General features: G+C 62.6%; 50 protein-coding genes (2 of these 50 running past the window's edge). 21 read left to right on the plus strand and 29 right to left on the minus strand.

Annotated features, from left to right (window positions below; translation table 11 throughout):
- Positions 1-887 carry the 3' portion of a sigma-70 family RNA polymerase sigma factor gene (locus BUS06_RS06440; RefSeq protein ID WP_074263524.1) on the plus strand. The gene continues 172 nt to the left of window position 1, outside the view, so only the last 887 of its 1,059 coding nucleotides appear in the window; the start codon falls outside the window, past its left edge; it ends in the stop codon at positions 885-887.
- On the opposite strand, the gene BUS06_RS06445 is transcribed toward BUS06_RS06440, so the two are convergent.
- The 3 genes from BUS06_RS06445 to BUS06_RS06455 all read right to left on the minus strand — a co-directional run bounded on the left by BUS06_RS06445 (position 843) and on the right by BUS06_RS06455 (position 5,369).
- Positions 843-2,117 (minus strand): EAL domain-containing protein, encoded by a 1,275-nt coding sequence (locus BUS06_RS06445; RefSeq protein WP_074265940.1) that lies wholly within the window; start codon positions 2,115-2,117, stop codon positions 843-845. The two genes, BUS06_RS06440 and BUS06_RS06445, sit on opposite strands and share 45 nt — an antisense overlap.
- Before the next feature lie 255 nt (positions 2,118-2,372).
- A complete protein-coding gene (mdtD, locus tag BUS06_RS06450; RefSeq protein WP_074263525.1) occupies positions 2,373-3,833 on the minus strand; it encodes a multidrug transporter subunit MdtD in 1,461 nt (486 codons plus the stop codon).
- 123 nt (positions 3,834-3,956) lie between these two features.
- Positions 3,957-5,369, minus strand: a complete 1,413-nt coding sequence (locus BUS06_RS06455; protein ID WP_074263526.1) for an aminotransferase-like domain-containing protein — start codon at positions 5,367-5,369, stop codon at positions 3,957-3,959.
- A gap of 173 nt (positions 5,370-5,542) precedes the next feature.
- On the opposite strand from BUS06_RS06455, the gene BUS06_RS06460 reads away from it, so the two are divergent.
- On the plus strand, positions 5,543-5,863 hold the full coding sequence (locus BUS06_RS06460) for a DUF2917 domain-containing protein (protein WP_074263527.1): 321 nt from the start codon (positions 5,543-5,545) through the stop codon (positions 5,861-5,863).
- A gap of 104 nt (positions 5,864-5,967) precedes the next feature.
- Here BUS06_RS06460 and BUS06_RS06465 read toward each other — a convergent pair whose 3' ends face one another.
- On the minus strand, positions 5,968-7,191 hold the full coding sequence (locus tag BUS06_RS06465; protein ID WP_074263528.1) for a citrate/2-methylcitrate synthase: 1,224 nt from the start codon (positions 7,189-7,191) through the stop codon (positions 5,968-5,970).
- A 136-nt stretch (positions 7,192-7,327) separates the two neighbouring features.
- Between BUS06_RS06465 and BUS06_RS06470 the strand changes: the two genes are divergently transcribed.
- Entirely contained in the window at positions 7,328-8,722 is a 1,395-nt protein-coding gene (locus tag BUS06_RS06470) for a CoA transferase (protein ID WP_074263529.1), read from the plus strand.
- Positions 8,723-8,749: 27 nt separating this feature from the next.
- On the opposite strand, the gene BUS06_RS06475 is transcribed toward BUS06_RS06470, so the two are convergent.
- Positions 8,750-9,496, minus strand: a complete 747-nt coding sequence (locus tag BUS06_RS06475; RefSeq protein WP_074263530.1) for a GntR family transcriptional regulator — start codon at positions 9,494-9,496, stop codon at positions 8,750-8,752.
- A 253-nt stretch (positions 9,497-9,749) separates the two neighbouring features.
- On the opposite strand from BUS06_RS06475, the gene BUS06_RS06480 reads away from it, so the two are divergent.
- Positions 9,750-10,595, plus strand: coding sequence for an aldo/keto reductase (locus tag BUS06_RS06480; protein WP_074263531.1), 846 nt, complete (start codon positions 9,750-9,752; stop codon positions 10,593-10,595).
- 178 nt (positions 10,596-10,773) lie between these two features.
- Here the strand turns inward: BUS06_RS06480 and BUS06_RS37765 are convergent, their stop codons facing one another.
- The 10 genes from BUS06_RS37765 to BUS06_RS06530 all read right to left on the minus strand — a co-directional run bounded on the left by BUS06_RS37765 (position 10,774) and on the right by BUS06_RS06530 (position 23,086).
- Positions 10,774-11,625 carry a hypothetical protein gene (locus BUS06_RS37765; RefSeq protein ID WP_074263532.1) on the minus strand — a complete coding sequence of 284 codons (852 nt, stop codon included), beginning with the start codon at positions 11,623-11,625 and terminating at the stop codon, positions 10,774-10,776.
- 498 nt (positions 11,626-12,123) lie between these two features.
- Positions 12,124-14,283, minus strand: coding sequence for an ABC transporter ATP-binding protein (locus BUS06_RS06490; RefSeq protein WP_074263533.1), 2,160 nt, complete (start codon positions 14,281-14,283; stop codon positions 12,124-12,126).
- Positions 14,280-15,152, minus strand: a complete 873-nt coding sequence (locus BUS06_RS06495; protein ID WP_074263534.1) for an ABC transporter permease — start codon at positions 15,150-15,152, stop codon at positions 14,280-14,282. The genes BUS06_RS06490 and BUS06_RS06495 overlap by 4 nt, the downstream gene beginning before the upstream one ends.
- Positions 15,149-16,159, minus strand: a complete 1,011-nt coding sequence (locus BUS06_RS06500) for an ABC transporter permease (RefSeq protein ID WP_074263535.1) — start codon at positions 16,157-16,159, stop codon at positions 15,149-15,151. Before BUS06_RS06500 ends, BUS06_RS06495 begins: the two co-directional genes overlap by 4 nt.
- A 28-nt stretch (positions 16,160-16,187) precedes the next feature.
- On the minus strand, positions 16,188-17,852 hold the full coding sequence (locus tag BUS06_RS06505; protein ID WP_074265941.1) for an ABC transporter substrate-binding protein: 1,665 nt from the start codon (positions 17,850-17,852) through the stop codon (positions 16,188-16,190).
- A 292-nt stretch (positions 17,853-18,144) separates the two neighbouring features.
- Entirely contained in the window at positions 18,145-18,687 is a 543-nt protein-coding gene (locus BUS06_RS06510; RefSeq protein ID WP_074263536.1) for a cupin domain-containing protein, read from the minus strand.
- Positions 18,688-18,847: 160 nt separating this feature from the next.
- The gene (gene fusA, locus BUS06_RS06515) at positions 18,848-20,953 is read right to left on the minus strand and encodes an elongation factor G (protein WP_074263537.1); all 2,106 of its coding nucleotides are present in this window, start codon (positions 20,951-20,953) and stop codon (positions 18,848-18,850) included.
- A 299-nt stretch (positions 20,954-21,252) separates the two neighbouring features.
- Entirely contained in the window at positions 21,253-21,759 is a 507-nt protein-coding gene (locus tag BUS06_RS06520) for a DUF192 domain-containing protein (RefSeq protein ID WP_074263538.1), read from the minus strand.
- A 155-nt stretch (positions 21,760-21,914) separates the two neighbouring features.
- Positions 21,915-22,115, minus strand: coding sequence for a hypothetical protein (locus tag BUS06_RS06525; RefSeq protein WP_074263539.1), 201 nt, complete (start codon positions 22,113-22,115; stop codon positions 21,915-21,917).
- A 395-nt stretch (positions 22,116-22,510) separates the two neighbouring features.
- A complete protein-coding gene (locus tag BUS06_RS06530) occupies positions 22,511-23,086 on the minus strand; it encodes a pseudouridine synthase (RefSeq protein WP_074263540.1) in 576 nt (191 codons plus the stop codon).
- A gap of 355 nt (positions 23,087-23,441) precedes the next feature.
- Between BUS06_RS06530 and icd the strand changes: the two genes are divergently transcribed.
- The 3 genes from icd to BUS06_RS06545 all read left to right on the plus strand — a co-directional run bounded on the left by icd (position 23,442) and on the right by BUS06_RS06545 (position 27,195).
- Positions 23,442-24,698, plus strand: a complete 1,257-nt coding sequence (icd, locus tag BUS06_RS06535) for an NADP-dependent isocitrate dehydrogenase (RefSeq protein ID WP_074263541.1) — start codon at positions 23,442-23,444, stop codon at positions 24,696-24,698.
- 151 nt (positions 24,699-24,849) lie between these two features.
- Positions 24,850-25,323 (plus strand): hypothetical protein, encoded by a 474-nt coding sequence (locus BUS06_RS06540; protein WP_143787467.1) that lies wholly within the window; start codon positions 24,850-24,852, stop codon positions 25,321-25,323.
- Positions 25,324-25,479: 156 nt separating this feature from the next.
- Complete coding sequence (locus tag BUS06_RS06545; RefSeq protein WP_074263543.1) at positions 25,480-27,195, plus strand: multicopper oxidase family protein; 1,716 nt, start codon at positions 25,480-25,482, stop codon at positions 27,193-27,195.
- A gap of 141 nt (positions 27,196-27,336) precedes the next feature.
- On the opposite strand, the gene cspD is transcribed toward BUS06_RS06545, so the two are convergent.
- A complete protein-coding gene (gene cspD / locus BUS06_RS06550; RefSeq protein ID WP_017776809.1) occupies positions 27,337-27,543 on the minus strand; it encodes a cold shock domain-containing protein CspD in 207 nt (68 codons plus the stop codon).
- Between the two features lie 673 nt (positions 27,544-28,216).
- On the opposite strand from cspD, the gene clpS reads away from it, so the two are divergent.
- Together clpS and clpA are read left to right on the plus strand one after the other, a co-directional pair.
- Positions 28,217-28,531: an ATP-dependent Clp protease adapter ClpS gene (clpS, locus tag BUS06_RS06555; protein ID WP_074263544.1), complete on the plus strand. Its 315-nt coding sequence runs from the start codon at positions 28,217-28,219 to the stop codon at positions 28,529-28,531.
- A complete protein-coding gene (gene clpA, locus BUS06_RS06560) occupies positions 28,528-30,825 on the plus strand; it encodes an ATP-dependent Clp protease ATP-binding subunit ClpA (RefSeq protein WP_074263545.1) in 2,298 nt (765 codons plus the stop codon). Before clpS ends, clpA begins: the two co-directional genes overlap by 4 nt.
- Before the next feature lie 138 nt (positions 30,826-30,963).
- On the opposite strand, the gene dut is transcribed toward clpA, so the two are convergent.
- The 6 genes from dut to BUS06_RS06590 all read right to left on the minus strand — a co-directional run bounded on the left by dut (position 30,964) and on the right by BUS06_RS06590 (position 38,282).
- Complete coding sequence (gene dut, locus BUS06_RS06565; protein WP_074263546.1) at positions 30,964-31,410, minus strand: dUTP diphosphatase; 447 nt, start codon at positions 31,408-31,410, stop codon at positions 30,964-30,966.
- A 64-nt stretch (positions 31,411-31,474) separates the two neighbouring features.
- Positions 31,475-32,476, minus strand: coding sequence for an LLM class flavin-dependent oxidoreductase (locus BUS06_RS06570; RefSeq protein WP_074263547.1), 1,002 nt, complete (start codon positions 32,474-32,476; stop codon positions 31,475-31,477).
- Positions 32,477-32,527: 51 nt separating this feature from the next.
- A complete protein-coding gene (coaBC, locus tag BUS06_RS06575) occupies positions 32,528-33,742 on the minus strand; it encodes a bifunctional phosphopantothenoylcysteine decarboxylase/phosphopantothenate--cysteine ligase CoaBC (protein WP_074263548.1) in 1,215 nt (404 codons plus the stop codon).
- 28 nt (positions 33,743-33,770) lie between these two features.
- A complete protein-coding gene (lspA, locus tag BUS06_RS06580; RefSeq protein WP_074263549.1) occupies positions 33,771-34,274 on the minus strand; it encodes a signal peptidase II in 504 nt (167 codons plus the stop codon).
- A complete protein-coding gene (gene ileS, locus BUS06_RS06585; RefSeq protein WP_074263550.1) occupies positions 34,274-37,111 on the minus strand; it encodes an isoleucine--tRNA ligase in 2,838 nt (945 codons plus the stop codon). Before ileS ends, lspA begins: the two co-directional genes overlap by 1 nt.
- Before the next feature lie 175 nt (positions 37,112-37,286).
- Complete coding sequence (locus BUS06_RS06590) at positions 37,287-38,282, minus strand: bifunctional riboflavin kinase/FAD synthetase (protein ID WP_074263551.1); 996 nt, start codon at positions 38,280-38,282, stop codon at positions 37,287-37,289.
- 111 nt (positions 38,283-38,393) lie between these two features.
- Between BUS06_RS06590 and purN the strand changes: the two genes are divergently transcribed.
- The 5 genes from purN to nadA all read left to right on the plus strand — a co-directional run bounded on the left by purN (position 38,394) and on the right by nadA (position 44,552).
- The gene (gene purN / locus BUS06_RS06595) at positions 38,394-39,059 is read left to right on the plus strand and encodes a phosphoribosylglycinamide formyltransferase (RefSeq protein ID WP_074263552.1); all 666 of its coding nucleotides are present in this window, start codon (positions 38,394-38,396) and stop codon (positions 39,057-39,059) included.
- A complete protein-coding gene (locus BUS06_RS06600; RefSeq protein WP_074263553.1) occupies positions 39,056-40,315 on the plus strand; it encodes an RsmB/NOP family class I SAM-dependent RNA methyltransferase in 1,260 nt (419 codons plus the stop codon). Before purN ends, BUS06_RS06600 begins: the two co-directional genes overlap by 4 nt.
- An 88-nt stretch (positions 40,316-40,403) precedes the next feature.
- Positions 40,404-41,756, plus strand: a complete 1,353-nt coding sequence (locus BUS06_RS06605) for a mechanosensitive ion channel family protein (RefSeq protein ID WP_074263554.1) — start codon at positions 40,404-40,406, stop codon at positions 41,754-41,756.
- Between the two features lie 263 nt (positions 41,757-42,019).
- On the plus strand, positions 42,020-43,216 hold the full coding sequence (locus BUS06_RS06610; protein ID WP_074263555.1) for a DesA family fatty acid desaturase: 1,197 nt from the start codon (positions 42,020-42,022) through the stop codon (positions 43,214-43,216).
- A 196-nt stretch (positions 43,217-43,412) separates the two neighbouring features.
- A complete protein-coding gene (gene nadA / locus BUS06_RS06615) occupies positions 43,413-44,552 on the plus strand; it encodes a quinolinate synthase NadA (RefSeq protein ID WP_074265942.1) in 1,140 nt (379 codons plus the stop codon).
- A 234-nt stretch (positions 44,553-44,786) separates the two neighbouring features.
- Here the strand turns inward: nadA and nadB are convergent, their stop codons facing one another.
- The 4 genes from nadB to radC form a co-directional block, all read right to left on the minus strand.
- Entirely contained in the window at positions 44,787-46,385 is a 1,599-nt protein-coding gene (nadB, locus tag BUS06_RS06620; RefSeq protein ID WP_074263556.1) for an L-aspartate oxidase, read from the minus strand.
- A gap of 306 nt (positions 46,386-46,691) precedes the next feature.
- Positions 46,692-46,859 (minus strand): 50S ribosomal protein L33, encoded by a 168-nt coding sequence (gene rpmG / locus BUS06_RS06625; protein WP_074263557.1) that lies wholly within the window; start codon positions 46,857-46,859, stop codon positions 46,692-46,694.
- A gap of 10 nt (positions 46,860-46,869) precedes the next feature.
- Complete coding sequence (rpmB, locus tag BUS06_RS06630) at positions 46,870-47,103, minus strand: 50S ribosomal protein L28 (protein ID WP_007180631.1); 234 nt, start codon at positions 47,101-47,103, stop codon at positions 46,870-46,872.
- A gap of 264 nt (positions 47,104-47,367) precedes the next feature.
- On the minus strand, positions 47,368-48,171 hold the full coding sequence (gene radC, locus BUS06_RS06635) for a RadC family protein (RefSeq protein WP_083611354.1): 804 nt from the start codon (positions 48,169-48,171) through the stop codon (positions 47,368-47,370).
- Between the two features lie 190 nt (positions 48,172-48,361).
- Between radC and BUS06_RS06640 the strand changes: the two genes are divergently transcribed.
- The 7 genes from BUS06_RS06640 to BUS06_RS06670 all read left to right on the plus strand — a co-directional run bounded on the left by BUS06_RS06640 (position 48,362) and on the right by BUS06_RS06670 (position 55,080).
- Positions 48,362-48,817, plus strand: coding sequence for an FKBP-type peptidyl-prolyl cis-trans isomerase (locus BUS06_RS06640; RefSeq protein ID WP_074263558.1), 456 nt, complete (start codon positions 48,362-48,364; stop codon positions 48,815-48,817).
- A 2-nt stretch (positions 48,818-48,819) separates the two neighbouring features.
- A complete protein-coding gene (gene ispH / locus BUS06_RS06645) occupies positions 48,820-49,779 on the plus strand; it encodes a 4-hydroxy-3-methylbut-2-enyl diphosphate reductase (RefSeq protein ID WP_074263559.1) in 960 nt (319 codons plus the stop codon).
- 640 nt (positions 49,780-50,419) lie between these two features.
- Positions 50,420-51,136: an ABC transporter substrate-binding protein gene (locus BUS06_RS06650; protein WP_254368771.1), complete on the plus strand. Its 717-nt coding sequence runs from the start codon at positions 50,420-50,422 to the stop codon at positions 51,134-51,136.
- 228 nt (positions 51,137-51,364) lie between these two features.
- Positions 51,365-52,315 carry a branched-chain amino acid ABC transporter permease gene (locus tag BUS06_RS06655; protein ID WP_074263561.1) on the plus strand — a complete coding sequence of 317 codons (951 nt, stop codon included), beginning with the start codon at positions 51,365-51,367 and terminating at the stop codon, positions 52,313-52,315.
- 24 nt (positions 52,316-52,339) lie between these two features.
- On the plus strand, positions 52,340-53,509 hold the full coding sequence (locus BUS06_RS06660; RefSeq protein WP_074263562.1) for an ABC transporter permease subunit: 1,170 nt from the start codon (positions 52,340-52,342) through the stop codon (positions 53,507-53,509).
- Between the two features lie 78 nt (positions 53,510-53,587).
- Complete coding sequence (locus BUS06_RS06665) at positions 53,588-54,364, plus strand: ABC transporter ATP-binding protein (RefSeq protein WP_074263563.1); 777 nt, start codon at positions 53,588-53,590, stop codon at positions 54,362-54,364.
- Entirely contained in the window at positions 54,364-55,080 is a 717-nt protein-coding gene (locus BUS06_RS06670) for an ABC transporter ATP-binding protein (protein ID WP_074263564.1), read from the plus strand. The genes BUS06_RS06665 and BUS06_RS06670 overlap by 1 nt, the downstream gene beginning before the upstream one ends.
- A gap of 159 nt (positions 55,081-55,239) precedes the next feature.
- Here the strand turns inward: BUS06_RS06670 and BUS06_RS06675 are convergent, their stop codons facing one another.
- The 3 genes from BUS06_RS06675 to BUS06_RS06685 all read right to left on the minus strand — a co-directional run.
- Positions 55,240-55,749, minus strand: a complete 510-nt coding sequence (locus BUS06_RS06675; RefSeq protein ID WP_074263565.1) for a GNAT family acetyltransferase — start codon at positions 55,747-55,749, stop codon at positions 55,240-55,242.
- A 16-nt stretch (positions 55,750-55,765) separates the two neighbouring features.
- A complete protein-coding gene (locus BUS06_RS06680) occupies positions 55,766-56,950 on the minus strand; it encodes an acetylornithine transaminase (RefSeq protein WP_074263566.1) in 1,185 nt (394 codons plus the stop codon).
- A gap of 332 nt (positions 56,951-57,282) precedes the next feature.
- Positions 57,283-57,474, minus strand: partial view of a CDP-6-deoxy-delta-3,4-glucoseen reductase gene (locus BUS06_RS06685; protein WP_074263567.1) — the end only. 840 nt of this gene lie beyond the right edge of the window; 192 of the gene's 1,032 nt are visible here — the last part of the coding sequence; its start codon lies off the right edge, out of view — the gene reads right to left on this strand; its stop codon occupies positions 57,283-57,285.

Below are 57,474 nucleotides of genomic sequence, written 5' to 3' on the forward strand. Positions count from 1 at the left end.
GGCTGACCACGCTTACCGCACGTCTCGCGATTGACCGGCTGCGTCATCTGCAACTGGAGCGCAGTGTGCAGGCCCAAGGTTGGCTGCCCGAACCGTGGCTTGACGAACTGGCGCCTTCCGCGGAGGAACTGGCGTTGCGTTCGGCGGAGATGTCGTACGGACTGATGCTGCTGCTTGAACGGCTTAAACCGGATGAGCGGGCCGCCTTCGTACTGCACGAGGCGTTCGACTGCGACTACGCGGAGATTGCGAGGGTCCTCGAGCGTACGCCGGCGGCTTGCCGGCAGATCGTGCATCGGGCGAAAGCCCGTTTGCAGCGCGACGGTGCGCCCGTAAGGCGCGCCGACCCGGTACAGCATGCACGGCTCGTCGAGCGCCTGCGGACGGCGCTGGAGGCGCAGGATCGAGCGGGCTTGCTGCAACTGTTTAGTGACGCGCCGGAGATTGTCAGCGATGCGCCGGTTCGCGTGGACGAGCCCGTGGTCGCTGCAATGGATTGGGTGAACACGGTGACGTCGCTAGCTGGAGCGGGGACCGTGACGTGCGCAATGCAAGAGATCGGAGAGGTGCGGGCGCTGCAACAACTGCGCAGAGGATATGCCTCAACGACGGTACACGCCGAGTGCCTGTCGATCGACGGCGCCCCGGGAGTAGCGCTCATGCTAGATGGCGAGATCACCGCGCTACTCGATGTATCGATTAGCGCCGGCCGGATCGTGAAACTGCGCATCGTCACGCGTGCCGCGCATCTTCAGACCGCGCGTCGCAACTTCGGCTTACCGGCCGTACGGCAGATACTCAACGAAGTCCGCGAGCGCGCATGGCTTACAGCGCAGCGCGCGTCAGTTACGGTGTGCGGCGACTTCCCAGTTGATATCGACGCATAGCACCTGCATACCGCGCGGTGTCTGCGCGGCAATCGAAGCGGTCACGCAAAGGTGCGCTTCGTTGATCGAGAGATACGGCGGGGTGAGATGCACCTGACCCGGCGTGCGCATCGCGCCGATGAAATACGGCCGACGCTCCCAGCTCGCGCCTTCCGAATGCAGCAACGGACGGAAACGCTTGGCCCGTTGCGACGCGCGTCCCGGCGGCAACACGTTGTCGCCGATCTGACGTCCCGAGCCGTCCAGCACGAAACAGCGCGCGGTTTCACCGAGCGCCAGCAGCGGCGCCGTGGCCTGAGCCACTGATTCACCCGCCACCAGTAATGCGCTCGCGGTTTCGAGCGCTTTCGCATACGGCGCAAGCCGTGCCGCTTGGGCGCGTTCGCGTGCCCCGACCCGCTCGCGCAGCGCGGCCGACAACGCATCCATCAAACCAGCCGCTGCCTGCGGCTGCACTGGCTCGACGCTCGGCCCCGCGAAAAAGGCACCTTGCACGAAATCCACGTTGCATTCGAGTGCGATCAACGCGTCGCGCTCGGTGGACAAGCCGCCCATCAGCACCAGTTGTCCCGACTCGTGCAGCAACGACACAAGCCCCGGCAACACGCGTTCGATATGCGAATGCTCGCTCGCCTGCGCGAGGATGCAGCGGTCGAGCGTGACGATATCGGGCCGCAGGTTCCAGACGCGGTCGATATTCGAGTGTTTGGCGCCGAAGCCGTCCAGCGCGATCAGAAAGCCCGATTTGCGCAGCGCATCGACGATCTCGGCGAAACGCGTAGTCTCCCCGCCAGCCTGCTCCGACACCTCCAGTACCACGCGTTGCGGCGGCAGGCCGAGGGCCTTGAGGCCTGCCAGCAGCGCGTCGCCATAGCTGGTATCCATCAACGCGGCGGGATGCAGGCTCAGGAAGAGCCATTCGTCATGGCTCTCGAACGCATTGAAGTTGCCCAGATGCAGTGATTCGGCGAGTCGTCCGAGTTCGAGCAGATCGCCGCGCCGCGCGGCCTGGGTGAACACTTCGTGCGACGGCACCTGCTTGGCATGTTCGTCGTGAGCGCGCAGCGAGGCGTGATAACCGATCGCGCGACGGTGCGATACGGAAAACACCGGCTGGAACACGCTGAACACCGTGTAGCCGCCGTACAGGACGGTGCGCCGGGAGCCCTCATCGCCCGCCATGGGGCGCGGAGGCTGGAAGCCGGGAGGATCGAGTTCGATCATGCTCATCATGTGTCAGTCGTGTGAAGGATGGCGGCGCAGTTGGCACGCCTAAGCGGCCAGTTTACAGGATAGGCGAGCAAGAACCATGCTCGCGGAGGAATTACCCTTCCAGCGTTGTCGAGGACTCATTGTGCGCCGGGAGGTGCGTTGCGGCTATGCAGCGCACAGACATGGTGCGCCGCGCGCCCCGTCACGGGTCGAGCGCAGGGCCGTGCAGGCCGTTACCGGGCGGCCACGTGGGCCATCTGGCGTTCGGCGTTTTCAGGTCCGTTCGGACGGGTCGGTTTTCTTCGCTGTGCGACGGATGTCGGCCGCCAGTTGCGCGAAGATCCATGACGAACAAGCGGTCATGATGCCGACGCACAGGAACGTCGCATGGAAGGCGGGCAGCGAATTCGCCGCGGTCACCTTGTGGATCAGTCCGGTGAACGTTGCGAGCAAGGCGCCCGCAACGGTGACGCCGAGACTCATCGACAGCATCTGTACCAGCGAAAACAGACTGTTGCCGCTGCTCGCGCCGCCGGTGCCAAGATCTTTGAGCGTGAGGGTGTTCATCGCCGTGAACTGCATGGAGTTCACACCACCGAAGAACGCAAGTTGCACGAGCCGCAGCCACAGCGGCTGGGCGAGGGTGGTCAGCCCGAAGCTGGCCATGGCGAGGCCTACCAGCACGGTATTGGTGACGAGCACGCGCCGATAGCCGTATTTCATGATCAGCGTCGTGACGAGACGTTTGGACATCATGCCGGCTGCGGCGACCGGCAGCATCATCAGACCGGCTTCGAAGGCGCTGTAGCCAAGGCTCACCTGCAGCAGCAGCGGAATCAGATACGGCATCGCGCCGCCGCCGATCCGTGCAAACAGATTGCCGAGCAGGCCGACGCTGAACGTGTGGATCTTGAACAGATCGAGCGAGAACAGCGGATGTGGATCGCGCACGGCATGCAGCCCGTAAGCGACGAAGCAGGCAAGGCTCAGCACCAGCAGCACGAGCACGGTGGCCTGCTGGATACCGAGTTCGGTGCGGCCGTCCAGCGCGAACGAGATCGCCACCATGCCGACCACCAGGAACAGATAGCCCTTGATATCGAATTTCGCGGTATCGGGGTTACGGCTGTCCTGCATGAAGATGAAGGTCACAATGCAGCCGATCACGCCCACCGGCACATTGATGAGGAAGATCCAGTGCCACGAGGCGATCTTGACGAGCCAGCCGCCGAGCGTCGGGCCGATCAGTGGCCCGATCAACCCAGGAATCGCGACAAACGACAACGCGGCCAGATAGCGTTCGGCGGGAAACGTGCGGAGTACGGCGAGGCGTCCGACGGGCAGCAACATGGCGCCGCCCACTCCCTGGATGACGCGGTACAGCACCAGTTGATCGAGCGTTTGCGCGTTCGCGCACAGCAGCGAGCCGATGGTGAACACCAGAATCGCGCTGAAAAACACCTTGCGTGTGCCGAGTTTGTCCGCGAGCCAGCCGGACACCGGGATCATCACCGCCATCGTCAGCGAATAGGCGATCACCACCGATTGCATCCGCAGCGGCAGCTCGCCGAGACTCGTCGCCATGGCTGGCAGCGCCGTGTTGACGATGGTCGAGTCGAGTGTCTGCATGAAGAAGCCGGTGGCGACGAGCCACAGCATCACGGTGAGTGAGCGCGCGGTTGGCTGGGGGGCGGTGGGGGCGGGTGTGGTGGCGGCGTTCGGCGGATTCGACATGGAGGGCGGCTGCTCGCGCGCACCGGACGGGCTGAGGAGTGCCCATTTTAGGGAAATCTGCGCGGCCGTGCAGCAGGGTTTGCAGCTTTGGAGGGCGCTTTGCCCTCCGCCCTGCACCCCAACTCACGGTTCGAGCCGGGCCGCCGCATCGAAAAAAGCCTGTGCGCGCGGATCGCTCGCGTATGCCGCGTTGATGCGAATCCATGGGCTAACCTCGGCGTTCGGCCGGAAGTAGCTCCCTGGCGCGACGGTGACGCCCAGTGGCGCGCCGCATTCGACGAGGCGCATGGAGTCGGCGATATGCGGCACGCGCGCCCATACGAACTTGCCGCCGAGCGGCGTCTCGAATACTTCCCAGCCGCTCGCCTCGAGTGCCTGCACCGCGGCGCCGAGCGCGTCGCGCATGCGGCGGCGCAGCCGGTCCAGATACTTGCGATAGGCGCCGCGCTCGAGCATGGCGACGGCCACTGCTTCGGCAAAGCGCGAACCGCCGATACTCGTGAGCATCTTGATGTCGGCGAGATCCTTGATGGTCGCGTTGTCGGCGACAACGTAGCCAATCCGCAGCGACGACGACAGCGTCTTCGACAGCCCGCCCACATAGATCACGTGTTCGAGCTGGTCGAGCGTCGCGAGACGGTCGGTGACATCGGTCTGGAAGTCGGCATAGATGTCGTCTTCGATGATGCGGAAGTCGTGCTCGCGGGCGAGTTGCAGCAGCCTGAACGCAACGGGTGGAGCGATCGTCGTGCCGGTGGGGTTGTGAAACAGGCTGTTGACGAAGAACAGCTTCGGCCGATGGATGCGCAGTTGCGCCTGCAGGACTTCGAGATCGGGACCGCTGCGGGTGCGCGGAATGCCAACCAGCTTCACACCATGCAGCTTCAAAAGACCGTACAGGTTGTAGTAGCCCGGGTCCTCGACAAACATCATGTCGCCGGCCTTGAGCATGTAGCGCATCAGCAGGTCGAGCGCCTGGCTCGCGCCGTTGGTGATGAGGATCTGCGAGGCGTCCGCTTCGATGCCGAGTTGCCCGAGGCGGCTTTGCAGATGCTCGCGCAGCGTGGCGTTGCCGAGTTGCGTCGCATAGTCGACGAGGCTCGTGGGATCCGCTCGCGAGACGTGACGAATCGCCTGGCCCAAGCCGTCCATATCGCGCCATGCCTCGGGGATGAAGCCGCTGCCCAGCTTGAGCGACTCGCCCGGGTGGTTGAACTGCTGCAGGATGTGCACCGCTTCGTCTTCCGCGCGGCGCGGGTCCGAGCTGCCTTGGGCGCCGCTCGCATTGCGCTGGCGTTCGGCGACATAGAAGCCTGAGCCCGGGCGCGAATCGAGGTAGCCGAGGGAGACCAGCCGGTCGTACGCCTCGATGACCGGGAAGCGGCTCACCTCATGATCGGTCGAGAACTGACGGATCGACGGCAGTTTGGCGCCCGGATGGGCGGAGCGCGAGCGGATCCAAGTCGTGACGCCGGTGACGATCTGGTCGGTCAACGGCACACCGTTTTCGCGGTCGAGTTCGATGTCGAGTTTCATGATCTCTTGTGCATAGGAGGCCGGTAAGGCGGCGCCTGATAGATGACACTTGGGCAACTGTCAGGTTTTTTCACTGCACAGTTCCGCGGAAACTGTTCGGAACTGTGCATGGGGTTTACATCATCGCACGGCAATAATGTGTCAACCAGAGAAGCCGTTCAAGGAGCAATGCGATGCGTGAAATCCGTACTTTCGAACTCGATCACGGTGAGCCGGCAACCGCCTGGCGTGTAGCGCGGCCGCTTACGCTGCAGGTGATGGCGGGGCAGGTTTGGTTGACCGTGGAAGGTGATTTGCGCGATTACTGGCTTGCGTCAGGCGAGACCTTTGAGCTCAATCGTGGCGCACGCGTGTGGGTGAGCGCGGGGCGGGGCGGCGCGCGGCTGGCGCTGGCTTTTGCGAGCGGTGCGGCCGGTGCAAGGGTGCGGCCTGCTGTGGAGACGGCGCGGATGTCCCTCTGGAGTTGGGTGCCGCGCTGGTTGCAGACCATCTGAAGGATGCGGGGGCGTTTGAACGCAGAGGCGCTCGCGGGCAGTGTCCTGCTAGCGCCTTGCCCGCCAGTTCTTGCATCCGCCTCGACATCCGGCAGGCGCACCGCTCACGCTTCGTAGTCCCCGATGTATCGCGCTCGCGGCCGGATCAGGCGGCCATCCGCAGTCTGTTCCATCGCGTGCGCAATCCACCCCACCACCCGGCCAACCGCGAACAGCGTAAACGCGGCGCCCGCAGGCAAACCCAATACCCGTTCAATCGATGCGAGCGCGTAGTCGAGCGTCGGCTCGGCGCCGCTCGTCTCGCGCACCGCGCGCGCGAGCGCATGGACCTCGGCAATCGGCGAGCGAGCCGGCGCGCACTCCGTCAATAACTCCAGCAATACCCGCGCACGCGGATCACCGTGCGGATACAGTGTGTGTCCGAAGCCGGACAGGATGGCGCCGTAGCCACCATGCTCATCGCGAGCGAGGCGGGTGGCCAGGAAGCGGTCAAGATGCGGTGCGCGGGCCGCCTCGTCAAATAGTGCGGCCACGCGCACGGTCTCGCCGCCGTGACGCGGTCCCGACAACGCCGCAAGACCGCCCGCCACCGCGCCGAACAGGTGGGTGCCCGTCGAGGTGATGCAGCGCACCGTGAACGTCGACGCGTTCAGCTCATGATCAGCGCACGCGATCAGCGCGGCGCGCAGCACACCCATTTGCTGACGGTTACGGATGCCCCAGGCGGCGGCGAGCTGCCGATGCATGGGTTCATTCGACGGTGCCGCCGAGATCATCGCCGCCGCCAGCAGACGCATTACGGTGCAAGCGGTATCGAGTTGCGCGTCGCGGCCCTGTGCCCAGACCCGTGGCATCTGCGCGGCGGCAGCAGGCAGCAGCACCAGCGCGCGGTCGAGCGGCGTGCTGTCACCCCATAACTTCAGCCACGCGGCCCATTGCGCCGCGCCGAGTGGCGCCGGCGGCGCTTCGGCAAGACGCCGCGGACTGCACTCCCACAACAGCGCCGCGACTTCTTCGAGCGATGCCGTGCGCGCCAGTTCGACCGCATCATGGCCGCGATAGAGCAGGCGGCCGTCCGCGATTAATGTGATTGACGACTCGAGCACCGGCACCCCCCAGTCGAGCACCTTCTGCGCAACCTTGCCGGCACGCTTGCCGTCTGCCTTGCGGCGCGCGAGCCGCCGGACTTCAGCCGCGTCGTATAACCGGTGCTTGCCGTGCGCATCCGGCGACGAATGCAGCATGCCGCGGCTCACATACGCATAGAGCGTCGGCACGCTGACGCCGAGCAGCGCGGCCGCTTCGGTGGCGGTGAGTGTGTTGGCCATGGGTATAAGAACGTGAAGAAACCGGAGAAATCAATATATATTGATTATCTTAATCAAGATTGATTGTGAGAGGGTGGAATTTTAGACTCGGCTCAGTTCCTCCTTCAACTTCATCGCGCCGCTCGGGGCCCTGCTTATGACACCTCACCTCGCACTCGATCATCTCTGGACCGCGGCCGGTTGCGACGCCGCGGCGCTTGACGCCGTCACGCTGACCGGCGAGGACCCAGGTCTGCCGTCCGTGTACCGGGTCGGCACGCTCGCAACGGCCACGATCGCGGCGATGGGTCTCGCCGCGGCCGAATGTTTCCGTCTGCGCACCGGTTGCCGGCAGCGTGTCGAAGTCGATATGCGGCGCGCGCTGGCCGCGTTTCGCAGCGAGCGGTATCTGCGTATCGACGATGGTCCGCCGCCTGCCTTGCGCGATCCGGTGATGGGTTTCTACGCGACGCGCGACGGGCGTTGGATTCAGTTGCACACCAACTTCCCGCATCATCTGGCGGGCATCCTGAAGGTGCTGGGTTGTGCGAATAGTCGCGCAGCAGTAGCCGAGGCGATTCGCGGCTGGGATGGCGCAGCGCTGGATCAGACGCTCGCCGACGCGGGTTTGTGTGCCGCGCTGATCCGTTCGCCGCGCGAATGGGCTGCACTCGAGCAGGCTCGGGCGATCGCCAATCTGCCGCTGTTCGAGATCACGCGTATCGGCGATGCGCCGCCGGAGCCTGCTGGCCGCGGCGGCGCCGACCGGCCTCTGGCAGGGGCACGCGTGCTCGACCTGTCGCGGATCATTGCAGGTCCGGTGGCGGGACGCGCACTTGCGCAGCACGGCGCGCAGGTGCTGCTGGTCAACGGTCCGCACTTGCCGAATATCGCGCCGCTCGTGATCGACAATGGACGCGGCAAGCGCTCGGCCATTGTCGATCTGCGCAATGAGGCCGGGCGCGACCAGTTGCTCGCCCTTGCGCGCGACGCCGATGTGTTCCAGCAGGCTTACCGGCCGGGAGCAGTCGCCGCGCTGGGTTTCACGCCCGAAGCGCTGGCGCAGGCGCGGCCCGGGATCGTATACGTGTCGATTTCCGCGTACGGTCACACCGGGCCTTGGGCGCAGCGACGCGGCTTCGACAGTCTCGTGCAATCCGCGAGCGGCATTGCGTGGACCGAGAGCCGCGCGGCGGGCGTTGATGAACCGAAGCATCTGCCGTGTCAGGCGCTCGATCACGCCACCGGCTATCTGGCCGCGTTCGGTGCGATGGTTGCGCTCGCGCGCCGGGCTACGGAGGGCGGCAGCTGGCATGTGCGCGTGTCGCTCGCGCAGACTGGGCGCTGGCTGCAATCGATGGGACAGATCGAAGACGGCTGGCGCGCGCCTGAGGTTGGCGCCGAAGATCTGCAGGACTGCATGGAGACTGTGGATTCTCCGTTCGGCCGCGTGCGTGGCACGTTGCCTGCCGAGCGTCTGTCGGAGACGCCACCGTTTTATGGCCGCCCGCCGGTGCCGATCGGCACCGACGAAGCATCCTGGGTGGCCTGACGGTACGGCATTGACTCGCGTGCGCGGCTACTTGCGCAACTCGGCGACGAAATCGTAGTAATCGTTGCGGCAATAGGTGTCGGTCAGTTCGATCGCGCGTTGATCGGCGGTGTAGCCGACGCGCGTGATCAGCAGCAGCGCCTCATTCGGCGCAATGCTCATCTGCTGCGCAATCTCATCGCTGGCGTTGACGGCGCGAAAATGCTGCAGCGCGCGCACGATCCCGAGACCGCGTTGCTCGAGATAGCTGTACAGCGAGTCGCCGATGGCTTGCGGATCGGGTATCACCGCGGCCGGGAACGTCGAGTTTTCAACCGCCATCACGATGCCGTCCGCGAGGCGCAGGCGCCGCAGGCGCGTCACCGCCGCCGCCGGCGATAAACCCAGTTGAATGACTTCGTCGCGATTGGCGGGCAGGATCTCGCGCGAGATCCATTCTGAACTCGGACTAAAGCCGCGCCGCCGCAGCATCTCGCTGAAGCTCGACAGACGCGAGAGCGGATCTTCATAGCGCGGCGTGATAAAGCTGCCCGCGCCCTGGGTGCGGCGGATCAAACCCTGTTCGACCAGCAGCGCGATTGCCTTGCGCGCGGTGATCCGCGAGACGCCGAGCGCGTCGGACAGCACCCGCTCGGACGGCAGCGCCTCGCCTGCGTTCCAGCGGTTTTCATGAATCGCGTTGCCGAGCTTGCGAGCGAGTTGCAGATAAAGTGGCGTATCGTTTTCCGGGTCCGGGCGCAGATCGCGCCAGCGGTCTTCCGAGGCAGAGTTCATGTGGCAGACGCAAGAAGGGCAAGCGGCAATTCTATGACATTGGCGCGCTGTGTTATAGCGGGCTTTTGCCTGGGGGGTCGATTTGACGGTCTGCAAGCGGATAAACTTGTGCGAACCGGGGCCGTCCAAAATGAGCGACCTTAACGCGCTGTCCGCGGTTGTGTGAACCCGGCCGTCCTTGATACGGCAGGCATTAGCCGGCAGCCCGCAGCCGGTCGCCCGCAGCCGGTCGCCCGCAATCGAAGGAGAACGTATGACGATCGATATCGCCACTGTGAGCTTGCCCGACGGCGAGCACATACCGAAGCTGGGGCAGGGCACCTGGGAGATGGGCGAGCAGCCCGCACGGCGTGCCGCGGAGATCGCGGCGATACGCGCCGGCGTCGAACTCGGCATGACGCTCATCGATACCGCCGAGATGTACGGCGACGGCGCGACGGAAAGCCTGCTCGGCGAGGCGCTCGGCGGATTGCGCGAACGCGTGTTCCTCGTTAGCAAGGTTTATCCGCACAACGCCAGCCGGCGCGGCGTGCAGACGGCCTGCGAAAAGAGCCTGAAGCGGTTGAAAACCGATCACCTCGATCTGTATCTGCTGCATTGGCGCGGTTCGGTGCCGTTGGAAGAGACGGTGGCAGGTTTCGAAGCCCTGCAGCAGGCCGGCAAGATTCGCCATTGGGGCGTCAGCAATTTCGACACCGACGATATGGAAGAACTGATGACGGTACCCGGCGGTGACGCCTGCGCGACCAATCAGATTCTCTATAACGTCGCGCGACGCGGCCCGGAATATGACCTGCTCCCATGGCTTGCTGGCCACGACATGCCGGCGATGGCATACAGTCCGGTGGATCATGCGCGCCTGCCGAAACGCTCGGCGCTCGACAACATTGCCGACGCGCGTGGTGTCTCGGTGTTTCAGGTGGCACTTGCGTGGGTGCTGCAACAGCCTGGCGTGTTCGCGATCCCGAAGGCAGGACGCGTTGAACATGTGCGCGACAATCAACGCGCGCTGGAACTGCGACTCGACGCCGACGAATGCGCGGCCATCGACGCGTACTTCAAACCGCCGCGTAACAAACGGCCGCTTGAAATGCTCTGAGGGTAGTTGGGGACTCTCGCAACGCCGCTGACGAAATCGTTGATGACTCGATCCCGGCTGTGGCGGTGACGCTCGACCGGGGGATCGAGACGCCACCGCCTACGCTCGCCGGGAAGGGCTGCCGCGACGGAGCACGGCCCGCGGGGTAGGAACGGCTCGGGGGTGCCGTTCCCTGGATCTAATGTCCTTTCCCGCCGCTACTTCCGCCACTGCTGCTTCCACCCTTGCCTCCGTGGCCGCCATTGCCGAAACCTCCGCCAAGGCCTCCGCCGAAGCCACCACCGAAGCCGCCAAACCCACCGCTGGGACCGCTGCCGCAACCGCAACCGCCGCCAAAGCCTCCGCCGAAACCGCCGCCGGGGCCACTGCCGCCACCACCGGGGCCACTGCCACCGCCGCCGGGACCACTGCCGCCGCCGCCACCGGGACCACTACCGCCACCACCACCCGGACCACTACCGCCGCCGCCACCGGGACCACTACCGCCGCCGCCACCGGGACCACTACCACCGCCGCCGCCTGGGCCACTACCGCCGCCACCACCGGGACCACTACCGCCACCGCCGCCCGGGCCACTACCGCTACTACCACCGCCGCTGCTTCCGCTTCCACCACCCTTGCCGGCGCTCGCCCCATTTCCACTCGGCCCTGCGCCGGCCGCGGCCCCTGCGCCGCTACCCGCACCGGCGTTGCCGCTGGAACCGGCCGCTCCGCTTCGACCATGCGCCGCGCAGTGACCCGCGTTGGTGCCACGGCATTCCAGACCGCCGAAGACCGTAGCGACGTCCTCAGCCGCGGTGGCGTTATAAGCCGCTTCTCCGGTTCCAGACGGATCGTTCTGCGCAAGCTGCGTCGTAGTGGCCGCGCCGCTCGCGGGCAACGGAGCAGCGGCCGCAACCGTCTGCCTCGCAACGTCGTCACTGGAGCCGGCGTAAGCGACCTGAGTTGAAAGTAACCCTGCGCCTGCGGCGAACATCGCCATACCGCCGGCTATCCCGTAGCAGTACTGATTTAATATTCTGGTCTTCATCACTTCTCTCCCGAGGAGACGCCAGCTCCTCGTCGCTGCCGTCTCTCAAGCGTGTGTGGTATGCGAGCGGCCTGTCGATCTGCGAGCCTGATCGCCTCCCCGAGTCGCTCTGCGCATCGCGTGCCGTTGCATAACACACGCGATGTGCGCGAAACGCTGTCACCGTTTTGCCGATCCTTCGTGGCCCCGGTCCGCGAGATTGATTCCCCCTCCCTCGCGCGCTGCGGCAAACGCCGGTTGCCCGCTCGTTTGCCGGGCGCGATGTCGACGACGCGCGCCATGCCGCTGGACTCGTCCATGCATATGGATGTCAGCGCAACGGATCGCGCACGCGGCTGGATCGTTCAACGCGGGCCGGATACCGCTCCCTTTATAGCGATATCCGTGCCACTGCCCGCTCAAGCCCGTCCGATGTGGCGTCTTCGTGATGGGCGTGACGCGCCATGTCGGGAATCGACGGAAAACGTTTCGGACGTGAAACGCGCGAGTGGGAGCGGCTTAAACTTCGCCTGGGGTTCCACCTGGGGGCGCGTCGGGGACCGTGCCCTGGACGACGACGGGCTGCGCGCCTTGCAGCGCGCGCAACTCTTCGATGGGGATGTGGCAGCGGATCCGATGCCCGCTGCCGGCGTCGACGAAAGGCGGATCCTGCTGCTCGCAGATAGCGCCGAGCTTGCGCGGGCAGCGTGTGTGGAACACGCAGCCCGAAGGCGGTGATGCCGGGCTCGGCATCTCGCCGGACAGGCGAATGCGCTCGCCGCGATTGACGGCATCGAGCGCCGGCGCCGAAGACAGCAGTGCCTCGGTATACGGATGATGCGGGCCGTCGAAGACCGCGGCGGCAGGCCCGATCTCCAGAAGCCGTCCGACGTATAGCACTGCGATGCGATCGGACAGGTAACGAACCACGTGCAGATCGTGCGAGATGAACACGTAGCTCACACCGCGCGCGCGTTGCAGATCGGCGAGCAGGTTGAGGATCGACGCCTGCACGGAGACATCGAGCGCGGAGGTGGGTTCATCGCACACCACCACGCGCGGCTCACCCGCGAAGGCGCGGGCGATCGCAACGCGCTGCTTGAGGCCGCCCGACAATTGCCGCGTGCGGGAGCCGAGATAGCGATCCGGCAAGCGCACGGCTGCCGTCAACGCGGCGAGCCGCTCGTCCTGTGCCGGGCCGCTCAACGCTGCGAGCCGCGAGAGCGCGCGGCCAATCAGCCGTCTCACGGAATGCGACCGGTTGAGCGCCGAGTCGGGGTTCTGGAACACGATCTGTAGCGATTTGACCTGCTCGTCGTTGCGGCTCGTGACGCGAGCGGGCAGCGGTTTGCCGTCGAGTTCGAGGATGCTGCCGGCGTCGGGTGCGAGCAGGCCGAGCATCAGCTTGGCGAGCGTTGTCTTGCCGCTGCCCGACTCGCCGACGAGGCCCAAGGTTTCGCCGGTAGCCAGGTCGAGCGAGACGTCGTCGACCGCGCGTAGCGCGACGCCTCCCACGTGGAATGTCTTCGAAACCCGTTCGGCGCGCAGCACAAGCGCGCCATGGGCGGCAGCGTTGGCAGGTAATGCATCTTTGCCAGCGCCGGGTTGAGGCGAGACCGCTTCCGTGCTGGTGCGAGGCAATTCCATCGCCCGCTCGTGATAGTGGCAACGCGACATCTGATCGCCGTGCGCGCCGGCAACACGATGCGGCGGTGGCGCCTCGCGGCGGCAGCGGTCGTCCGCGAGACGGCAGCGGTCTGCGTAGATGCAACCCTGCGTGACCGAGCCGGGCGAGGGCAGTTGCCCCGCGATCGTGTCGAGCCGCTCGCGCTCCTTGCTGCGCCCCGACGTAGGCAGACAGCGTAGCAGGCCGACCGTGTACGGATGACGAGGCCGGGCAAACACATCTTGTGTCGCGCCTTCTTCGACGAGCCTGCCCGCATACAGCACGCCGACACGTTCGCACATACGCCCGATGACCGCGAGATTGTGGCTGATGAAGAGGACCGCGGTGCCGAGTTCCTTGCGCAGTTGCGCGACGAGATCCAGCACCTCGGCTTCGACGGTGGCGTCGAGACCGGTAGTGGGTTCGTCGAGAATGAGCAGGGCGGGGTTCGACGCGAGCGCCATCGCGATCACCACGCGCTGTTGCATGCCGCCCGACAATTGATGAGGATAACTGTCCATCACCCGTTCAGGCGCCGCGATGCGCACACGCCGCAGCATCTCGAGCGTGCGCGTCAGCGCCTCGCTGCGGCTGGCGCCCGCTGCTTCGAAGGCCTCGGCGACCTGGCGCGCAATCGTCATCGACGGATTCAGCGCGCGGCCCGGGTCCTGGTAGACCATCGAGATCGCGGTGGCGCGCATCGTGCGTAACGCATCGGCGTCGAGCGTCTGCACATCCTGTCCGGCGATCAGGATCTTGCCTGCTTTCGCTTTGCCGTTGCGCGGCAGATAGCGCAGCGCTGCCATTGCGACGGTCGATTTGCCGCAACCTGATTCGCCCACCAGGCCATATGCCTCGCCGCGCCGTATGCGGAACGAGACGTCGTGCAAGACCCCGCGATCACGTCCGCGGATCCGGTAAGTGACGGTGAGGCCGACTAGCGTCAGCGCGTCGGTGCGGTCGCTCTTCGAGACGTCGAAGGCGGGAAACGAGGCGGGAGGGGGGCCGTTCATCGGTCGAGCACGCCTTGCACGCTATCGGCGATCAGGTTCACGCCGACCACCAGCGAGGCGATGGCAGCGGCATCGAACACGACCGTCCACCACGCACCGCCCGCCATCAGCGTGTACGACTCGGACAACGCGAGGCCCCAATCCGCAGACGGCGGCTGGATGCCGAAGCCGAGAAAGGACAGCGTCGCCACCGCGAAAATCGCGTAGCCGAGGCGCACGGTGGCTTCGACGATAATCGGCGGCAGTACGTTCGGGAGGATCTCCGCAAACATGATGTAGGGCGCGCGCTCGCCGCGCAGTTGTGCCGCCGCGACGTAGTCGAGATGGCGTTCGGCAAACACCGCAGCGCGTACGGTGCGTGCGGTGATCGGCGTGAACGTGATGCCGATTACGAGGATCACCGTTAGGTTCGAGGCGCCCACGGCGGCCAGCGCAAGCAGTGCGACGATCACGAGCGGCAGCGCCAGCACGGCGTCGATCGCGCGTCCCACTACATTGTCGACCCAGCCTTCGAAGTAGCCGACCACGAGGCCAAGGGCCGTGCCCGCCACGGTGCCGAGCAGCGTGGCGAGCGGCGCGATGGTGAGGATGTCGCGAGCGCCGACGATAACGCGCGAGAACACATCGCGGCCGAGCTGATCGGTGCCGAACCAGTGCGCGTGATCGGGCGGCATCAGCGAGTTGAGCGGGTCGGAGGCGTAGGCGTCGAGCGGCGCGATCCAGCGTCCCGCAATTGCACAGACCACCCACCACAGGACGATCGCCACGCCGACCACGAATGTCGGCGAGCGCAGCAGCACGCGCAACTGATCGAAGCGGGGCTCGCGTACGGCAGGCGTAGCCGGTGTGCCGGGGACAATCGTGCTCATTCGCCGCTCCTCACGCGCAGGCGCGGATTGAGCATGACCTGCAAGGCATCGGCCGCGAGATTCGCTACCGTATAGACGACGCCGATCGTCAGCACGCCGGCCTCGAGCATCGGGAAGTCCTTTGCCTTGGCGGCGTTGTAGATCAGCGAGCCGATGCCCTGATAGTGGAACAGCGTCTCCACCACGACGAGGCCGCCGATCATATAACCGAGCTGTGTAGCGGCAACGGTGATGGTAGGCAGCAGCGCATTGCGCAACACGTGCCGCCAGATCACGACACGCTGCGGCAGGCCTTTGAGAATGGCAGTGCGCGTGTAATCGGCGTCGAGTGCCTCGACGGTGCCGGCTCGCGCCATGCGTGCGATGTAGCCAAAGAACACCAGTACGAGCGGCAGCACCGGCAGGATCAGATGTTTCAGTTGTTCGAGCACGCCTGCGCCAGGAGGATACGAGGCTTCGATCGGCAACCAGCGTAACCACACGCCGAAGATCAGGATCAACGTGATCGACGAGACGAATTCCGGCACGACCGTTGCCGACAAACCGGCGATGCTGATCGTACGGTCGATCCAGCGTCCCGCGTGCATCGCGGCCCACACGCCGCCGGCAATACCCAGCGGCACGACAACGATGAAGGCGAGCAGCCCAAGCTTCGCCGAATGCGCGAGAGCGTCGGCGATGAACGGTCCAACGGGCTCGCGATACGCGTACGATAGCCCCATGTCGCCACGCACGAAGTGCGTGATCCACTCGACGTATTGGGTCAATAGCGGCCGGTCCGAGCCGAGCTGATGATTGAGCGCGGCGACCGCGCGTGCATCGGCGAGCGGGCCGAGAATCGCGCGGCCGATGTCGCCAGGCAGCAACTGCCCGCCCGCAAACACGATCACCGAGAGCAGCCACAGCGTGATCACCGACAGCGCCAGACGCGTCGCTAGAAAACGCGCAACCCGTCCCGCGTTGCCTTTGCTAACGCGAGGGGTGGAGGGCGTGAGCGCAGTCGACATGGTTAGCTACGAGCGGCACACACCGCGCTCAGGCACTGAGCGTCACGCGGTTGAAGTACAGCTGCGCGAGCGCAGTAAAACGCATTCCGTTGACGCCCGAGCGCATCGCAATCAGCTGATCGTAGAAGAACGGAATGATCACGGGCGTCTCGTCGAGCAAGAGCGTTTGAATCTGGCCGGAGAGTTTGCGCTGCGATGTGATATCGACGGCCGCCACAAATTGCGCGACCAGTTGGTCGTACTGAGGGTTCTTGAAGTGCGCTGCGTTCCACGTCCCGTTGCTCGTCAGCGGTGCGTTGAGGAATACGTTCGGCACGCCGCGATGGCCGTAGTCGGTGATGCCGAGCGGCGAGTCGAGCCAGTCCGATTTGCCGGGTGTGGCCGCGCCATAGTAGAGCGACTGGCTTTCCACCTTCAGGTTGATACGTACGCCGATCGCCTTGGCCGCGTTTTGCACGACGACCGCGAGATCGGGAATCTCCATGTACTTTTCCGTGGTGAGCGTCACGTCGAAGCCGTTGGCCATACCCGCCTGCGCGAGCAGTTGCTTCGCTTTGGCAACGTCGATCTTGCGTTGCGGCACGCCCGCATCGGACGACGGAAACACCGGCGCGAACGGGCTGTCGTTGCCGACCTGCGCCTTGCCGCGAAACAGGCCACGCACGATCACGTCGCGATCGAGCGACAGCGCCAAGGCTTGGCGCACGCGCTTGTCCTTGAAAAGCGGATCGTCGTTGCGCATGTGGATCTGGCGATGCGCGCTCGACTTCACACCGATCGTCTTGAACTCAGGGTTGTTCATGAGGCCCACGCCGCCCTGCACGGTGAACGTACCCATCACGTCCGCCTGACGTCCTTGCAGCGCGAGAATCTGCGCCTGTTCGTCGGCGTAGAACGAAAACTGCACGCGTTCCGGCAACGCCTTTTCACCCCAATAGTCGGGATTGCGTACGAACGAGGCGCCGACCTTCGGCGTGTACTTTTCAAGCTTGAACGGACCGGTGCCGATGAAGCTCTTTTCGTAGTTGCCCGCGTAGTTGGCCGGCAGCACGATGGCGTTGTAATTGTCCGAGGAAACGTAGTACGGGAAGTTGCCGTTCGGCGCGTCGAGGTGGAACGCGACCGTATGATCGTCGACGACCTGAGCGCCGCCCTTGGACAGCACGCCCTTCAGCACGGAGAGCGCCGCCGAGCCGCTCGCCGGATCGGCCAGGCGGTCGAAGGTGGCGACGACGTCTTTCGCCGTGAACGGCTGGCCGTCGTTGAACTTCACGTTTGGACGCAGCTTGAAGGTCCAGACATCGCCTTTGTCATTCGGCTTCCACGAGAGTGCAAGCGCCGGCTTGAGGACCAGGTGCTCGCCATCGTCGTCGATCAGGAATTCGCCGCTCTGCACCAGCAGCGCGAGACCGCCGGCATCGCCGACGGTGAGGGGATCGATCGCACCGGTCGGAGTCAGATGGGCAACGCGAATGGTCGCGTTCGCAGCGCCCGGAGTGCCTTGTGCGCGTGCCTGCGGGGTAGCGAAGAGACCACCGCCCGCGAGCGAAAGTCCAATCACGCTGGCGTAGCGCAGCAGTTCGCGGCGTGACAGGCGGCCGGCGACGAATTCGTCGATCGCATGGTTGCCGTAGTCGTCGGCACTGCGGCGTGCAGTTTCGAGCGCGAGGAGTCGATCCGCGGGAGTCTTCATCGATGGGGCGTCCAGTCCGTTCTGATAGGTGCCGCGCAGCTTGCGCACGGCAGGGGCGACGGTATCGCGATGGCGAAAAGCGGTTTCAGTGTAAGCGATTGGGCAGCGGTTCGGAACGTCTGCGGCTGCTGAGGCTGGAGTTGACGCGCTTAAAAGGGCCAACCTGTCTCACCGTGACAACGCCCGGGTGCCCTGCGCCGCGGGCGAGCACGGCGTCCTATAACACTTGCCGATGCGCTGGCAGACGAACCGCTGTGGTGGCGACATCCTTACCGGTTCTTCGCCGCCTGGCTTAGTGTTCGTGCGGATGCTTGTGGATCGGATCGACCCAGAACACGGTTTCCGGCGCTTCGACCGCGTCGATGTTCAGGTTCACCACCACCGCCTCGTTATCGCTGCGCACGAGCACGCATTCGAGCGGGTCGTCGGTGCTGCCGTTGATCTCCTGATGCGGCACGTAGGGCGGCACGAAGATGAAGTCGCCGGGACCGGCTTCGGCGGTGAACTCGAGGTGCTCGCCCCAGCGCATGCGTGCCTGGCCGCGTACGACGTAGATGACGCTTTCCAGCGCGCCGTGATGATGCGCGCCGGTCTTGGCATTCGGATGGATCGTCACCGTGCCTGCCCAGATTTTCTGCGCGCCGACGCGCGCCGCGTTGATTGCGGCGGCGCGGTTCATGCCCGGCGTTTGCGCGGTGTTGCTGTCGAGCTGATCGCCGCGGATCACCTTGACGCCATGTTCGCACCAGTCGACAGGCGTGCTTTCATTGGACGCGGCGCTATCGGGTTCATGCGGGTGGTCATGATCGTGATCATGCGGATGGTCGTGACTCATGGCGTGTCTCCCATGCAAAGCCGCCGGGTGAGGGCGGGCATGTCTGGTTGCAGTTTCGCCATTCTTGCATGTCCGCCGCTTACGCGCGCGGCTTGCATCGTGGCAAAAAAAAGCCCGTTCAACCTGAACGGGCTTTGTGCACGCTAACCTTCAGCGCTGGTTACTTCTGCTTGGCGTTGATCACCGCTTCCGCGACGTTGTTCGGCGTTTCAGCGTAGTGCTTGAACTCCATCGTGTACGTCGCGCGGCCTTGCGTTGCGGAACGCAGCGAGGTGGAATAGCCGAACATCTCCGCGAGCGGCACTTCGGCGCGTACCAGCTTGCCGCCACCGCCGGCGATATCCTCCATGCCTTGCACCATGCCGCGACGGCTCGACAGGTCGCCCATCACGTTACCCATGAAGTCTTCCGGCGTCTCGACTTCGACGGCCATCATCGGCTCGAGCAGGACCGGCTTGGCCTTGCGCATCGCTTCCTTGAAGGCCATCGAACCGGCCATACGGAACGCGTTTTCGTTCGAGTCGACGTCGTGGTACGAACCGAAAGTCAGCGTCACTTTCACGTCCACCACCGGATAGCCCGCCAGCACGCCGGCCTTCAGCGTTTCGATAATGCCCTTGTCTACCGCCGGGATGTATTCGCGCGGAATCACGCCGCCCTTGATCGCGTCGACGAATTCGTAGCCCTTGCCTTGCGGCGCCGGTTCCAGCGTGATCACAGCGTGACCGTACTGACCGCGGCCGCCGGACTGCTTGACGAACTTGCCTTCGACATCCTCGACCTTGTTGCGCACCGTTTCGCGGTAAGCAACCTGCGGCTTGCCAACGGTCGCTTCCACGCCGAACTCGCGCTTCATGCGGTCGACCAGAATTTCCAGGTGCAGCTCGCCCATCCCCGAGATGATGGTCTGGCCGGATTCTTCATCCGTTTGCACGCGGAACGACGGATCTTCCTGAGCAAGGCGGTTCAGCGCAATGCCCATCTTTTCCTGGTCGACCTTGGTCTTCGGCTCGACGGCCTGCGAAATCACCGGCTCAGGGAAGATCATCCGTTCAAGGATGATCACGTGATTCGGATCGCACAGCGTGTCGCCCGTGGTCGCTTCCTTCAGGCCGACGGCCGCGGCGATGTCGCCCGCGTAGACTTCCTTGATTTCCTTGCGCTCGTTCGCATGCATCTGCAGGATCCGGCCGAGGCGCTCCTTCTTTTCCTTGACCGCGTTGTAGACCGTGTCGCCCGAATTCACCACGCCCGAATAGACGCGGAAGAAAATCAACTGGCCGACGAACGGATCGGTCATGATCTTGAAGGCGAGCGCGGAGAACGGATCGGTGTCGCTCGGATGGCGCTCGATTTCCTTGTCGTACTCGTCGTGACCCGTGATGGCGGGCACGTCGATCGGCGACGGCAGGTAATCGATCACCGCGTCGAGCATGGCTTGCACGCCCTTGTTCTTGAACGCGCTGCCGCACAGCATCGGCACGATTTCGTTGGCAATGCAGCGTACGCGGATACCGTGCTTGATTTCCTCTTCGGTCAGGGTCTCGCCGCCGAGGTATTTGTCGAGCAGTTCCTCGCTCGCTTCAGCGGCGGCCTCGACCATCTTGTCGTGCCATTCCTTCGCGGTGTCCGCGAGTTCCGCCGGGATGTCGCGGTACTCGAACTTGATGCCCTGGTTCTCTTCGTCCCAGTAGATCGCCTTCATCTTGACGAGGTCGACCACGCCCTGGAAATGATCTTCCGCACCGACCGGAATCTGGATCGGTACCGCAATGCCCTTCAGGCGATCGCCGATCTGCCGCTGTACGCGGAAGAAGTCGGCGCCGACGCGGTCCATCTTGTTGACGAACGCGATACGCGGCACCTTGTACTTGTTCGCCTGACGCCACACGGTTTCGGACTGCGGCTGCACGCCGCCGACCGAGTCGTACACCATGCAGGCGCCGTCGAGCACGCGCATCGAGCGTTCAACTTCAATCGTGAAGTCGACGTGGCCCGGGGTGTCGATGATGTTGATCCGGTGTTCAGGATAGTTGCCGGCCATGCCTTTCCAGAACGCAGTCGTGGCAGCCGATGTGATCGTGATGCCGCGCTCCTGCTCCTGCTCCATCCAGTCCATCGTCGCCGCGCCGTCGTGAACTTCACCGATCTTGTGAGTCACGCCGGTGTAGAAGAGGATGCGCTCGGTGGTTGTGGTTTTGCCGGCATCGATGTGAGCGCTGATGCCGATATTCCGGTAGCGCTCGATGGGAGTCTTGCGGGGCACGTGAACCTCCTTGAATTGGCGCGCCGGTAGTGGACGTCGGGCGGCGCACGACGCCGACCGGACGAACTCCGTGCTGCGGTTAGTCTACTAGAATAGCGCGTCGTAAGCTCTTTTGCAGGAATCTTGCCAGCCCCGCCCGCGCGGCCACCGGCGGGGCGCTCCGCCGGTCCTGTTCCGGTCTGCTCGCGTGCACGCAAAAAAAGCCGGCGCCCTTGCAACAAGGCACCGGCTTTCCGGAAACGGGCCGTGAATGGCGATTGCGCGGCTTACCGCACGCTTCGCACGATCTGTCGCGCTGCTTATTGCGCCGCCGGCAACCCCTGAATCGTCATACCCGGCTTGATGCCCTTCGACGCGAACCAGTTCTTGCTCATTTCCAGCGCGTACACACCGTTGTTGCGCGGGCAATGGTTGTTGGTCGTTTCGGCATCCATCTCGTCGATGTCGGTGATCGTGCCGTCGGCGCGGATGAAAGCGATCGACAGTGGGATCAGCGTGTTTTTCATCCAGAAACAGTGCACCGCATTCTCGCCGAATACGAACAGCATGCCTTCGTTGGGGGCGAGTTGCGAGCGGTACATCAGGCCTTGTTCGCGATCCGCATCATTGGAGGCGACAGCGGCGTCGATCACGAACATGCCCACAGTCAGCTTGGCGCGCGGGAAATCACCGGGTTGCTTGGCACCGGGCGGCATCTGCTGCGCGTACGCATTGTGGACGGGGGCGAGCGTGAACGAGGCGGCGGCCAACGGTAACGCAATGGCAAACGCAAAGCGCGCGAGCAACGAGCGCAGGGAAATTCGCACGGCAAGACTCCTGGGTGGGAAATTAACCCGCGAATGTTACGCGAGCGCGTCAAAGCACGTCAAAAACAAAAAGGCAGATCGCCTTGCGGGATCTGCCTTTCAACGCCGTAAGAACGGCAATTGCTGCTAGTTCTTGACTGCGTTTTACAACAAACTTACTCCGAAGCGCCCGAAGCTGCAGCAGCCGATGCTGCCTTCTTCTTCGATGCCTTCTTGTGCGTTGCCTTCTTCGTGGTCTTCTTTGCCGACGAAGCTGCTGCTGCCGGAGCTGCCGAAGCTGCGACCGGAGCCGAAGCTTGTGCGAATGCTGCCGTTGCGAAGAGGCCAGCGACCAGAGCGGCGATCAGTTTGTTCATTTTGTGAATCCTCAGCTTTAGTTAATTAACCAAATGACCCGGTTATGTATGAGTCATGTCGGTAAACGTGCCATCCACCTTTCGGTTGACAGCCGCATCAACAAATTTTTCGTGACGCGTCTGCGAGCGCTCGGACTCCTGCACTGACCGCGAAAACGGCTTGCACAAAGGCCCTCAAGGCTGAATGCCGGATAGCTTCGGGCGGCATCTGCGTCGAATAACGCGTCAGCTTGCGACGCGGTTGACGTCAATTCTCCGCAAATTTTCGGGAATGTTTATTCCTGGCTTTAATGAGCTGCCGGAGATTGCGCGGCAATCCCGTATGCGATTTTTATCAGCATTAAAAACGCTTGCGGATACAACGGCTTAGCGGGACCTTGCCTAAAGCTTGAGCATCAGCGGAGACCGTCCCAGGGAGCTCGCGCAGGCAGTTCGAGCGACGCGCCAGGCGCGAGACCCAGCGAAAAAATATCGAGCGCACCGATGCCGACACGCACCAGACGCAGCGTAGGAAAGCCGACCGCTGCCGTCATGCGACGGACCTGGCGATTCTTACCTTCCGTTATCGACAGTTCGATCCACGTGGTGGGGATGGCAGCGCGATAGCGGATCGGCTGATTGCGCGGCCAAAGAGCGTCGGTCGCGGCTGGATCGATCAGTTGTGCGTGACATGGGCGCGTCACATAGTCGCCGAGATCGACGCCGCTTGCGAGTGCCGTCAGGGCTGTCTCGTCCGGCGCGCCTTCGACTTGCGCCCAGTAGCGTTTGACGAGCTTGTGACGCGGCTCGGCAATACGTGCCTGGAGCGCGCCGTCGTCGGTGAGCAGCAGCAGGCCTTCGCTATCGGAATCGAGACGGCCGGCCGGATAGACGCCGGGCACCTTGACCCAATCGGCAAGCGATGCGCGAGTTTCGTGCGGCGAGAACTGGCAAATGGTGCCGAACGGCTTGTTGAGAGCGAGGAGGCGCATGCGGAGTCCGGCGATATCAACCGGTACGGATGCGTAAGCCGGTGCTGGCACACACCCGCGCGACGCCCGGCTGGGTTGGTTCTGTGGCGAATGGCGGGATAATAATGCATAAAAGTCGCGGGCAGATTTTATGTCTTATATAAGACATGGGAGTGAGCGTACGTTGCCGGCACATTCTGCGGCTGCCGTGTCGCGTCTCGGAACCTGGCTGATCGGCCGATGCCCGTGCCCGGCGGTGGGGCGCTAGAATAGCCGCTCAGTTGCTTGCAGGCGTGCTGCATTGCGCGTAGCGAGGAGCGCCAGATTTCGCAGTTCCCATCTGCTTCAACCAGAAAGCCATCACTGGAGTCCGATCATGCCGTATCAGCACATTAAGGTTCCGACGGGCGGAGACAAGATTACCGTCAACGCAGACTACTCGCTCAATGTCTCCGACCAGCCGATCATTCCGTATATCGAAGGTGACGGCACGGGTGTCGACATCACGCCGGTCATGATCAAGGTGGTGGACGCAGCGGTCGAGAAAGCCTACGGGGGCAAGAAGCAGATCCACTGGATGGAAGTCTTTGCAGGCGAGAAAGCGACCAGGATCTACGGCCCGGACGTGTGGCTGCCGGAAGAAACACTCGCTGCCGTGAAGGAATATGTCGTCTCGATCAAGGGACCGCTGACCACGCCGGTGGGCGGCGGCATCCGTTCGCTGAACGTGGCGCTGCGTCAGGAACTCGACCTCTATGTGTGCCTGCGGCCGGTGCGCTACTTCAAGGGCGTGCCTTCGCCTCTGCGCGAACCGGAGAAAACCGACATGGTGATCTTCCGTGAGAACTCCGAAGACATCTATGCCGGCATCGAATGGGCCGCGGGATCGGAGCAGGCGAAGAAGGTCATCCACTTTCTGCGCGAGGAAATGGGTGTGAAGAAGATCCGCTTTCCGGAGACCTCGGCGCTTGGTGTCAAGCCGGTGTCGCGCGAAGGCACGGACCGTCTGGTGCGCAAGGCGCTGCAGTATGCGATCGACAACGATCGCCGTTCACTGACGCTCGTGCACAAAGGCAACATCATGAAGTTCACGGAAGGTGCGTTCCGCGACTGGGGCTATGCGCTCGCGCAGAAGGAGTTTGGCGCGGAGCTGGTGGACGGCGGTCCGTGGATGAAATTCAAGAACCCGAAGACAGGTGGCGACATTGTCGTCAAGGACGTGATTGCCGATGCGTTCCTGCAGCAGATTCTGCTGCGTCCGGCCGAGTACGATGTGATCGCGACGCTGAACCTGAACGGCGACTATATTTCGGACGCGCTGGCGGCACAGGTTGGTGGTATCGGCATTGCGCCGGGCGCGAATATGTCGGACTCCGTGGCAATGTTCGAAGCCACTCACGGAACCGCGCCGAAATATGCGGGCAAGGACTACGTGAATCCGGGCTCGGAAATTCTCTCGGCGGAAATGATGCTGCGCCATCTTGGCTGGACCGAAGCGGCGGACGCCATTATCAACGCGATGGAAGCGTCGATTCTGCAAAAGCGTGTGACGTACGACTTTGCACGTTTGATGGAAGGCGCGACGCAGGTTTCTTGCTCGGGGTTTGGGCAGGTGTTGATCGGGAATCTGTAATTGCGTTTGGCGTTATCCTGAGAAATCTGGCGAACCCCGGTGTGCGTTCTGTGACGCCGGGGTTTTTTGTTGTGCGACGGTGGGTGGACTATTCGTCGTCCTTGACAATGAATGCATGCGCGGACGAACGAACTTCGCGACGGTCTGCGCTATGATGCTCGGCAAGATGTTCATCCTCGCGTACAGTGTTTCGCGCCCCCGCTCGACCATGCTCTTCCTCAAGCGTCTTCTCATTCTGTTTTCGCTTGTGCTGTTTTCAGCGCACGGCGCATTTGCGCATGTTGCGTTCGCGCATAGCGAGTGGTCGAGTGAGCACGCGGCGCAAATGTCCGGCATGGCCATGGAAACGTCTTCTGCGGCGAATATGAATGTGTCGCCCTCGGCTTCCGGCGCTCCTGCTCATTGCCTGGCTTATTCCCACGGTCTTGTGGCCTCAGGCCATCCCTGTGGCCACGAGCACGGCCGCTGCTGCTGTGTCGCGACTTGCGGTGTTCACTGCGGTGCACTGTTCATCGCTTTTCAGTTCGAACCACGCGTCCCCGGTTCGACGCTTCCTCCGCCTCTTCCCGAGCAACGGCGCGATGGCCTGACCCACGTGCCTCCTGTACGTCCGCCGATCGGCTGATCTTCGATGCATGCATTGCACGCGCGCGGCTTTCAGCCCTGCGCAATGCATATCAGACAGCAGGGCCCGTGCAGCGGTTATCGCGGAGCGGGCACTTGAACGATCACGCGCGGTCAGCCGCGAGCGCTACCGCGTCGTCCACGTTAGGGAGTATTCATGATCCGCAGGGAATTTCTCGTCCGCACACTGAGTGCGGCCGTTGCGTCGCTGTTTGCGCGCGGTGCGTTTGCACAGCAGTCGATGCATGGGATGCAAGGCATGTCGGGGATGAACGGCATGCAAGGAATGCAGGGCATGTCCGACATGCCGGATATGCCACACGCCGGTACGTCGCAAACCGTCGAACTGGCCGGCCCCGAGACGCTGCCCTCTGGCGCGCCGCTGGCGCCGTTGCGCAAACTTGCGAACGAAAGCCGTGAACCAGGTGTGTTCCGCGCAACGCTCGTTGCTCAGCCGGTTCAACACACGTTGATCGCCGGTCACCCGACAACCTTTTGGCAGTACGGCGCTTCTGCTGACCTCCTCAGTGCAGAAGCCGAATCCGCATCACCGCAAGTTCCGATTATCGGACCGCTGATCGACGTGCACGAAGGCGACACGGTTGAAATCCGTTTCGTGAACCGCTTGTCGCAACCTTCGACGATCCATTGGCATGGCCTGCCGGTGCCGCCGGATCAAGACGGCAATCCGTCGGATCCGGTCGCGCCAGGCGCCTCGCGCGTCTATCGCTTCACGCTGCCACCGGGCAGCGCTGGCACGTACTGGTACCACCCGCACCCGCACATGATGTCATCCGAACAGGTATTTCGCGGACTCGCTGGCCCGATCGTGGTCCGCGCCGCGGCCGATCCGCTGGCAGCGTGGCGCGAGCGGCATCTGTTCTTCTCCGATCTGCGCCTCGCGAGCGACGGCACGATCCCTGCAAACGACATGATGGACTGGATGAACGGGCGCGAAGGGCAGTTCGTGCTGGTCAACGGAGCGCGTCGTCCGCTGATATTGATGGCGACCAACGAGCGCTGGCGCGTGTGGAACGCGTGCAATGCCCGCTATTTGAGATTGTCGCTGGATGACGGGCGCACTTTTACCCAGGTCGGAACGGACGGCGGCTTGCTCGGAGAGCCGCGCGAGAGGGTGACGTCGCTGTTACTGGCGCCCGGCGAACGTGCGGAGCTGATTGTCCCAGCGGGTCGAGGACCGGTTTCGGCCTCGCAAACGGCGCAATCCGGGGAGTCCGCGCAATCTGCGCAGTCCTCACCGTCGACGCGAGCAGTTTTGAGTTCCGCGGTCTACGATCGCCGCAAGATGGCGATGGCGGGCGGCAGCTTGCCACCGGGCGCCGCGATCCCGCTCGCCGATGTCCAGTTCGAACCGGGCACCGCCAGTCAAAACGAGGCCGCCCAACCGATCCCCGCGTCGTTGCGTGCAATTTCGCCACTCGGTGCGCCGGCCGCACAGAAATCGGTGGTGTTTTCGGAACGCATGGACATGGCCGCGATGCACCGCAAGGGCACGTCCCGCAACGGGATGCCCGCTGGCATGGCCTTCATGATCAACGGTGCGACCTTCGATCCGCGCCGCGTTACGCTGACCAGCCGGCGCGGCGACGTCGAACACTGGTCGATCGAGAACCGCACGGATATGGATCACCCATTCCACCTGCACGGCACGCAGTTTCAGATACTTGAGCGGGAGCAGGGCGGCGTCGTGACGCCGGAGCCTTATCTGGCGTGGCGCGACACGGTCAACGTCCAGCCCAGAGAGAAGGTGCGCATTGCCACAGTTCAGCAGCAGGCGGGCGGGCGCATGTTCCACTGCCACATCCTCGAACACGAGGATCTCGGCATGATGGGCACCCTCAACGTGATCTGACGGACATCCACGATCGTCGGGAGGATGCCTTCAACGCGACACGACATGTGAGGAGGAAGCGGCTGACGCGCAAATTCCGCGCGCCAGAATGAAGAAACCCGGCACGAAGCCGGGTTTCCAGGGTACGGGTATCGAACAGACTCAGGCGGCGGCCTGGATGTTCGATGCCTGCTTGCCTTTGGGGCCTTGCACGACCTCAAAGCTAACCTTCTGGCCTTCCTTCAGGGTTTTGAACCCATTCATCTGGATGGCCGAAAAGTGTGCAAACAGATCCTCACCGCCTTCGTCGGGCGTAATGAATCCGAAACCTTTCGCGTCATTGAACCATTTGACCGTACCAGTTGCCATACCTACTTCCCCTGTAACTCATGACACCACCACGAGCCCTCGAAAAGCTCAACGGCCGCGGGCATGCAGCCGCTCCCTCCTCACAAGCTCACCATCGGCATTTTTTCGAATATGTTGCTGGAAAAAAGTGCCAGCTTGATTGTTGAGGCTCTTTATTCGAGTGTCAAGAAAATTTTGAGACGGGTCTGCGGACGTTGCAAACACCCCATTTCCAGGGTTTTTCCCGCTTTTCTTATGTGCGGTGGCGCAAGCGTCCGGTCTTGAAAAGTCGCATAATCGACTCACATGCAGTCCTGTGGGGCGAAGGTCCCGCAACTGTTACCGCCGCAACCATTACCGTTTCAAGACAAGCCCGCCCAATGGGCACCTCAAATCTGTCGCCTGGCGCCAGACGCGCGAAGGGTGGGCAGGGAAATTTGGGGTAGTCCTTCGTTTTCGAGAGAGTCGTCGCGCACACGCTCAGCTTGCTGCGGCAGGTTGTGCGATACTCAATCTAACTGCAATTCAGCCGTTAACAGTATTGACATTCTTGGAGGGCCGGCTCCGCGATCGGCTCCGTGCAAGGCGCACGCGTGACAGGCAGTGCCGTCATGTGGAGGCGAATGGGAACACCGGCCAGCCGGTCGGGTTTTGACAGGATTGCGGGCCTGTCCGAGTTGTTTAGAATGGGTGTATGGCAATTATCCCGGACAAGCAGGACGGCACCGTACTGGAGCGGCAGGAAAAAAAGCTGAAGCCGCCGGCCATGTACAAGGTGGTGCTGTTGAACGACGACTTCACGCCAATGGAATTTGTCGTGATGATCGTGCAGGAATATTTCAATAAAGATCGTGAAACCGCAACGCAGATTATGCTGAAGGTGCATCGCGAAGGTAGGGGAGTTTGTGGGGTCTATACGCGGGACATCGCGTCGACCAAAGTCGAGCAAGTCGTTACCCACGCACGGCAGGCCGGGCATCCGCTGCAGTGTGTGATGGAGGAAGCATGATTGCCCAGGAACTGGAAGTCAGCTTGCACATGGCGTTCATGGAAGCACGCCAGGCGCGGCACGAGTTCATTACGGTCGAACATCTTTTACTGGCCCTGTTGGACAATCCGACGGCTGCAGAGGTGTTGCGCGCGTGCGCGGCCAACATTGAGGATCTGCGCCAAAACCTGCGCAACTTCATTCATGACAACACGCCGACCGTGCCTGGCACGGACGACGTCGACACGCAGCCCACGCTGGGTTTCCAGCGCGTGATCCAGCGTGCCATCATGCATGTGCAGTCCACCTCGAACGGCAAGAAGGAAGTGACCGGCGCGAACGTGCTGGTGGCGATCTTCGGCGAGAAGGATTCGCACGCGGTGTACTACCTGCAACAGCAGGGTGTCACGCGTCTCGACGTGGTGAACTTCATCTCGCACGGCATTGCCAAGACCAGCAGCACCGACGCCGCCAAGGCGAGCGATGCGAATGCCGAGTCTGACGAAGCCGCTGCGCAGAAAGAAACGCCGCTCGCCCAGTTCACGCAGAATCTGAACCAGATGGCGAAAGAGGGCCGCATCGACCCGCTGATCGGGCGCGAGTCCGAAGTCGAGCGCGTGGTGCAGGTGCTGTGCCGCCGGCGCAAGAACAATCCGCTACTGGTCGGCGAGGCTGGGGTCGGCAAGACCGCGATCGCCGAAGGGCTCGCCTGGCGCATTACGCGCGGCGAAGTCCCGGATATCCTCGCCGATGCGCAGGTGTATTCGCTCGACATGGGCGCGTTGCTGGCCGGCACCAAGTATCGCGGCGATTTCGAACAACGCCTGAAGACGGTCCTCAAGGAACTGAAGGAACGTCCGCACGCCATCCTGTTCATCGACGAAATCCATACGCTGATCGGCGCAGGTGCTGCGTCGGGCGGCACGCTGGATGCATCGAATCTGCTGAAGCCGGCGCTGTCGTCGGGCACGCTCAAGTGCATCGGCGCGACGACGTTCACCGAATACCGCGGTATCTTCGAAAAAGATGCGGCTCTGTCGCGCCGCTTCCAGAAAGTGGATGTGACCGAACCGACTGTCGAACAGACGGTGGCGATCCTGCGTGGTCTTAAGTCGCGTTTCGAAGAGCACCACGGCGTGAAGTATTCGTCGGGTGCGCTGTCGGCAGCGGCTGAACTGTCGGCGCGCTTCATCACCGATCGTCATTTGCCGGATAAGGCGATTGACGTGATCGACGAAGCGGGCGCGGCGCAACGCATCCTGCCGAAGTCGAAGCAGAAGAAGACTATCGGCAAGGGCGAGATCGAGGAAATCATCTCGAAGATCGCACGCGTGCCGGCGCAAAGCGTATCCGTGGACGATCGCAGCAAGCTGCAGACGCTGGATCGCGACCTGAAGAGCGTGGTGTTCGGGCAAGACCCGGCCATCGACGCGCTGTCGGCTGCGATCAAGATGGCGCGCGCAGGCCTTGGCAAGCTGGACAAGCCGATTGGTGCGTTCCTGTTCTCCGGCCCGACCGGTGTCGGCAAGACCGAAGTGGCCAAGCAACTGGCGTTCACGCTCGGTATCGAACTGATCCGTTTCGACATGTCCGAGTACATGGAACGTCATGCTGTGAGCCGTTTGATTGGCGCGCCGCCGGGCTATGTCGGTTTCGATCAGGGCGGTCTGCTGACGGAAGCCGTGACGAAGAAGCCGCATTGCGTGCTGCTGCTCGACGAAATCGAGAAAGCGCATCCGGACATTTACAACGTGCTGCTGCAGGTGATGGACCACGGCACGCTGACGGACAACAATGGGCGCAAGGCGGACTTCCGTAACGTCATCATCATCATGACGACGAATGCGGGCGCGGAAGCCATGGGCAAGTCGGTGATCGGCTTCACGACTCGCCGCGAAACCGGCGACGAGATGGTCGACATCAAGCGCATGTTCACGCCGGAGTTCCGTAACCGTCTGGACGCGACGATCAGCTTCCGCTCGCTCGATGAAGAAATCATCATGCGCGTGGTTGACAAGTTCCTGATGCAATTGGAAGATCAGTTGCATGAGAAGAAGGTCGATGCGCTCTTCACCGACGCGCTGCGCGCGCATCTGGCGAAGCACGGTTTCGATCCGCTGATGGGCGCACGTCCGATGCAGCGTCTGATCCAGGACACGATCCGTCGTGCATTGGCGGACGAGCTTCTGTTCGGCAAGCTGATGAACGGTGGCCGCGTGACGGTGGATGTGGACGCGGAAGACAAGGTTCAGCTGACGTTCGACGAACAGGCTGCGCCGCGTAATCCGAATCCGGAAGCGGTCGAAGTCGAGTAAGCGCCTGAATAAGCGTCAAAAGTTTCTCGCAGCAAGCAAGGTAAAACGGCGTGGGTTATATGACCCACGCCGTTTTTTTATCCCACTGCCGCGACTCAGGAACGGTGCGGGGGCTGTTAAGCACCCGACCGGAAAACCTCAGTGTTTACCGGTGCTGCCGAAACCGCCTGCACCACGTTCGCTTTGTTCGAAGTCCTCGACGATATTGAATTCAGCTTGCACGACAGGCACGATGACGAGTTGCGCGAGCCGCTCCATCGGATTCAGCGTGAATGTGGTCTGCCCGCGGTTCCACGTCGAAATCATCAGTTGACCTTGATAATCCGAATCGATCAATCCCACCAGATTGCCGAGCACGATGCCGTGCTTATGTCCGAGGCCCGAGCGCGGCAAGATCAAAGCCGCATAGCCCGGATCGCCGACATGGATCGCCAGACCCGTCGGCACCAGCGCCGTTTCGCCGGGTTGCAGCGTTAGCGGTTCGTCGAGGCACGCGCGCAGATCGAGGCCAGCGCTGCCGGTGGTGGCGTAGGCCGGGAGTTGTTCGCGCATGCGCGCGTCGAGAATCTTCAGGTCAAGTTTCATGCAGGTCGAATGTGAGAGGGGGAGAGTAAAAGATCAGTGCCAAATCAATCCAGTTCAGCTTGATTCAACGGCCAAGCTCGAAAGCGTCCGCAAGCAGTTCGTACGAGCGCAGCCGCGCGCGATAACTGCCCGCCACAGTCAATACCACCAGCTCGTCGGCCTCGAACTGTTCCTGCAGCGCGAGCATGCGTTCCGTCACACGCTCAGGTGTGCCGATGATACTGCGGGGCTTCTCGCGGTCGATCACCAGTCGCTCGCGTTCGCCGTATTCCTGGGCGAGACCTTGCTCGATGTTCGGAATCGGAGCGTTCAGGCCATAGGCCATCTGCACGCGGCGCAGATCGACGGCTTTTTCCAGTGCCTCCGCTTCCTCGTCCGTATCCGCGCAGATGACGAACACCGCGGCGGCTAGGTATGGCTTTGCTTCGTTGCCGGCCTTGAAGCGCTCGCGATACGCTTGCGCTACCTGGTGACCGAAGTGCGCGTTGATGAAATGCGCGAACGCGAAGCGGATGCCGAGTTGCGCCGCCAGCAGGCCGCCGAACTCACTTGATCCGAGCATCCACAGTTGCGGTCGTGTCTCGACCTGCGGCTGCAGCAGCACGCCTTGCGCGACGTGCTCGTCGGGCAGCGTGCCGCTCATCAGCCCGACCAGATCGGCCACCTGTTGCGGAAAGATATCGCCGCGGTTGTACGCACCTGCCGCCACGGCTTGCGCCGTGCGCATGTCGCCGCCCGGTGCGCGGCCGACGCCAAGATCGATGCGATTCGGGAACAGCGCTTCGAGCATCATGAACTGCTCGGCGACCTTGAATGGGCTGTAGTACGGCAGCATCACACCGCCCGACCCGAGGCGAATGCGCTTCGTCACGCTGCCGAGGCGCGCGAGCATCACTTCGGGGCACGGGTTCGACACGCCGCGCAGACCGTGGTGCTCTGCGCACCAGTAGCGTGTGTAGCCGAGGTCGTCGGCAAGCTGCGCGAGTTCGATGGTGGCGGCGATCGCGTCCGCCACCGAGTGCCCGTCGATCACGGGCGTTTGATCGAGCACGGAAAGTAGCGTCATGACAGTGCTGCTCCAGGGTGACTCAGGGTTCCGGCAAGAAGGACCGTATGGTTACCGGATCAGGCTCGTATCGGGCAGGCGTTTGGCGATTTCGGCGATCAGTGCGCCCGCCAGCGCCTGCTTGTCCGCGCGCGGCAATTTCGTTGCGCCGCCGGCTTCGAACAGGACGACTTCGTTGTCGTCGAGACCGAAGGTCAGCGGGCCGAGATTGCCGATCAGAAGCGGCACATTCTTGCGCACGCGCTTTTCTTCCCCGTGTACATCGAGGTCGCCGCTCTCCGCTGCAAAACCGACACAGAAGGGCGGATGCGGCAGCTTCGCTACTGCAGCCAGAATGTCCGGATTTTCAACGAATGTGAACGTGGGCATGGCACGTTCCGCGGTCTTCTTGATCTTGTGCTCGCTAACATGATCGACGCGCCAGTCGGCGACCGCGGCCACGCCGATGAAGATGTCGTAGTCGGGCACCGCGCGCATCACGGCGTCGTGCATCTGCTGTGCCGTTTGCACGTCCTCGCGGATCACGCCCCACGGCGTTTCCAGTGCAACCGGTCCGGCGATCAGATGCACGTCGGCGCCGGCCTGCTGCGCTGCGCGCGCGAGCGCGAAGCCCATTTTGCCGCTCGAGCGGTTGGTGATGCCGCGCACCGGGTCCAGCGGTTCGAAGGTCGGACCGGCGGTCAGCAACACACGGCGGCCCGCAAGAATCTTCGGCTGGAAAAACGAAGCGATCGCCTCGTAGGTCGCGGCGGCCTCGAGCATCCGGCCATCGCCGACTTCGCCGCAAGCCTGCGGACCTGAATCCGGGCCGAGCACTTCGATGCCATCCGCGCGCAGTTGCGCGACGTTGCGCTGCGTGGCCGGGTTCTGCCACATCTGGCGGTTCATCGCCGGTACAACTAGCAAGGGGCAATCACGCGCCACGCAGAGCGTCGAGAGCAGATCGTCGGCCATGCCATGCGCCAGCCTGGCGAGAAAGTCAGTCGAAGCCGGGGCGATCACGATGGCGTCCGCTTCTCGCGACAGATCGATATGCGCCATGTTGTTCGGCACGCGCGCATCCCATTGGCTCGTGTAGACCGGACGGCCCGACAGCGCCTGCATCGTGATGGGGGTGATGAACTGCGTGGCCGCCTCGGTCATGACAACCTGCACGGTCGCGCCTGCCTTGGTCAGCAGGCGCGTGAGTTCGGCGATCTTGTAGCAGGCAATCCCGCCGCTCATACCGAGGACGAGATGTTTTCCTGCGAGTTCTGCGGTTGCCAACGAAAGCCTCCGAGACAAAGCAACAGCGTTAGCGCGAGACGCGTACGCGCCGCAATTCGTCGAGCACGAGCAGGATCGCACCGATCGTGATCGCGCTGTCGGCGAGGTTGAACGCCGGCCAGTGCCAGGTGCCCACGTGGAAATCGAGGAAGTCGATCACGTGGCCGTACGCCAGCCGGTCGATCACATTGCCGAGCGCGCCGCCGAGGATCAGCGCCAAAGCCGTGCAGAAGAGCCTTTGCGCGCCGTGACGCTTGAGCAGATAGCAGATCACCAGCGCCGCGACCACGCCGAGGCCCGTAAAAGCCCAGCGCTGCCAGCCGCCCGCCATGGCGAGGAAGCTGAACGCGGCACCGCGGTTGTAGACCAGAATCAGGTTGAAAAACGGAGCCACCGCATGCGGCACACCGTAGGCAAACACCTTCTGGACTGCAATCTTCGTGAGCTGATCGAACAGGATCACGATCAACGCCACGCCAAGCCACGGTGCCAGCGAACCGCCGGCGGGTTTCGACAGACTTCTTGTTGCCATTATGCCGCGCTCCTTGTTTCGCCGCTTCCGAACAGATTGCTGAAGCACCGGCCGCATAGGGACGGGTGCTCGGCGTTCTCGCCGACGTCTGCGCGATAGTGCCAGCAGCGTTCGCACTTCAGATATTTCGATGCGACCACTTCGACGCTTTCCGCTGCTTCGTCTTCGACCTTCACAACCGTCGCGGCGGACGTGATCAGCACGAACTTCAGATCCGCGCCGAGGCTAGCCAGCGCGTCGTGACGGGCACCGCTCGCGCGGATTTCGACTTCCGCCTGCAGCGATGAGCCGATCAGGTTGGCAACGCGCGCTTCTTCCAGCGCCTTGGTCACGTCACTGCGCACCGCGCGCAACAGCGTCCATTTGTCGAGCAGCGCCGGCGCATTCGCCACTTCCGGATAAGCGTGATACGTCTCCGTGAAGATGGTTTCGCTGTTCGGCTGGAACACCTTCCACGCTTCTTCTGCGGTGAACGACAGGAACGGCGCCATGATGCGCAGCAGTCCGTGAGCGATGTGATAAAGCGCGGTCTGAGCGGCGCGGCGCGCGACGGAGTCCGGCGCCATGGTGTACAGACGGTCCTTCAGCACGTCGAGGTAAAAGCCGCCGAGGTCTTCCGAGCAGAACGTCTGCAGCTTCGCCACAACCGGGTGGAACTCGTACTTCTCGTAGTGCGCGAGAATGTCCGTCTGCAGATTGGCCGACAGCGCGACCGCATAGCGGTCGATCTCGAGCCAGTCTTCCACCGGACGCGCGTTCTTCTCGAAGTCGAAGTCCGACAGGTTTGCAAGCAGGAAGCGCAGCGTGTTGCGGATGCGGCGATAGCCTTCCGTCACGCGCTTCAGGATTTCCTCCGAGATCGCCAGTTCACCCGAGTAGTCGGTCGAAGCGATCCACAGGCGGATGATTTCCGCGCCCAGGCGATTCGCCACTTCGTGCGGATCGATGCCGTTGCCGAGCGACTTGCTCATCTTGCGACCTTCGCCGTCGACAGTGAAACCGTGTGTCAGCAGAGCGTTGTAAGGCGGCCGGCCGTCGAGCATGGAAGCCGTCAGCAGCGACGAATGGAACCAGCCGCGATGCTGGTCCGAGCCTTCCAGATACAGGTCGGCCGGGAATTGCAGTTCGTCCTTGTGCGAGCCGCGCAGCACGTGCCAATGCGTCGTGCCGGAGTCGAACCACACGTCGAGCGTGTCGCGGTTTTTTTCGTACAGGTTGGCGTCGTCGCCGATCAGCTCGCGCGGATCGAGCGATTGCCACGCTTCGATGCCGGCCTTTTCGACGCGTTGCGCGACTTCTTCGAGGAGTTCCAGCGTGCGCGGATGCAACTCGCCGGTTTCCTTGTGCACGAAGAACGCCATCGGCACCCCCCACTGGCGCTGACGTGACAGCGTCCAGTCCGGGCGGTTGGCGATCATGCTGAACAGACGCTGCTTGCCCCACGACGGATAGAACGCGGTGTTCTCGATGCCTTCGAGCGCGGTTTCGCGCAGCGTCTTGTCGGTGTCGTTCGGCTTCACGTCCATCCCGGCGAACCACTGCGAGGTCGCGCGGTAGATGATCGGCGTCTTGTGGCGCCAGCAATGCATGTAGCTGTGCGTGTACTTTTCCGTGCGCAGCAGCGTGCCGGCCGCTTCGAGCGCCGCGACGATTTTCGGATTGGCTGCCCAGATCGACAGACCGCCGAACAGCGCGAGCGATTCGATATAACGGCCGTCGCCCATCACCGGACTGATGATGTCCGAATCGGACATGCCGTGCGCCTTGCACGACACGAAGTCTTCCACGCCGTAGGCGGGCGACGAGTGGACGATGCCGGTACCGGTTTCCGTTGTCACATAGTCGCCGAGATACACCGGAGCGGTGCGCTTGTAGCTCGGATGTGCCGAGGCGAGCGGATGATGGAAGCGCAGGTTGGCGAGCTTGGCGCCCGTGGTGGTCGCAACAACATGCCCTTCGAGGCCGTATTGCTTCAGGCACGCTTCGACGCGCTCCTCAGCGAGGATCAGCAGTCCACGCGGCGTATCCACGAGTGCATAGACGATCTCCGGATGGACGTTCAGCGCCTGGTTGGCGGGGATTGTCCACGGTGTCGTGGTCCAGATCACGATACCGCCTTCGCTGCGCGGCAACGCCGTGAGGCCGAACGCCTGCGCGGTCTTCTCCGGTTCGGCGAAGGCGAACAGCACGTCGATGGTCGGATCGGTCTTGTCGTGGTATTCGACTTCCGCCTCGGCCAGCGCCGAGCCGCAGTCGAAACACCAGTTCACCGGCTTCAGGCCGCGGAACACATAGCCCTTTTCCATGATCTTCGCGAGCGCGCGGATTTCACCGGCCTCGTTCGTGAAGTTCATGGTCTTGTACGGGTTGTCCCAATCGCCGAGCACACCCAGACGGCGGAAGCCGACCTTCTGCTTCTCGATCTGCTCGCTTGCGTAGGCGCGCGCCTTCTGCATCACTTCAGCGGCCGGCAGCGACTTGCCGAACTGCTTTTCGATCTGGATTTCGATCGGCATGCCGTGGCAGTCCCAGCCCGGCACGTAGGCCGCGTCGAAGCCCGCCAGGTTGCGCGACTTGACCACCATGTCCTTGAGGATCTTGTTCACCGCGTGCCCGAGGTGGATGTCGCCGTTGGCATACGGCGGCCCGTCGTGCAGGATGAACTTCTTGCGACCCTTGGAGGCCGCGCGGATCGTTTCGTAGACCTTGCGTTCCTGCCATTCCTTGACCCATTGCGGCTCGCGCTTGGGCAGGTCGCCACGCATCGGGAACGGCGTGTCGAGCAGGTTGACCGGGTAGCGTGACGGCGGTTTCGAATCGGCTTTTTTGTTGCTCATGGTGTGGTCGCAGTGAATTCGTTTGATGCGCGTTAAGGGCGCGATTTGCGCACGATGCGCGGGGCGTTGAACGCGCCCGGCAGGCATGTCGCGTGATCCACGGATGCCCTTCGATGCGCGCGGCTAGGGCACGTGCTGCGCTTGATGCTGGGCGCGCCGGCACGTACCGCGGCGGCTATCTAATTCGGTCTGTGGCTGAAGTGGCGAAGCCGGTCGAGCGGCTGCCCGGCGTGCCGGTGCCAACCGCAGCAAACCACGCACGCGCATTGGCGACGTCGCGTGCAATGGCGGCGGTCAGCGTTTCGAGGTCGACGTACTTTTCCTCGTCACGCAGTTTCTTCAGGAATTCGACGCGCACGAGTTTGCCATATGCATCGCCGTGCCAGTCGAGCAGGTGAACTTCGAGCAGCACGCGGCCGGAGTCGTCGACGGTCGGGCGCAAGCCGAGACTCGCGACGCCGGGTAGCGGCTCCGCTTCGATGCCATGCACGCGCACCACGAAAATGCCGGCCAGCGCCGGGCGCTTGTGGGCGATGGCCAGATTCAGCGTGGGAAACCCCAGGTCGCGGCCGAGCTTCATGCCGTGCACGACGTGGCCGCTGATCAGGTAATCGCGCCCGAGCGCGGCGCGTGCGGCGTCCAGGTCGCCCGCTATCAGCGACGCGCGCACCCCCGAACTGGAGATACGTGCACCGGACGGATCCGCGACGGTAGCCATCTGTTCGACTTCAAAACCGTGTTGTGCGCCCGCGGCCTTGAGCGAGTCGAAATCGCCCGCACGCCTCGCGCCATAGCGGAAGTCGTCGCCGATCATCACCCAGCGGGCATGCAGGCCGTTGACGATGATCCGCTCAACGAACGTATCCGGCGACTGGCTGGCGAAGGTGTGATTGAAATGCTCGACCACGACCCGGTCGACGCCATTGGTGCGCAACGCTTCCAGCTTGTCGCGCAGCATCGCGATACGCGGAGGCGCGCCGGCGGGATTGAAGAATTCGCGCGGGTGCGGTTCGAAAGTCATCACGCAGACGGGCAGGCCGCGTGCATCGGCCGCCGCCCGGACGTGGGCGAGCAGAGCCTGATGGCCGCGGTGGACACCGTCGAAGTTGCCGATGGTCAGGGCGCAGGGCGCACGGCTCTCGGCATTGGGAAGACCGCGGAAGACTCTCACAATAGCGGGTTGGGGCGACTTTAAGTTGCAAAACAAACGATTATAAACGCTCAAAGCAAGCCACGGCGGCGCAGCGCCGTTCAGGCGTCCCCCGAATGATAAAATCCGCGGATGAAAAAACTTGTCATCCTGATTTCCGGGCGGGGCAGCAACATGGAAGCCATCGTTCGCGCCTGTTCGCGCGAAGAGTGGCCGGCGCAAGTCGCCGCCGTGATTGCCAGCCGTCCAGACGCTGCGGGCCTTGCGTTCGCCGCGTCGCATGGTATTGCCACGGCGGTGGTCGACCATCGCCAGTTTCCCGATCGCGAGTCGTTCGACGCGGCGTTGGCGCGTCAGATCGATGCTTTTGCACCTGACCTGGTGGCGCTCGCCGGCTTCATGCGTGTCTTGACCCCGGGCTTCGTCGACCGCTACGCGGGGCGCATGCTGAACGTGCATCCGTCGCTGCTGCCGAGCTTTGCCGGCCTGAAAACACACCAGCAGGCGCTCGATGCCGGCGTCCGGCTGCACGGCGCGTCTGTCCATTTTGTCACGTCGCAGCTCGATCATGGGCCGATCGTGGTCCAGTCAGCGGTGCCGGTGCTGAACGGCGACGACGCCGCGGCGCTCGCCGAGCGCGTACTGGCCACCGAACACGTCATTTACCCACGCGCGGTGCGCTGGTTCGTCGAAGGGCGCCTCGCGCTCGACGGACTGCGCGTCACGCTCACGCCGCCGGAGCCGCAATGGCTCTTTGCCGACATCAATAGCAACAAGATCGCCGGAGAGGGCGTATGAGACTACATGGATTTCTGATTGGACAAACCGAAACGCTGCTCGCGGACGTGCTGAAGCTGGCCGGCCCCGCAGACGCAGCCACCAGCCGCTTTTTTCGCGCCCACCCGAAGCTTGGGCACGGCGAGCGTGGCGTGATCGCAGAGGCGGTGTTTGCGGTGCTGCGGCGCCGGATGGAGTTCGCCCACCTGGCCGAAAGCGGCGCCGGCAGCCCGGCGCGCCGGATGGCCTTGCTGGGCCTGATGCAGACGGCGGGGCGCTCGGCGTTGAAGCCATTCATTTCCGACTCCGAGTCCAACTGGCTCGAACACGTCGCGAAGATCGATCCGGAAAGCCTGCCGTTGCGGATTCGCATGAATCTGCCCGACTGGATCTATCAGGCGCTGTCAAAGCGTTTCGAAGCTGAAGAGCTCGCGCAACTGGCCGCCGCGCTGAACTATCCGGCGCCGTTGGATCTGCGCGCCAATCCGATCAAGGCGACTCGCGACCAGGTGCTGGACGCGTTGTCCAAAGCCGGTATCGAGGCGGGCTCCACGCCGTTCGCACCGTTCGGCGTGCGGGTGGTCGGCAAGCCACCGCTCACCAAGCTCGATGCGTTCCAGCACGGCTGGGTCGAAGTGCAGGACGAGGGCAGCCAGTTGCTGTGCACGCTGGTTGCGCCGAAGCGCGGCGAAATGATCGTCGACTTCTGCGCCGGCGCGGGCGGCAAGACCCTCGCGTTGGGCGCGATGATGCGCTCCACCGGCCGTCTGTACGCCTTCGATATCTCCGAGCGGCGTCTCGCCAAGCTCAAGCCGCGCCTCGCCCGCAGCGGGCTGTCGAACGTCAATCCGGTACTGATCGACAGCGAGCATGACGCGAAAATCAAGCGTCTGGCGGGCAAGATCGACCGTGTGCTGGTGGACGCGCCGTGCAGCGGGCTCGGCACGCTGCGGCGCAATCCGGACCTGAAGTGGCGTCAGTCACCGGAATCGGTGGCGGAACTCGCGCCCAAGCAGTTGTCCATCCTGACGAGCGCGGCGCGTCTGGTGAAGGTGGGCGGGCGTCTGGTCTACGCGACCTGCAGCATTCTAGAGGCGGAGAACGAGTCGATCGTCACGCAGTTCCTCGCCAATCATCCGGGCTTTGCCCTGGTGCCGGCGCGTGAGGTGCTCGCCGAACAGCGTGTCGAGATTGAAATGGGCGACTACCTGTCGCTATGGCCGCACCGCCACGCCACCGACGGCTTCTTCGCCGCGGTGCTGGAGCGGCGCGCTTAAGGGCGCCTGAGGCGTCGCTGGCGCGCTGCCTGCGTTTTGTCTTAACCGCAAACCGCAGGCATGCCGCGACGGGCGCTCCCACGACACCATGCACAACCGGATCTTCTTTCACCTGTTCGGCGACGTCGCCCATGACTTCGGCCAGCCGGTGATGCTCTGGCAGGTGGGCGTGCTACTCGGCACGCTCGCGCTTGCATGGGGGCTCGCCTGGCTGCTGCGCCGGACCCTCGATTTGCGTCGCCAGACGCGCTATCAGGCACTGCGCTTCGGTGCGGAAAGCCTGAACCGCGCATTTTTTCCGTTGATCGGCGCTGCGCTGGTCTGGATCGCGCAGGCGGTTGCAGCCCCGTTCATGCATACCGCGCTGCTCGATCTCGCGTTGGTGCCGCTGTTCGGCATCGGCCTGATCTATGTCCTGTTCTTCCTCGCCCGTCGGGTGTTCGCAAGCCATGGCGAAGCCCATAAGTGGCTCTTCCTGATCGAGAAAGTCGTCTCGCTGATTGTGTGGATCGGCATGGTGCTCACCGTAATGGGCATTCAGGACGACGTCCTCGACTGGATGGCGAGCGTGCACTTTCGCGTCGCCAATGCCCACATGACGCTGCTGTCGCTGTCGACGGGGCTGCTGTGGGTCTGCGTGACGATGATCGTCGCGATGTGGCTCGGCGCCGCGTTCGAAGAGCGCTTGATGCGCTCGAACACGCTCGATGCGAATCTGAAAGTCGCGGCGGCCCGCGTGGGGCGAGCGTTGTTCGTGCTGGCGGCGGTGTTGATCAGCCTCTCGCTGGTGGGCATCGATATCACGGTGCTAGGCGTGTTCGGCGGTGCACTGGGTGTCGGACTCGGCTTCGGTTTGCAGAAGATCGCCAGCAATTACGTGTCGGGCTTCATCATCCTGATCGACCGTTCGCTGCGGATCGGCGACACGATCAACACCGGCGGCCTGCAGGGCATGGTCACGCAGATCCGCACCCGCTACACGGTGGTGCGCGGCCTCGACGGTATCGAAACGCTGATTCCGAACGAAAAGCTGATTACCGATGTCGTACAGAACCAGTCGTCTTATCTGACGCGCGGCTACTCGAAGATCGCAGTGACAGTGGCTTATACGTCGGACGTCGAGCAGGCGATGCAGTTGCTCGTGCAGGCCACCGACGGGGTGGAGCGCGTGCTGCGGGATCCGGCCCCGACGCCTTATCTGGCGGGCTTCGGGCCGGATGGCATCAACCTCGAACTGGGCTTCTGGATCGAGGATGCGGCACTCGGCACCGCTGGCGTGCGCTCGGCGGTCAATCGCAATCTCTGGCGGCTTTTTAGCGAAAACGGCGTTTCGATCCCGCTCTCTCAGCGCGAAGTGCGGATCGTCGGCTCGGGCGACATACTGTCGCGACCGGTAACTATGACCGGAGATGCCGCCAACGAGCCGGGCAGCGCCGCCTGACGGGGCGGCGGGACCCCGAGAAGGGTGCCAAAAAGACACATCAGCGTGTTTGCCCTGGTTGTTGGGTTGCAAAAAATCCCCAATTGTTACAAACACTTGGAACGGTTCGCGTAGAATGACGTCCAAGCTGTTTGTATGCTTTCACTTTCTTGACGTCGCGTTTTTGGTTACCCTTTGGTTGGCCTTTGATTGCCCTCTTCTGGTTACGTTGTTCGCGTTGTCTTCCTGGTGTCCTGTAACTCTCGTTCCACAGGTAAATTGCCTTGTTGAATTCCTTGCTTGATTTCCTTGCCCACGGTCTGTTGCGTTTCTCGTGGTGGCAACTCGTGGTGTACACGCTCGTGGCGACGCACATCACGATCATCGGCGTGACCGTGTATCTGCACCGCTGCCAGGCGCACCGCGCCCTCGACCTGCATCCCGCCGTCAGTCATTTTTTCCGCTTCTGGCTGTGGATGAGCACGGGCATGCTGACCGGCCAATGGGCCGCGATCCATCGTAAGCATCACGCCAAGTGCGAGACCGAAGAAGATCCGCACAGCCCGCAAACGCGCGGCATCTGGAAGGTGTTGCTGGAAGGCGCTGAACTCTACCGCGTCGAAGCGAAGAACGAAGAAACGATGCGCAAGTTCAGCCACGGCACGCCGAACGACTGGATGGAACGCAACGTCTACACGAAGTACCCGATTCTCGGCGTGAGCCTGATGATGGTGCTCAACGTTGCGCTGTTCGGCCTCGTCGGTCTGACGGTGTGGGCTGTGCAGATGATCTGGATTCCGTTCTGGGCAGCGGGTGTGGTCAATGGCCTTGCTCACTTCTGGGGCTATCGCAACTTCAACTCGTCGGATGCGAGCACCAACATCTTCCCGTGGGGCATCCTGATCGGCGGCGAAGAACTGCATAACAACCACCACACGTATGCGACGTCGGCCAAGCTGTCGAACAAGTGGTACGAGTTCGATATCGGCTGGATGTATATCCGCATCATGTCGGCGTTCCGCCTCGCCAAGGTGAAGAAGATTGCGCCTACGCCGCGTCTGACCACCGGCAAGCTGGTGCTCGACCAGGACACGTTGCAAGCTGTGCTGGCCAACCGCTATGAAGTGATGGCTCGCTACGGTAAGGCGCTCAAGCGCGCCTATCGCCAGGAACTGGCGCACCTGAAGGAAGTGGGCGCTCGCGAAAAGTATCAGGTGATGCGCGGCGCACGCAGCTGGTTCCACAAGGAAGAGGCTGGCCTCGACGAACCGCAGAAGCGTCAACTGCCGCAGATCTTCGCGAACAGCCAGAAGCTGCGTACCTACATCGAGTTGCGTAATGAACTGGCGGCCATGTGGGAGCGCTCGAACGCTTCGCGCGAACAGTTGCTGGTGCAGTTGCAGGATTGGTGTCACCGCGCGGAACAAAGCGGTATCAAGGCTCTACAGGAGTTTGCGATGCGCCTGCGTCGCTATGCGTGAGCAAGAACGTACGCACGAAATCAATTAAAATTTAGTCACGTCACAAAACCCCGCGCTGGCGGGGTTTTGCTTTTTTGGGCCGCCAAAAACGTCGAACGTGACACGCGGCATGTCCATCGCGTGTGGCATGTGCGTGCTGTGCACGATGTGGATCACGCACGGCGATGAGCGGCAAATCAGCAGGGCAGAGGGGATTATGAATCAGCAGGCGATCAGGAGCGTCGAATACGACCGGCCGCAAGCGCAGGGCCTGACATGCGGCATCGGACAGGCGTGGGCGAAGGTGCCGGACGCACCGTCCGCGGAAGAAAAGCTCGCGCTGAAGGCGCGTATTCGCGAGTTGCTTGTGCGCGAGAAGGCGGTGCTCGTCGCGCACTACTATGTCGACGCAGAGCTGCAGGAGCTCGCCGATGAAACGGGCGGGTGCGTTGCGGACTCACTCGAGATGGCACGCTTCGGCCGCGATCATGACGCACAGACGCTGGTCGTCGCCGGTGTGCGCTTCATGGGCGAGACGTCGAAGATTCTCAGTCCCGACAAGCGGGTGTTGATGCCAGATCTCGATGCGACCTGCTCGCTCGATCTCGGCTGCCCTGTCGACGAGTTTTCTGCTTTCTGCGATGCGCATCCGGATCGCACTGTGGTGGTCTATGCGAACACCAGTGCGGCCGTGAAAGCACGGGCGGACTGGATGGTGACGTCGTCGATCGGACTGGAGATCGTTGCCGACCTGCATGCACGCGGCGAAAAGATCATCTGGGCACCGGACCGGCACCTCGGCGGTTACATCCAGAAGAAAACCGGCGCGGACATGCTGCTCTGGCAGGGCTCGTGCCTCGTGCATGACGAATTCAAAGGTATCGAACTCGATCTGTTGCGCGAGCAATATCCCGATGCGAAGGTGCTCGTGCACCCCGAGTCACCGGAAAGCGTGGTGGCTCAGGCGGATGTCGTAGGTTCGACGACGCAATTGATCGACGCCGCGCAACGGCTCGATGCGAAGCACTTTATCGTCGCGACGGACCTCGGCATTCTGTACAAGATGCGCCTGGCCGCGCCTGGCAAGACCTTCATTGAGGCACCTACCGCCGGCAACAGCGCTACTTGCAAGAGTTGCGCGCATTGCCCGTGGATGGCGATGAACGGACTGGCGAATCTGGCTGACGTGCTGGAACGCGGTCACAACGAGATCTTCGTCGATCGCGCGGTGGGCGAACGGGCGCGGCTGCCGATCGACCGCATGCTCGATTTTGCTGCGCGCCACAAGAAGCGCGTGCAGACGAGCGGCGACCTGGCGAAGGACGCGGCGTTGTTTTTGAACGTGGGGCCTGCTTGACGAGGGCGGCCGGGCAGCATCAGGTGCGCAAATCTGGTTGATGCCGTCTCGCCGCTTTTTGCTGAAGCGCGAGCGTTGCCTGAAGTGATTGTCTGAGTCTTCAGCATCAATTTCAGGGAGCGGTACACATCAGCGCCGCCGCAACAAAAAGGCCATCGCCTTCCAGCGATGGCCTTTTTACTTTTGCTCGAGCTTGATCTCTTCGACAAGTTGCGTTCTGAAGAATCGCGCGCGTCACACGTTGCGATTGCGCACGTTCTCCGGCGACAGAACCGTGGGCAACGCTTTCGGCAGCGCAGCGGGCCAGTCGCGGCTGAAGTGCAGTCCGCGGCTTTCGCGTCGTGAACGTGCGCTCTCGACGATCAAGGACGCAACGTCGACCAGATTGCGCAGCTCAAGCAGATCGCGGCTCACCTTGAAGTGCGCGTAGTACTCGTGGATCTCATCGCGAAGCAGCGCCAGGCGATGCTTGGCGCGCGCGAGCCGCTTGTCGGTTCGGACGATGCCCACGTAGTTCCACATCAGGCGGCGCAGTTCGTCCCAGTTGTGCGCGACGACCACCTCCTCGTCCGGATCGGACACGCGGCTTTCGTCCCAGTCGGGCAGTGACGCGTGGACTGCGCCGCCGAAGCCCTCGCCCTCGATGGCGGCAGCCGCCGAACGGCCTATCACCAGGCATTCGAGCAGCGAGTTGCTGGCCAGGCGGTTGGCGCCATGCAGACCGGTGCAGGACGTCTCGCCGACCGCATAGAGGCCAGCGAGATCGGTTCGGCCAGCGAGGTCCGTGACGACGCCGCCACAAGTGTAATGAGCCGCCGGGACGACCGGAATCGGCTCTTTCGTGATGTCGATCCCAAACTCGCGACAACGCGCGAGGATGGTGGGAAAGTGTTCTTGCAGGAACGCCGCAGGTTGGTGACTGATATCGAGGTACACGCAGTCGATGCCGCGCTTCTTGATCTCAAAGTCAATCGCACGGGCGACGATATCGCGCGGTGCCAGTTCCGCGCGTTCATCGTGTTGGGGCATGAAGCGGGTGCCGTCCGGCAGCTTCAGAATGCCGCCTTCGCCACGCACCGCTTCCGAGATCAGGAAGGACTTGGCATAGGGATGGAACAGACAGGTCGGGTGAAACTGGATGAACTCCATGTTCGACACACGGCAGCCGGCGCGCCACGCCATGGCGATGCCATCGCCTGTGGCGGTGTCCGGGTTTGTCGTGTACAGATAGACCTTGCCTGCGCCACCTGTAGCTAGCACCGTATGCGGCGCTTCGATGGTGACGGTGCGGCCGCTTTCGAGATCGAGCGCATATAGGCCGTGGCAGCGACGCCCTGGCAGGCCGAGGCGGTCCGACGTGATCAGGTCGATCGCATAGTGGTTTTCGAGCAACGTGATATTCGGATGGCGACGCACGCGCTCGCTTAACGTGACGACGACCGCATGACCGGTCGCGTCCGCTGCGTGAATGATGCGGCGATGACTATGGCCACCTTCTCGCGTGAGGTGAAAGCCAAGCTCGGCCGCGTCGTCTTTGGTGAACGGCACGCCTTGCGCGATCAGCCATTCGATCGCCTCGCGGCCATGCTCGACGATGAAACGCGTAGCGCCTTCGTCACACAGGCCGCCGCCGGCGATGAGCGTGTCGCTGACGTGGTTCTCGATACTGTCCGCGGAATCCAGCACTGCCGCGATGCCGCCTTGCGCCCAGTCGCTGGCGCCTTCGGTCATCGATACCTTGGCAATCACTGCAACCCGCCGCGTCTCCGCCAGATTTAGTGCAACGCTCAGACCCGCCAGACCACTGCCGACAATTGCCACATCAAAATTCATTTCCTGCGTCTCCGTCACTTGATCAGCCGTTGCGGCTCGTGTCGCCGCTCACCGATAAACGAGCTAGGATACGCGTCGCAGGACATGAGGGAAAGCTGGCCGGATGGCTAATGACGCAAGTGGGGAGATGGGAGGCGTGACATGCACGCATGCCGGAACGGAAGAGCGGCCGTTAAAGCTAACAGCAACGCAGGAAGTACACAGAACGGCGCGCGCCGGAATCTTCATCATTTAGCGCGCCGTAAAACAAAAAGCCCCGCACAAGTGCAGGGCTTTCGTCTTCGTCAACAAGCAGGAAGCAAGATCTTATTTGATCTTGGTTTCCTTGTACGGCACATGCTTGCGAACGACGGGATCAAACTTGCTGATCTCCATCTTTTCCGGCATGTTGCGCTTGTTTTTCGTCGTGGTGTAGAAGTGACCCGTACCTGCGGTCGATTCCAGCTTGATCTTGTCGCGTGCGCCTTTGGCCATGATTTACTCCTTAGGCTTCACCGCGTGCGCGCAGGTCTGCGAGCACGGCGTCAATGCCGTTCTTGTCGATCAGACGCAGGCCGGCGTTCGAAACGCGCAGACGCACCCAACGGTTTTCGCTTTCCACCCAGATGCGGCGGTTTTGCAGGTTCGGCAGGAACCGGCGCTTGGTTTTGTTGTTCGCGTGGGAAACGTTGTTGCCGCTCATCGGCGCTTTCCCAGTTACTTGGCATACGCGTGCCATATGAGAGCACTCCTAATACGCTAATTCTGAGTTCGGACGCCGCGAAAGTTATCCGGAAGGGCCGCGATGATCGCTCAGTTGCGTTCAGTCGCTTATCTCCCGAAAGGCCTTTGATGGCTTCGGAACAGGGTTGGAAACAGGCAAACCGGAATTCTAGCAGAAAAAAAGCCGATAAATCAAACCTTATTTGCGATCCAGCTAGCAGGACAAGGTGCAGCAACAACGGCAATCCGACTGGCATTCCGGCATTGACGGATCCGGAATTCACGACCATCCGGCGCGCGCAAACGAGAAGGTTTCGTGCGTACCGATTACAAGGTGATCGACCAGATGGACGTCGATCAGCGCGAGGGTGTCACGCAGCACCTGCGTGAGATGCCGGTCGCTCGCGCTGGGCTTCACCGCGCCAGAGGGGTGATTATGCGCCACGATCATGCTTGCCGCGTTCGCGGTCAGCGCGCGCCGGACAATTTCGCGTGGATAAACCGCCATCCGCGTGAGCGAGCCGCGCGAGCTTTCCTCGGTGACGATCAGGCGGTGCCGGGCGTCCAGAAAGAGGCAGACGAACACCTCATGAGGCCTGGAGCCGATCAGCAGACGTAAATAGTCCTCGACCGCCTCAGGCGAGTCGATGATCGGTTTCTCGCGCATTTTTTCGACGAGCGAACGCCGCGCCAGTTCGAGGATGGCGAGTAGTTGCGCCGTCTTGGCGGGGCCGATGCCGGGCAGTCCCTTGAAGTCAGCCGGTGTGGCGTCGAGCATTGCGCGCAGCGAACCAAAGCGTTTCAACAGCGAGTCAGCGATGCCGAACACATTGTGACCGGGCAGCCCCGAGCCCAGCACGAGCGCCACCAGTTCGGCGTCGGCCAGGGTGCCGGGTCCGAAGTCCAGCAGCCGCTCACGCGGCATGTCGCGCTTACGACGCGAGCGTTTGGGTGCGGACGGCTTGGGCCGGCCCGCGTCGGGCGCGTCCGGCCGAGGCGCGGCCACATCCTCATTGAACGGCGCCAGCAAGCCGACCTCCGCGGTACGACTAGCCGCCGCCTCGGCGCAAGCGTAATAGTTCATCTCATCGTTCTCCTGTTCGCGGGCGGGAAAAGTCCTCGCCCATGGCGCTTGTGCCTACGATGCACCCAAGCCGCCGCTTGATATGTGGCTTACAATAGAGCCTTTGCGCACGGCACCATTACGGTTTGCCAACCGCACAGGCGGCGCCCCGGCGCCCGCGTGCAGCGCGTCCCGACTGAACGAGTACCGCATGAGCATCATCGACATCTCTGAAGTGAAACCCGGTTCGCACGTCACGCTCCATTACCGGCTTTCGCTTGCCGATGGCGCTGAAGTCATCAACACCTTTACCGAAAAGCCAGCCACGCTGCTGCTGGGTGCAGGCCAACTTGCGCCGCCGCTGGAAGACATTTTGCTGGGATTGAAGGTCGGCCACCATTCGACCTTTCAGCTACCCGCCGGGCAGGCATTCGGTCCGCGCAATCCGGAGCTGATCCAGCGGGTCTCGCTTGCCACGCTGCGCGAAAACAGCATGATCGGTGAGGATTTTTCGCCGGGCGATCTCGTCGAATTCAACGCACCGGGTGGCGGACGCTACGCTGGCGTGCTGAAGGAAGTCGGCGAAACGTCCGCCCTGTTCGATTTCAATCACCCGCTCGCCGGCCAGGCGCTGGCGTTCGAAGTGAAAATCATCGGGATTCTGTAAACATGAGCACCACGGATACGACTGTGACTGAAGCCGAGATCCTGCTGGCGCAACCGCGAGGGTTCTGCGCGGGTGTCGATCGGGCAATCGAAATCGTCGAACGCGCGATCAAGCTGCACGGTTCGCCCATCTACGTGCGCCACGAAATTGTTCACAACGCTTACGTTGTCGAGGATTTGCGCAAGAAGGGCGCGATCTTCATCGAGCAGTTAGAGGAAGTGCCGGCCGGCAACACCGTCATTTTCAGTGCGCACGGTGTTTCCAAGACGGTTCGCGCCGAAGCCGAATCGCGTGGTCTGCGCGTGTATGACGCGACCTGTCCGCTTGTCACCAAGGTGCACATCGAAGTGGCGAAGATGCGTCAGGAAGGCTTCGACATTGTGATGATCGGCCACAAGGGGCATCCGGAGGTTGAGGGCACGATGGGGCAGACGGGCGAGGGCATGTATCTTGTCGAGGATATCGGCGACGTGCAGAAACTTTCGCTCGAAGATCCCGAGCGGATTGCCTTCGTCACCCAAACCACCTTGTCGGTTGACGATGCCGCCGAGATCATCGCTGCGCTCAAGGCGAAATATCCGCAGATTCGCGAGCCGAAAAAGCAGGACATCTGCTATGCCACGCAGAACCGCCAGGACGCGGTCAAGTTCATGGCGCCACAATGCGACGTGGTGATCGTGGTGGGTAGTCCGAACAGCTCCAACTCGAATCGCCTGCGTGAAGTCGCCGAGAAGCGCGGCATTCCCTCGTATATGGTCGATTCACCCGACCAGATCGACCCGGCCTGGATCGTCGGCAAGCGCCGCATTGGCGTTACCGCAGGCGCTTCGGCGCCCGAAGTGTTGGCGCAGGCCGTCATTGCCCGTTTGCGCGAACTGGGTGTGCGCAACGTGCGTGCGCTCGAAGGTATCGAGGAAAATATCGCGTTTCCGTTACCGCGCGGCCTCGGTTTGCCTGCCTGACCCATTCCTGCCGTCTCATCAGAAAAGCGCGCCAACGGCGCGCTTTTTCATTTCCGCAGTCTGCGAACCGCGTCTTTTAAATAAGTGTCACATCACATAAATAGACCCGTTTGCGACGCCCAGAATGGAAATTTTTTGCCTCCCAGCGATTTTATTTTATTGGTCTGGCCGTGATCAGTCCCCGCTTTTTCTATTGATATCCGACATCTCATAATTTTGATGCACTAGCATTGTGCGTATGGGGGCTGAGATATTAAAAAGTCGTACTTATCGCTCAGCGCTGTGAAACCGGGGCTTGACCGCGATTGCCGCAACACTTGATGCTGCCTGCGTCTAGCTTGGTGCAACTGATGCACGAAAAAATGTCGCAACCGGGTTGCGCCCCTTACTGATTATTAGTCGCAAAATGAGGTTGCAATGCAGGAAAACCCTGCCGTTTCAACAATATTGCCCATCGCATAATTGGAGTTACAATGCGCGCGTTCTCAAGGCCTCTGGCCGTCGGACACTGAATTTAGCAAGGCGCTGGAGACCTACCTAATGCGAGTCAAGTTTGCTTACGCCGCGTCCTGCGCGGCCAAGGTTGCGAAGTTGACCGCGTATTGCCGGTTTCGGCAAACACAACGAAAACGGGGCGCGATTGCTGCTTGAGGACATCACCACGCAGGGGTCGACGCTCGACGGCCGGAAGATCCGGCCGCAGCTGGCCGCGAAGCGTATCGCGCAGATGAATGACGCATCTGCGCCCGCCATTGGCAAATGGCTCGCGGGCGAGTTCGCGAAGACCGCTCGCGCGAGCGGCGCAAAAGTCGTTGCCGGGGAAGCAGCGAATGACCAGGTCGCGGATTTCCCGGCCTTTCTCACCAGAATGAAGTGCGTTCAGCCGGACCTGATCGGGTCCGGCGGTATGAACGCGACGGGCGGACCGCTGAAGAAGCAGGCGGCCACGCCCGGTATCAGGGCAAAAATCCTTGGCGGCGACGGTGTGTGGACCGACAAGGTGGGGGAGCTGGCGAGATTCGCCGTGCAAAACCCGGTTTGCCCGAAGGCGGCATTCGCGCCTTCGGACATGGCCAAAGGAGCGGACTTCGAGAAGAAGCATGAAGGCCGTTCCGACACACCGGTGCAGAGTGACGCGCCGTTCACGTATGACGCTTTGTACGCGAACGTCGAAGCAATCAAGCGCGCCCACTCAATCGATGCGCCCGAGGTGCTGGCTGCGATGCCGTCCCCCGGTTACGACCGCGTAACCGGACCCATCGCATTCGACGACAAGGGTGATTTGAAAGAAGGCGCTATTACGCTTTACGACTTCAAGGACAGCGAAGCTGCGGTCCTCGACGCCGTAGAGATGTAATGACGGGACGTACAGCCTGACGGCACCCTGGCCCACCCATGGTGTCGTTTTTGCATCCGTTTCCGGCGAGCCGGCGACTGTATTCCGGTCGCAAGACAAGCCGGTGGCGGATAACCCTTACCGGTCTTTTACATCAGTACCCGCAGTGCCGTTGCGATTTGTGTGAAGCATCACCGCCCACCGATGATGACGAACACGAATCCAGTCGCACGGGCTAAGGAGCATTAAATGGATATCTTCATCCAGCAGATCCTCAACGGACTGGTGCTTGGCAGCGTTTACGCCATCATCGCACTGGGCTATACGATGGTTTACGGCATCCTGGGCATCATCAACTTCGCGCACGGCGATGTGTTGATGGTGGGCGCGATGGTTGCGCTTTCAGCCATAGGCGTGCTGCAGAACCACTTTCCGGGGCTAGGCCATGTGCCGACGCTCATCATCGGGTTGATCATCGCAGCTGTCGTGTGCTCGGTAGTCGGCTACACGATCGAGCGGGTGGCCTACCGGCCGCTGCGTCGCGCGCCGCGTCTGGCTCCGCTGATTACCGCCATCGGCGTGTCGATCCTGCTGCAGACGCTCGCCATGATGATCTGGTCGCGCAATCCGCTGCCGTTCCCGCAGCTGCTGCCTACCGATCCGATCAACGTGATCCAGGCCGGACCGAACAATCCGGGCGCCGTGATCTCGATGACTGAAATCGTCATCATCGTGGTCGCGTTCCTGGTGATGGGAGGGCTGCTGCTGCTCGTGCACAAGACGAGGCTCGGCCGTGCGATGCGCGCGATTGCCGAGAATCCGAACGTCGCGAGCCTGATGGGCGTGAACCCGAACTTCGTGATCTCGGCAACCTTCATGATCGGCTCCGCACTCGCTGCGCTGGCCGGCGTCATGATCGCCTCCGAGTACGGCAACGCTCACTTCTACATGGGCTTCATCCCCGGTCTGAAGGCCTTTACTGCGGCGGTGCTTGGCGGTATCGGCAATCTCGGCGGTGCGATGGTCGGTGGCGTTGTGCTCGGCCTGATCGAGCAGCTGGGTGCGGGCTACATCGGCAACCTCACGGGTGGCGTGTTCGGCAGTAACTACCAGGACGTGTTCGCCTTCATTGTGCTGATCGTCGTGCTGGTGTTCCGTCCGTCGGGCCTGCTTGGCGAACGTGTCGCAGATCGCGCCTGACCTGGGCCATAAGGAGCAAATAACATGACCTCAATTCAACCGATCGAGCCGTCCACGACGCTCATCCCCGAGAAGAACAAGACGAAGACACTGACGGTCGGCATCATCACCGCAGTACTGGTCATCGTTGCGCCGATGATTATCGGTGCAGCCGGCGGCAACTACTGGGTGCGGGTGCTCGACTTCGCCATGCTCTACGTGATGCTGGCGCTGGGTCTTAACGTGGTGGTCGGCTTCGCCGGTCTGCTGGACCTGGGCTACATCGCGTTCTACGCGATCGGCGCCTACACCACGGCTCTGCTGTCTTCGCCGCACCTTTCCACGCAATTCGCGTGGATCGGCGCAATGTTCCCGCATGGACTGCATACGCCGTTCTGGATCATCGTGCCGATCGCCATGGCGCTCGCCGCGATGTTCGGCGTGCTGCTCGGTGCACCGACGCTGCGTCTGCGTGGCGATTACCTCGCCATCGTGACGTTGGGCTTCGGGGAAATCGTGCGGATCTTCATGAACAACCTCGACCGTCCGGTGAACATCACCAACGGTCCGCAGGGGATCACGGGGATCGATCCGGTGAGCGTGGGCGGCTTTAGCCTCGCGCAGACTCACACGTTCCTCGGCTTCCAGTTCACGACGGTGTACATGTACTACTACCTGTTCGTGCTGTGTGCGCTGCTGGTGATCTGGGTCTGTACGCGTCTGCAGCACTCGCGTATCGGCCGTGCGTGGGCCGCGATCCGCGAGGACGAAATCGCCGCCAAGGCCATGGGCATCAACACCCGGAACGTGAAGCTGCTGGCGTTTGCGATGGGCGCGTCGTTTGGCGGCCTGTCGGGCGCGATGTTCGGCGGCTTCCAGGGCTTCGTGTCGCCGGAATCGTTCACCTTCTGGGAATCGGTCGTGGTGCTGGCCTGCGTGGTGCTGGGCGGCATGGGCCATATCCCGGGCGTGATTCTCGGTGCGGTGCTGCTCGCCGTGTTCCCGGAATTCCTTCGTTCGACAATGGGTCCGCTGCAAAACGCCATCTTCGGCCACGAAATTGTGGATACCGAAGTGATCCGTCAGTTGCTGTACGGTCTCGCGATGGTTCTCATCATGCTGTACCGCTCGGAAGGCCTGTGGCCCGCACCGAAGCACGAGGACAAGATTGCGAAAATCGCGAAGCGCAACAGCAAGAAGCCGGTGCGCGCCTGAGGCTGCGCAGGGCGATTGCCCTGCATGGGACCAGAGTAAGCGCTAAAGCGCCAACTCTGGTCGACAACGGAGAATTCTATGAGTGACAACAACATCCGCCTGTCCGTCAAAGGCGTGAACAAGCGCTTCGGCGGCCTGCAGGCATTGTCGGACGTTGGCCTTGAAATCAAGGCGGGCGAAATCTACGGCCTGATCGGTCCGAACGGCGCTGGCAAGACCACGTTCTTCAACGTGATCACGGGGCTGTACACGCCGGATTCGGGCGACTTCCGCCTGGACGGCGAAAGCTACACGCCGACCGCGGTGTACCAGGTCGCGAAGGCTGGCATCGCCCGCACGTTCCAGAACATTCGTCTGTTTGGCGGCATGACTGCACTGGAAAACGTGATGGTGGGCCGTCACGTGCGCACGAAGCACGGCCTGATTGGCGCAGTGTTCCAGACGCCGTCGGAACGCAAGGAAGAGCGCGAGATCAAGGAACGCGCGCTCGAACTGCTGGAGTATGTCGGCGTGCTGCAATACGCGGACTACACGTCGCGCAACCTGTCGTACGGGCACCAGCGCCGTCTCGAGATTGCGCGCGCGCTGGCAACCGATCCGAAGCTGCTCGCGCTCGACGAGCCGGCCGCCGGTATGAACGCGACGGAGAAGGTCGAACTCACCAAGCTGCTCGACAAGATCCGCGGGGACGGCAAGACGATCCTGCTGATCGAGCACGACGTGAAGCTCGTGATGGGCCTGTGCAACAACATGACAGTGCTCGATTACGGCAAGGTGATTGCCCAGGGTCTGCCGCAAGACGTGCAGAAGGACCCGAAGGTGATTGAGGCTTATCTGGGTGCGGGGGTCCACTGATGGCTACGGCAATGTTGAAAATCAAGGGCCTGCAGGTCAATTACGGCGGCATTCAGGCAGTCAAGGGTATCGACCTCGAAGTTGCCCAGGGCGAGCTCGTCACGCTGATCGGCGCGAACGGTGCGGGCAAGACCACGACGATGAAGGCGATCACGGGTCTGAAGGCGTACGGTGCGGGCGATATCGAGTACATGGGCGAGTCGATCAAGGGCCTGCCCGCGCATGAACTGCTGAAGCGCGGTCTGGCGATGGTGCCGGAAGGCCGCGGCATCTTCGCGCGCATGTCGATTATCGAAAACATGCAGATGGGTGCGTATCTGCGTAACGACACGGACGCCATCAAGGCAGACGTGGACCGCATGTTCGGCTTCTTCCCGCGTCTGAAGGAACGTGCCACGCAGTACGCGGGCACGTTGTCGGGCGGCGAGCAGCAGATGCTGGCCATGGCGCGCGCGATCATCAGCAAGCCTAAGCTGTTGTTGCTCGACGAGCCGTCGATGGGTCTCTCGCCGATCATGGTCGAGAAGATCTTCGAAGTGGTGCGGGCGATTTCGGCTGAAGGCATGACCGTGCTGCTGGTCGAGCAGAACGCTCGCCTTGCGCTGCAGGCGGCGAATCGCGGCTACGTGATGGACTCGGGGCTGGTGACGATGTCCGGTGACGCAAAGCAGATGCTCGACGATCCGAAGGTGCGGGCTGCTTACCTCGGTGAATAAACGCTGAACGGAAAGAGTGGATGAAATAGCCACTCTGACCTGCGCAAGAAAAAGGCCGCATGCATCGTTTGATGCATGCGGCCTTTGTTATTTCCGACGCGCCTCGCCGGGCGGGTGCACGAGGTGACGAGTGTGACCCGGGCGGTTATCCAGCCAGCACTAAGCAGCGGATGGTGACGTTGTCTCTGCTGGCAACACAGGCGCGGCGGCGTCAGCGAATTCACCCAACCGTTTGCCCATACTGATCACAGCATCCGCCCGATACCCAAGCGCCTCATAAAACTCGCGGATCTCTTGCTTCGCCGAGAGCACCTGCAGATTCACCTTCGGACAGCCACGCGCGGTTAGCGCCGCCTCCGCATGCGCGACCAGCCGCTTGCCGATGCCATGCCGCCGATACGCCGTATCCACCGCGAGCGAATACATCCAGCCGCGATGGCCGTCATAGCCCGCCATCACCGTGCCGACCACACGTGCGTCGATCTCGGCGACAAAGAACAGCTCCGGCTGCGTCGTCATCTTGTTGGCGATCGACAGATGCGGGTTGCGCTGCGGCCTCGTCACGTCCCGGTACTCGGGAAACGCTTCTTGCCACAACGCGACCACGACATCGGTATCGCCGGCTTCGAAGCAGCGGATCGCGAGCGGTGTGGTCGTCGTTACCGTCATATGTGCTCCGGGCGAATTAGAGGGTGTCGAGAATCGACCGCAGCATTGCCATCATCTGGTCGATTTCTTCGTTGGTCACGTTCAGGGCCGGCATGAAGCGCAGCAGATTCGGACGCGCTGCGTTCAGCAGCAGGCCGTCCGGCTGCAGGTTGCGCGCCTTCTCGACGATCTGGTTGCCGATGTCCTTGCCTAACAGCAGCGCGCGCAGCAGCCCTTCACCGCGTTCGCCTTCAAAGCCGCGCTCTTCCGACAGTTCAAGCAGCTTGGCGCGCAGATATTCGCCGCGTGCCCGCACGCCTTCTAGGAAGCCCGGCGCCGTCAGTTGCGAGATCACCGAGTAGCCGACCGCCGTCATCAGCGGATTGCCGTTGTAGGTACCGCCCTGGTCGCCCGCTTCGAACACTTCGACCGCCGCCGTACAAAGCAGCGCCGCGAGCGGCACGCCGCCGCCAATCCCCTTGCCGAGCGTCATGATGTCGGGCTCGATGCCCGACAGTTCATACGCGAACAGCGTGCCGGCACGGCCGCAGCCGCTTTGCACTTCGTCGACGATCAGCAGGAGGTTGTGCTTCCGCGTCAGCGCGCGCAGTTGCTGCATGAATTCGCGCGTCGCGGGAATCACGCCGCCTTCGCCCTGAATCGGCTCGAGCATGACCGCCACGGTCTTGCCGTTGATGAGCTTCTCCACCGACGCGATATCGTTCAGATCCGCCTTCGGGAAACCCGGCACCTGCGGCGCGTAGATCGTGTCCCAGCCCGGCTTGCCGCTTGCCGACATGGTGGCGAGCGTACGGCCGTGGAAGCTGTGGTCGAACGTGATGATCTCGAAGGCACCGTCCTTGTGTTTCTTGCCCCACTTGCGGGCGAGCTTGATCGCGCCTTCATTCGCTTCCGCACCGCTGTTCGTGAAGAACACCTTGTCGAAGCAGCTATGCTCGGTGAGCAGTTGCGCGAGCTGGGCCATCGGGCCGTTATAGAACGCCGGCGACGGGTTGATCAGCAATTGCGCCTGCTTGTTGAGCGCTTCGATCATGCCTTCATTGCAATGCCCGAGGCTGTTGACGGCCCAGCCCTGGATGAAATCGAGGTATCGCTTGCCGGTGTTGTCGTAGATCCACGAGCCCTTGCCGTGCGTGAAAACGATCTCGGGCCGGTTGGTGATGTACATCAGCGACTCGACGGGATACTCATTGAAATTCATGGCGGCAGGCTCCGGGCGTTGCAGGGGTGAAGGAACAGTAAAAAGGGGACGAAGAAAACAAAAAGCCACGGCATGCCGTGGCTTTCATGATTCGAACTACATGCGCCTGTCTGGCGCGAATCCGTGACAAAGCCGGCGGCGTCCCTAAGGGAGCAGCGAGCGGCGACGTCGGAGTTCGGACTGGATGCGGTTCATGCGCGAAAGAATACGACAACGCGAGCGCCGGTGTAAACCATGAATTTCGTCTGTGGCGGATTTTTTTGTCCCGCCACAGACGGCAAACCCGCCTCGGAGTTACTACGGGCGAGGGTTCGCCGAGCTACGTTCGCTGGTTAAACCGGGTTCGCGAGGTCGGCTGCGCTCGTGAAGGAATCCGCATAAAACTCGTCTTCCGGCAGGCCGTGGTGCTGCGTGAAATCGCGCTGCGCCGATTCGACCATCACCGGTGCGCCGCAGGCGTACACCTGATAACCCGACAAGTCTGGCAGGTCTTCGATGACGCTGCGATGAACGAAGCCAGTGCG

The sequence above is a fragment of the Paraburkholderia phenazinium genome (assembly GCF_900141745.1).
Lineage (GTDB): Bacteria > Pseudomonadota > Gammaproteobacteria > Burkholderiales > Burkholderiaceae > Paraburkholderia > Paraburkholderia phenazinium_B.

What these genes read in the sequence shown, in the direction of transcription:
- BUS06_RS06445 (WP_074265940.1), bottom strand. Translation starts at nt 2,117, where the DNA reads ATGAGCATGATCGAACTCGATCCTCCCGGCTTCCAGCCTCCGCGCCCC.
- mdtD (WP_074263525.1), bottom strand. Translation starts at nt 3,833, where the DNA reads ATGTCGAATCCGCCGAACGCCGCCACCACACCCGCCCCCACCGCCCCC.
- BUS06_RS06455 (WP_074263526.1), bottom strand. Translation starts at nt 5,369, where the DNA reads ATGAAACTCGACATCGAACTCGACCGCGAAAACGGTGTGCCGTTGACC.
- BUS06_RS06460 (WP_074263527.1), top strand. Translation starts at nt 5,543, where the DNA reads ATGCGTGAAATCCGTACTTTCGAACTCGATCACGGTGAGCCGGCAACC.
- BUS06_RS06465 (WP_074263528.1), bottom strand. Translation starts at nt 7,191, where the DNA reads ATGGCCAACACACTCACCGCCACCGAAGCGGCCGCGCTGCTCGGCGTC.
- BUS06_RS06470 (WP_074263529.1), top strand. Translation starts at nt 7,328, where the DNA reads ATGACACCTCACCTCGCACTCGATCATCTCTGGACCGCGGCCGGTTGC.
- BUS06_RS06475 (WP_074263530.1), bottom strand. Translation starts at nt 9,496, where the DNA reads ATGAACTCTGCCTCGGAAGACCGCTGGCGCGATCTGCGCCCGGACCCG.
- BUS06_RS06480 (WP_074263531.1), top strand. Translation starts at nt 9,750, where the DNA reads ATGACGATCGATATCGCCACTGTGAGCTTGCCCGACGGCGAGCACATA.
- BUS06_RS37765 (WP_074263532.1), bottom strand. Translation starts at nt 11,625, where the DNA reads ATGAAGACCAGAATATTAAATCAGTACTGCTACGGGATAGCCGGCGGT.
- BUS06_RS06490 (WP_074263533.1), bottom strand. Translation starts at nt 14,283, where the DNA reads ATGAACGGCCCCCCTCCCGCCTCGTTTCCCGCCTTCGACGTCTCGAAG.
- BUS06_RS06495 (WP_074263534.1), bottom strand. Translation starts at nt 15,152, where the DNA reads ATGAGCACGATTGTCCCCGGCACACCGGCTACGCCTGCCGTACGCGAG.
- BUS06_RS06500 (WP_074263535.1), bottom strand. Translation starts at nt 16,159, where the DNA reads ATGTCGACTGCGCTCACGCCCTCCACCCCTCGCGTTAGCAAAGGCAAC.
- BUS06_RS06505 (WP_074265941.1), bottom strand. Translation starts at nt 17,852, where the DNA reads ATGAAGACTCCCGCGGATCGACTCCTCGCGCTCGAAACTGCACGCCGC.
- BUS06_RS06510 (WP_074263536.1), bottom strand. Translation starts at nt 18,687, where the DNA reads ATGAGTCACGACCATCCGCATGATCACGATCATGACCACCCGCATGAA.
- BUS06_RS06525 (WP_074263539.1), bottom strand. Translation starts at nt 22,115, where the DNA reads ATGAACAAACTGATCGCCGCTCTGGTCGCTGGCCTCTTCGCAACGGCA.
- BUS06_RS06530 (WP_074263540.1), bottom strand. Translation starts at nt 23,086, where the DNA reads ATGCGCCTCCTCGCTCTCAACAAGCCGTTCGGCACCATTTGCCAGTTC.
- icd (WP_074263541.1), top strand. Translation starts at nt 23,442, where the DNA reads ATGCCGTATCAGCACATTAAGGTTCCGACGGGCGGAGACAAGATTACC.
- BUS06_RS06540 (WP_143787467.1), top strand. Translation starts at nt 24,850, where the DNA reads ATGATGCTCGGCAAGATGTTCATCCTCGCGTACAGTGTTTCGCGCCCC.
- BUS06_RS06545 (WP_074263543.1), top strand. Translation starts at nt 25,480, where the DNA reads ATGATCCGCAGGGAATTTCTCGTCCGCACACTGAGTGCGGCCGTTGCG.
- cspD (WP_017776809.1), bottom strand. Translation starts at nt 27,543, where the DNA reads ATGGCAACTGGTACGGTCAAATGGTTCAATGACGCGAAAGGTTTCGGA.
- clpS (WP_074263544.1), top strand. Translation starts at nt 28,217, where the DNA reads ATGGCAATTATCCCGGACAAGCAGGACGGCACCGTACTGGAGCGGCAG.
- clpA (WP_074263545.1), top strand. Translation starts at nt 28,528, where the DNA reads ATGATTGCCCAGGAACTGGAAGTCAGCTTGCACATGGCGTTCATGGAA.
- dut (WP_074263546.1), bottom strand. Translation starts at nt 31,410, where the DNA reads ATGAAACTTGACCTGAAGATTCTCGACGCGCGCATGCGCGAACAACTC.
- BUS06_RS06570 (WP_074263547.1), bottom strand. Translation starts at nt 32,476, where the DNA reads ATGACGCTACTTTCCGTGCTCGATCAAACGCCCGTGATCGACGGGCAC.
- lspA (WP_074263549.1), bottom strand. Translation starts at nt 34,274, where the DNA reads ATGGCAACAAGAAGTCTGTCGAAACCCGCCGGCGGTTCGCTGGCACCG.
- ileS (WP_074263550.1), bottom strand. Translation starts at nt 37,111, where the DNA reads ATGAGCAACAAAAAAGCCGATTCGAAACCGCCGTCACGCTACCCGGTC.
- purN (WP_074263552.1), top strand. Translation starts at nt 38,394, where the DNA reads ATGAAAAAACTTGTCATCCTGATTTCCGGGCGGGGCAGCAACATGGAA.
- BUS06_RS06600 (WP_074263553.1), top strand. Translation starts at nt 39,056, where the DNA reads ATGAGACTACATGGATTTCTGATTGGACAAACCGAAACGCTGCTCGCG.
- BUS06_RS06605 (WP_074263554.1), top strand. Translation starts at nt 40,404, where the DNA reads ATGCACAACCGGATCTTCTTTCACCTGTTCGGCGACGTCGCCCATGAC.
- nadA (WP_074265942.1), top strand. Translation starts at nt 43,413, where the DNA reads ATGAATCAGCAGGCGATCAGGAGCGTCGAATACGACCGGCCGCAAGCG.
- nadB (WP_074263556.1), bottom strand. Translation starts at nt 46,385, where the DNA reads ATGAATTTTGATGTGGCAATTGTCGGCAGTGGTCTGGCGGGTCTGAGC.
- rpmG (WP_074263557.1), bottom strand. Translation starts at nt 46,859, where the DNA reads ATGGCCAAAGGCGCACGCGACAAGATCAAGCTGGAATCGACCGCAGGT.
- rpmB (WP_007180631.1), bottom strand. Translation starts at nt 47,103, where the DNA reads ATGGCACGCGTATGCCAAGTAACTGGGAAAGCGCCGATGAGCGGCAAC.
- radC (WP_083611354.1), bottom strand. Translation starts at nt 48,171, where the DNA reads ATGAACTATTACGCTTGCGCCGAGGCGGCGGCTAGTCGTACCGCGGAG.
- BUS06_RS06640 (WP_074263558.1), top strand. Translation starts at nt 48,362, where the DNA reads ATGAGCATCATCGACATCTCTGAAGTGAAACCCGGTTCGCACGTCACG.
- ispH (WP_074263559.1), top strand. Translation starts at nt 48,820, where the DNA reads ATGAGCACCACGGATACGACTGTGACTGAAGCCGAGATCCTGCTGGCG.
- BUS06_RS06655 (WP_074263561.1), top strand. Translation starts at nt 51,365, where the DNA reads ATGGATATCTTCATCCAGCAGATCCTCAACGGACTGGTGCTTGGCAGC.
- BUS06_RS06660 (WP_074263562.1), top strand. Translation starts at nt 52,340, where the DNA reads ATGACCTCAATTCAACCGATCGAGCCGTCCACGACGCTCATCCCCGAG.
- BUS06_RS06665 (WP_074263563.1), top strand. Translation starts at nt 53,588, where the DNA reads ATGAGTGACAACAACATCCGCCTGTCCGTCAAAGGCGTGAACAAGCGC.
- BUS06_RS06670 (WP_074263564.1), top strand. Translation starts at nt 54,364, where the DNA reads ATGGCTACGGCAATGTTGAAAATCAAGGGCCTGCAGGTCAATTACGGC.
- BUS06_RS06675 (WP_074263565.1), bottom strand. Translation starts at nt 55,749, where the DNA reads ATGACGGTAACGACGACCACACCGCTCGCGATCCGCTGCTTCGAAGCC.
- BUS06_RS06680 (WP_074263566.1), bottom strand. Translation starts at nt 56,950, where the DNA reads ATGAATTTCAATGAGTATCCCGTCGAGTCGCTGATGTACATCACCAAC.